Raw genomic sequence first — 57,443 nt, 5'->3', positions numbered from 1 at the left:
TACGACGCCCACCTGCGTGTGCACTTCCTGAAAAAACTGCGCGACGAAACGAAGTTCGCTTCGCTCGACGCCCTCAAGGCCCAGATCGCCAAGGACGCGGCCGACGCCCGCGCCTGGTTTGCCGAAAATCCCGTCTGCCCCACCAATTGCCCCTGATTGCCTTCGAGGCCCGAACCCACCATGGCTGACTACCGCAAGACGCTCAACCTGCCCGACACCCCCTTCCCGATGCGCGGCGACCTCGCCAAGCGGGAGCCGGGCTGGATCGCCGCCTGGCAACAGAAGAAGCTCTACCAGAAGATCCGCAAGGCCTCGGCCGGCCGGCCGAAGTTCATCCTCCACGACGGCCCCCCCTACGCGAACGGCGACATCCACATCGGCCACGCGGTGAACAAGATCCTCAAGGACATCATCGTCCGCTCGAAGACCATGGCCGGCTTCGACGCTCCCTATGTGCCCGGCTGGGACTGTCACGGCCTGCCGATCGAGCACCAGATCGAGAAGCAGCACGGCAAGCACCTGCCCGCCGACCGCGCGCGCGAGCTGTGCCGCGACTACGCCGGCGAACAGATCGAGCGCCAGAAGAAGGACTTCATCCGTCTGGGCGTGCTCGGCGACTGGGACAATCCCTACCGCACGATGCAGTTCTCGAACGAAGCCGACGAGATCCGCGCGCTCGGCGAGATGTACCGCAAAGGCTTCCTGTTCAAGGGGCTGAAACCGGTGAACTGGTGCTTCGACTGCGGCTCGGCACTGGCCGAAGCCGAGGTCGAATACCAGGACAAGAAGTCGCCCGCGATCGATGTCGGCTTCCCGCTCACCGACGCGGACCGCCCCAAGCTCGCCCGCGCCTTCGGGCTCGACACCCTGCCCGAGCAGCCGGTATACATCGTGATCTGGACCACGACCCCGTGGACGATCCCGTCGAACCAGGCGCTCAACGTCCATCCCGAACTCATGTACGAGCTGATCGAGACGCCCAAGGGCCTCGTGATCCTCGCCGCCGAACTTCGTGCATCAGCCCTCGAGCGCTACCAGCTCGAAGGCCGCGTGCTGGCCGCCGCCCGCGGCGTCGCTCTCGACCGCATCCAGTTCCGCCACCCCTTCTACGACCGTGTGTCGCCCGTCTTCCTCGGTGACTATGTCGCGGCCGACGCCGGCACCGGCATCGTGCATAGCGCGCCCGCCTACGGCCTGGACGACTTCCAGTCGTGCATGCGCTACGGCATGCGCAACGACGACATCCTCAACCCGGTGCAGGGCGACGGCGTGTTCCACGAGAGCCTGCCCTTCTTCGGCGGTCTGTCGGTATGGGACGCCAACCCGAAAATCGTCGAGAAGCTCGCCGAGGTCGGCAGCCTGTTCGCCTCGGGCAATCTCACGCACAGCTACATGCATTGCTGGCGCCACAAGACGCCGGTCATCTATCGCGCTACCACTCAGTGGTTCGTCGGCATGGACCGCGTACCCGGCCGCGAGGCCATCGAGCCCGGCGCCCCGACGCTGCGCGAACTCGCGCTCAAGGCAATCGACGACACCCAGTTCTTCCCGTCCTGGGGCAAGGCCCGCCTGCACTCGATGATCGCCAACCGTCCCGACTGGTGCGTGTCGCGCCAGCGCAACTGGGGCGTGCCGATCCCGCTGTTCCTCGACAAGGAAACGGGCGAACCGCACCCGAAGAGCCTCGAACTGCTGGAGCAAGTCGCGAAGCGCGTCGAGAAGGAAGGCATCGACGCCTGGTTCAAGCTCGACGCCGCCGAACTCCTCGGCGCAGAGGCCGCGCAATACGACAAGATGCGCGACACCCTCGACGTGTGGTTCGACTCCGGCACCACCCACTGGACGGTACTGCGCGGCTCGCACGCCTCCGACAGCCGCTGGCCGGCCGACCTCTACCTAGAAGGCTCGGACCAGCACCGCGGCTGGTTCCATTCCTCACTGCTGACCGGTTGCGCCGTCGACGGTCGCGCCCCTTATGACGGCCTGCTGACCCACGGCTTCGTGGTCGACGGCCAGGGCAAGAAGATGTCGAAGTCGAAAGGCAACGTCGTCGCCCCGCAGGAAGTCTCCGACAAGCTCGGAGCCGAGATCCTGCGCCTGTGGGTCGCCGCCACGGACTACTCGGGCGAGCTGACGATCTCAAAGGAGATCCTCGACCGCGTCGTCGAGGTCTATCGCCGCCTGCGCAACACCCTGCGCTTCCTGCTCGCCAACACCGCCGACTTCGACATCGCCAAGGACGCCGTGCCGGTCGCCGAGTGGCTCGACATCGACCACTACGCGCTCGCGCTCACCGCACGCCTGCAGGAGCAGGTCACCGCCGACTACGCGCGCTACGAGTTCCACAAGATCGTCCAGGCGCTGCAGAACTTCGCTGCCGAAGACCTCGGCGCGTTCTACCTCGACATCCTCAAGGACCGCCTATACACCACCCAGGCGGACTCGCGCGCACGCCGCGCCGCGCAGACCGCCCTGTGGCACATCACTCAGGCCGTTACCCGCATGATGGCGCCCATCCTGTCCTTCACCGCCGAGGAGATCTGGTCGCTGATCGGCCAGGACAAGGACGACAGCGTGATGCTCCACACCTGGCACGAGCTGCCCGCGCTCGGCGACACCGAAGCGCTCGTCGCGCGCTGGACGCTGATCCGCGAGGAACGCGCCAAGGTACAGAAGGTCCTCGAGGGCCTGCGCACGGAAGGCCGGATCGGCGCTTCGCTGCAGGCCGAGGTCGTCGTACGCGCGAGCGGCGCGAAACACGATGCACTGGCAAGCCTGGATGACGATCTGCGCTTCGTGCTGATCACCTCGCGTGCCGAACTCGTGCGCGCCGCCGACGAGGCCGCCGAAGGTATCGACGCGAGCGCGTCCGAACACGCCAAGTGCGGCCGCTGCTGGCACTTCCGCGCCGACGTCGGCAGCCACGCCGAGCACCCCGAACTGTGCGGCCGTTGCCACGACAATCTTTTCGGCGCCGGGGAAACACGCGTCCATGCGTGATTCCGCCGCTGCCCCGCAAGCGGCCCGCAGCGCCCCCGCGCTGACGCGCCGCTTCTTCGGCTGGCTGGAACTCGTGGCGCTGGTGATCGTCCTCGACCAGGTGACGAAATGGCTGGTGCTGTCGCAGCTCGACTTCGGCGAAGCCATTCCGGTCACGGGCTTCTTCCAGCTCGTGTTGGTGTTCAACCCGGGCGCCGCGTTCAGCTTCCTGGCCGACCACTCCGGATGGCAGCGCTGGTTCTTCGTCATCCTCGCGCTCGGCGTCAGCGGCTGGCTCCTTGCGCTGCTGCGCCAGCATCACCGCGAGACCCTGCTGCCGCTGGCCTTCAGCCTGCTGATCGGCGGCGCACTGGGCAATGTCATCGACCGCCTGGTTCACGGCGCCGTCGTCGACTTCCTCTACTTCCACGTCGGTCGCTACGGCTGGCCGGCCTTCAACGTGGCTGACTCGGCGATCACCGTCGGGGTCGCCCTGATGCTGTGGGCGCAGTTCCGCGCCCCGCGCACCACCAGCAACACCAATCCGGAGAACCCCTCGTGACGCAGACCGTCCAACCGAACAGCCTCGTAACGCTGCACTACCGCATCGCCCTCGAAAACGGCCAGCCGCTCATCAGCACTTTCGAGGGCACGCCTGCGACCCTGCAGCTCGGCTGCGGCGACCTCCTCCCGAGTCTCGAGCGCGTGCTCGAAGGCCTCGAAGTCGGTACCCACCAACAGTTCACGCTGGCGCCGGAACAGGCCTTCGGCCCCTACAACCCGGAACTCGTCGAGCACGTGAAGCGCGAACACATGCCGGAAGAGGAAATCGAACCGATGACGATCATGGAATTCGGCGCACCCGATGGCACCCGCTACTCCGGCCTCGTGCGCGAGATCGACGCGGTCCGCGCGATCGTCGACTTCAACCACCCGCTCGCCGGCAAGACGATCCGCTTCGAGGTCGAAGTCATCGGCGTCCTCTGACGCCGCAGGCGGCCGGCCCCAACCCCAGACAGAGATCAAGATGAACGATTCCGAAATCCTGCTCGCCAATCCGCGTGGCTTCTGCGCCGGAGTGGAACGGGCGATCGAGATCGTCGAACGCGCACTGGCGCGCTTCGGCGCACCGATCTACGTGCGCCACGAGGTCGTGCACAACAAGTTCGTGGTGGATGACCTGCGCGCCAAGGGCGCAGTCTTCGTCGAGGAACTCGACGAAGTGCCTGCGGGCAGCACCGTCATCTTCAGCGCCCACGGGGTGCCCCAGGCGGTGCGCGCGGAAGCCGAGAAGCGCGGCCTGCGCGTGTTCGACGCCACCTGCCCGCTTGTCACCAAGGTGCATATCGAGGTCGCCCGCATGCGGGAACAGGGCCGCGAGCTCGTCATGATCGGGCACAAGGGCCACCCCGAGGTCGAAGGCACGATGGGACAGGTGAAGGACGGCATCCATCTCGTCGAAAAGGTCGAGGACGTCGCGACGCTGCAGGTCGCCGACCCCGAAAAGCTCGCCTATGTCACCCAGACCACCCTGTCGGTGGATGACGCGGCCACCCTCGTCGCGGCCCTGCGCGAACGCTTCCCGGCGATCGTCGGCCCGAAAAAGGACGACATCTGCTACGCGACGCAGAACCGGCAGGACGCGGTCAAGTTCATGGCCCCGCGCGTCGACATCGTCTTCGTCGTCGGCTCGCGCAACAGCTCCAATTCCAACCGCCTGCGCGAGGTCGCCGAGCTGCTCGGCGTGCCCGCCTATCTGATCGACAACGCGGAGGGCATCGACCCGGCCTGGATCGCGGGCAGGAAACGCATCGGCGTGACCGCCGGCGCCTCCGCCCCGGAAGTGCTCGTCGGCGCCGTCATCGAACGTCTCAAGCTCCTCGGCGGCGGCTCGGTGCGCACCCTCGAAGGCGTTCCCGAGCGCGTCACCTTCCCGCTACCGAAAGAGCTGCAGGCCGACGCCTGAGCACACACCCGCCGGGCTCCTCCGTAAAGGGGCCAGGGCGGGCCGGCGCCCCGTCACGCCTGCGCGCACGTGTTGCCAAGCCGCGAACAAGAGGGCTAAATATGCCGTTATCGCGCATCGTGCGGCAGCTGTTAAGGCGGCAATCAAATACCTCCGTTCGCCCCGAGCCTTTCGAAGGGCTCAGCCCGGACGGTATTCGGTCACCGGGTTAATAACCGCCCCCCGATCGCGCGTCCGGATACACCACGACCGGCGTGTCGCTCGAGCCGGGGTGACGACCAGCAGCCCCAGGGGAGCCCCTCCCGCGATGAAACGCAAACATTCCGAACGGCTGACGGTACTGTTGCCGGCCATGGCGCTCGCCATCCTCGGGGCGTGCAGCGCACCGAATGCCGATGTGCCGCAGAACGCCCCCAATGCGGCGACGTCCGCTGCCCGGCCGGCCCTCACGGTCGAGGTCACGAACCCGGAGCCCGTCGCATGGAGCCGATCGACTCCCGCAACCGGCAACGTCGCCGCATGGCAGGAGACGATCGTCGGCAGCGAGATCGGGGGGCTGCGCATCGCGCAGGTGCATGCGAACGTCGGCGATCACGTGACCAAGGGGCAGATACTCGTGACGCTCGACGACGCCGTCGTGCAGGCCGATCTCGCCCAGGCGCGCGCCCAACTTCAGGAGGCTCGCGCGATGCACGCCGAAGCACGCGCCAACGGCGATCGCGCGCGGCGTTTCCAGCCGACGGGCATGATGAGCGAGCAACAGGTCACGCAATACCTGACGGCCGAACAGACCGCAAAGTCGCGCATCGAGCTCGCCGCCGCACGCGTCCAGCTGGCCGAGTTGCGCGTCCGCCAGACCCGCATCCTGGCGCCCGACGATGCGCTCATCTCAGGTCGCGCAGCAACGGTGGGAACCGTCCCGCAGGCGGGACAGGAACTCTACCGTCTCATCCTTCAGGGGCGTCTGGAGTGGCGCGCAGAGGTCGCGGCCGAAGACATCGGCGAGATCCGTTCCGGCGACGCCGCCAAGCTGAAACTCGCCGGCGGGGAAACCGTGACCGGCCGTGTGCGCAGCATCGCCCCATCGATCGACCCGCAGACGCGCAACGGAATCGTTTACGTCGATCTCGACCAAAGCGGGGCCAAGGCGGGCATGTTTGCCACCGGCGAAATCACCCCCGTCGCCCAGGAACTCGCCCACGCGCTCAGCCTGCCGCAATCGGCCGTGTTACTGCGCGATGGCTTCTCCTACGTCCTCCGCATCGGCCCCGACAACAAGCTGGCACAGGTTCGCGTGACGCCCGGCAGGCGGCGGGGTGACAGCGTGGAGATCCTCGCCGGCGTTGCCGAAGGCGAGCGCTTCGTTCGCAGCGGCGTCGGTTTTCTCAACGACGGTGACCTGGTCGACATAGCGGCAGCCACACCGGCCGCCTCGCCGCAGCAGTGAGGCGCCCGCGATGAACGTCTCGGCGTGGTCGATCCGCAACCCGGTTCCCGGCGTGCTCCTGTTCATCCTGCTGAGCATGCTCGGCATGCTGTCTTTCGACCGGATGAAGGTGCAGAACTTCCCGGACATCGACCTGCCCATGGTCGTGCTCACTGCGAGCCTGCCCGGCGCGGCCCCTGCGCAACTCGAAACCGAGGTGGCACGCAAGATCGAGAACTCGATCGCAACGCTGCAGGACGTCAAGCACATCTACACGCGCGTCCAGGATGGGGTCGCGACGGTCACGACCGAGTTCCGGCTCGAGAAGCCTACCCAGGAAGCCGTCGATGACGTCCGCGATGCCTTCTCGCGCGTACGTTCCGATCTGCCCGGCGACCTGCGCGATCCGGTCATCCAGCGCTTCAACCTCTCCGGCCTGCCGATCGTCACCTACACCGTCGCCTCTGCAACCCTGGACGAGGAAGGGCTGTCGTGGTTCGTCGACAACACGGTTGCGAAGGCCTTGCTCTCCGTGCCGGGCGTCGGCCTCGTATCGCGCGTCGGTGGAGCCACGCGCGAGGTGCGCCTCGAACTCGACCCCGACCGGCTGCTCGCGCTCAACGTCACCGTGGCCGACATTTCCCGCCAGCTGCGGCGGATCCAGCTCGAATCGTCCGGGGGACGTGCCGATCTGGGCAGCGGCGAGCAGGCTGTCAGAACGCTGGCGACGGCGCTGAGTGCCGCGGAACTCGCGGACATGGAGATTGCGCTGAGCGACGGACGCAATGTGCGCCTCGGCAGCCTCGGCAGGATCGAGGACGCCGTGGCCGAACGGCGCTCGGCAGCGCTCCTGGACGGCAAGCCGGTCGTCGGTTTCGAGATCGTGCGCGCACGCGGCGCCGGCGAAATCGAGGTCGCCGAAGGTGTCGCCCGACGCATCCACGAACTTGCCGCGGCACATCCCGACATCACCTTCCGCGAGGCCTACAACTTCGTCGATCCGGTCCGCGAGGGCTACCACGGTTCCCTGTGGCTGCTCGCCGAAGGGGCGATCCTCGCCGTGATCGTCGTGTGGTTCTTCCTGCGCGACTGGCGCGCGACCTTCGTGGCGGCAACCGCATTGCCCCTGTCCGTGCTGCCCGCACTGATCGGCATGGAATACCTCGGCTTCACCATCAACGTCGTGACGCTGTTGTCGCTGTCGCTCGTGATCGGCATCCTCGTCGACGACGCGATCGTCGAGATCGAGAACATCGTGCGCCACCTGCGCATGGGCAAGACCCCGTATCAGGCGGCGATGGAAGCGGCCGACGAGATCGGGCTCGCCGTCATCGCCACGACCTTCACCCTCGTCGCCGTGTTTCTTCCGACGGCCTTCATGAGCGGCATCTCCGGCAAGTTCTTCAAGCAGTTCGGCTGGACCGCGTCGCTCGCGGTAATGGCTTCGCTGCTCGTCGCCCGCATGCTCACCCCCATGATGTCTGCCTACATGCTGCGCCCCGTCCCGCCCAGGGCGCACGAAGGGCGGCTCACGACGGCCTACCTCGGCTGGGTGCGTGCGTGCCTGAACCATCGCTGGGCCACGATGCTCGCGGCGACCGGCTTCTTCGTCGGCTCGCTCGCCCTCATTCCTCTCCTGCCCACGGCCTTCATGCCGCCCGACGACCTCGCGCAGACGCTCGTGTCGATCGAGTTGCCGCCGGGAAGCCGCTTCAACGAGACCTCCCGTGCGGCCGAACAGGCCCGCGCGATCATCACGCAGAACCCGCACGTCAAGCAGGTCTACACGGCGGTAGGAGGCGGCAGCGCGGGCGCGGACGCCTTCAACGTGGGTGGCGCACCCGAGGTGCGCAAGGCCTCCCTCACGATCAACCTGACCCCGCGCGGCGAACGCACCGTCACCAAGCAGCAGATCGAGGAGCAACTGCGTCAGGCCTTGCGCAGTCTACCCGGCGCGCGCGTGCGCGTCGGACTCGGCGCCGGCGGCGAGAAGTACGTTTTCACGCTGATCGGCGACGATCCGGCGGTGCTGTCTCGCGCGGCACGGGAAGTCGAACGCGACCTGCGGTCGATCCGTGGCATCGGCAACGTCACCTCCAGCGCGAGCCTCGTGCGTCCCGAGGTCGTCGTGCGCCCGGATTTTGCCCGTGCAGCCGACCTCGGCGTCACCGCCGCGGCGATCTCGGATTCGCTGCGCATCGCCACCGCCGGCGACTACGATTTCGGCCTCGCCAAGCTCAACCTCTCCGAACGCCAGATCCCCATCGTCGTTCGCCTGCCCGAAGCGGCGCGCGGCGATCTCGAACTTCTCGCGCGCCTGCCGGTTCCCGCACGCCAAGGGAACGTCATGCTCGGCAATGTCGCGGACATCAGCGTCGAAAGTGGCCCGTCCGAGATCGCCCGCTTCGACCGCCGCCGCAACATCAACTTCGACATCGAGCTCACGAGCCGGCCGATGGGCGAGGTCGAGGCCGAAGTCCAGGCGTTGCCCTCGCTGCGGTCGCTCCCCCAGGGCGTGATCTGGCTGCCCATCGGTGACGCCGACGAGATGCGCATCCTGTTCAAGAGCTTCGGCCTTGCGATGCTCACCGGCGTGCTCTGCATCTACCTCGTGCTCGTCCTGCTGTTCCGCGAATTCACCCAGCCCGTGACCATCCTCGCTGCGCTGCCGCTCGCGCTGGGCGGCGCCTTCGTCGCCCTGCTCGTCGCCGGCAGCAGCTTCTCGATGCCCTCGCTGATCGGCCTGATCATGCTGATGGGGGTCACCAGCAAGAACTCCATCCTGCTCGTCGAGTATGCGATCGTCGCGCGACGCGATCACGGCATGTCCCGCTTCGATGCAGTCATCGACGCCTGCCACAAGCGCGCCCGCCCGATCATCATGACGACGATCGCCATGGGCGCCGGCATGCTGCCGATCGCGCTAGGCTTGGGCGTTGATCCGTCCTTCCGCGCCCCCATGGCGATCGCGGTGATCGGCGGCTTGATCACCTCGACCTTCCTCAGCCTGCTGGTGATCCCGGTCGTCTACTCACTCGTCGACGACATGCTCGCGCGCTGGCGCAAGCGCCATGAGCGGCGCACCACCCCGCGCGACGGCAATGCGGTGGCAGACGCGCACGAACTGCGCTCCTGACCGCGCAGAATAGCGAACGGGCCGCCCGCGGGCGGCCCGTTCATTTGCGCATCCGGCACGGCGCGGCAAGGCGCCGTCCGCCGTCAGAAATGTTCGCCCATGATGCGGCGGTAGAACTCGTGGAAGTGTTGCATCCCGTCCTCGTACGGCGACTGGTAGGGCCCGACCTCGTTTCGCCCCTCCTGCAGCAGCGCCCAGCGGCCGCGGTCCATGCGCTCGCCGATCACGTCGTCCTCGATCGCCGTCTCCATGTAGGCCGCCTGCTCGGCCTCCACGAACTCGCGCTCGAACTCCACGATGTCTTCCGGATAGTAGAACTCGACGACGTTGGTCGTGCGGTTCACATCCTGCGGAATGAGCGTGCTGACCACCAGCACGTGCGGATACCACTCCACCATCACGTTCGGATAGTAAGTGAGCCAGATCGCCCCTTGCTGCGGGCGCTTGTCACCGTAGTAATCGAGCACCGCCTTGTGCCACTTCTGGTAGGTCGCCGACCCCGGCTTCGCGAGCGAGGTGATTCCCACGCGCTGCACCGAATACCAGTCGCCGAACTGCCAGGTCAGGTCGTCGCAGGTCACGAAGTTGCCCAACCCGGGATGGAAGGGCACGACGTGGTAGTCCTCCAGATAGACCTCGATGAAGGTCTTCCAGTTGTACTTGCACTCGTGGATCTCGACGCGATCGAGTTTGTAGCCGGAGAAATCGTACTGCTCGGCCACGCTCATGCCGGCGAGATCGGTTGCGGCCGAGCGCGGGCCGGCGAAGAGCAGGCCGTTCCAGTTTTCGAGCGCGTCGCGCTTGAGATTGAGGCAGGGGTTCTCGGCGAAATGCGGCGCGCCGAGCAGTTCGCCCCGCTGGTCGTAGGTCCAGCGGTGGATCGGGCAGACGATGCGGTCGGCCTTGCCCGAACCCTCGAGCATGATCGCCTGGCGATGGCGGCAGATGTTCGACAACCGATGAACGCCGTCACCGGTACGAAACAGAAGCTTGGAATGGTCGAGCCACTCCAGGGAACGATAGCTGCCGACCTCCGGCACCATCAGTTCATGACCGACATAGCCCGGCCCGGCCTGGAACAACAGACGTTTTTCGAGTTCGAAGATGCTTTCGTCGAAATACGCCGACACCGGCAACTGAGACACCGCCGGGGACAATTTGGCCTTGGAAGCAAGGTCGGACACCCCCGAACCTCCCATGAAAAGTCAAGAAATTCGGAAAAACCAGCAGAGCATTTTATGCGAGAAGTAATTTGACCGCCAGTAGCGCGATCGGTTACTTTTCTCCCTTTTACTGGCCCCGCTTCGAGTCATGGCAAAGACGGCAAACTCGCCGAAATCCTTCGAATCGGCCATCGCCGAACTCGAATCGATCGTGCAGGAAATGGAAACCGGCAACATCACGCTGGAACAGGCGCTGGAGCACTACCAGCGCGGCGCCGGCTTGCTGAAATACTGCCAGGCGACCCTGCAGGCAGCCGAGCAGCGCGTGCTCCAGCTCGAGAACGGCGCGCTCGCACCACTCGACAACCCCGAAGACAGGAGGAGTCCGGAGTGAGCGGGAATCATTTCGCCGCCTGGATGGAAGCCATCCAGCAACGCACCGAAATCGCCCTCGGCGCCATCCTCCCCGAAGCGTCCATCGCCCCGCAGCGCCTGCACGAGGCGATGCGTTACGCCGTACTGGGCGGCGGCAAGCGCGTGCGTCCGCTGCTCGTGCACGCGGCGGGCCAGCTGGCCGGCGCCGCCCCCGCACGCCTGGATCGCCTCGCCTGTGCCGTGGAACTCATCCACGCCTACTCCCTCGTCCATGACGACCTGCCGTGCATGGACGACGACGTCCTGCGCCGCGGCAAGCCGACCGTGCACGTCGAATACGACGAAGCCACCGCCCTGCTCGTGGGCGACGCCCTGCAGGCCCTCGCCTTCCAGGCCATCGCGGAAGACCGCGTGAGCGACAATGCCGCCGTGCAGCTCGAGATGGTCACCCTCCTCGCACGCGCCTCAGGCTCGCGCGGCATGGCCGGCGGCCAGGCCATCGACCTGGGCGCAGTGGGCAAGCAGCTCACGCGCGAAGAACTCGAATTCATGCACATCCACAAGACCGGCGCCCTGATCCGGGCCTCGGTGCTACTGGGCGCGCAGGCGGGCGCACCGCTCGCTCCCGAGGCACTCGCCCGCCTCGACCGCTACGGCAAGCTCGTCGGCCTGCTGTTCCAGGTCGTCGACGACATCCTCGACGCCCAGGCCGACACCGCCACCCTGGGCAAGACCGCCGGCAAGGACGCGGAACACAACAAGCCGACCTACGTCACGCTGCTCGGCCTGTCCGAAGCACGCACGCTGGCCGACGTCCTGCTCGCCGACGCCCGCGACGCCATCGCATCCTTCGGCCCCGCGGCCGCAAGGCTGGACGAACTGGCGAGTTTCATCGTCCACCGCCGATTCTGAATTGCGCCCTGCCGGACATCAAAATGCCTCAGTACCCCCTGCTGCACCGCATCGACTCACCGTCCGACCTGCGCCGCTTCGACCGGCGCGACCTGCACGCCCTCGCGACCGAGTTGCGCGCCTTCCTGATCGAATCGGTATCGAAGACCGGCGGGCATCTGTCCTCCAACCTCGGCACCGTCGAGCTCACGATCGCGCTGCACTACATCTTCAACACCCCGGACGACCGCATCGTGTGGGACGTCGGCCATCAGACGTACGGCCACAAGATCCTGACCGGGCGCCGCGAAGCGATGAGCGGGCTGCGCCGGTTCGGCGGCATCTCGGGCTTTCCGCGGCGCTGCGAAAGCGAGTACGACACCTTCGGGACGGCGCACTCCTCGACCTCGATCTCGGCCGCGCTTGGCATGGCGGTGGCCGCGCGCGACCGCGGCGACAGCGAACGCCGCTCGATCGCGGTCATCGGCGACGGCGCGATGTCGGCCGGCATGGCCTTCGAGGCGCTCAACAACGCCGGCGATACCAGCGACGTGAACCTGCTGGTGATCCTCAACGACAACGAGATGTCGATCTCGCCGCCGGTCGGCGCGCTGACCAAGATCCTCGCGCGCATGCTGTCGGGCAGCACCTACAACGCCGCGCGGCGCGCCGGTGAGAAAGTCCTGGGCGTTGCCCCGCCCATGCTCGACTTCGCGCGCAAGGTCGAGGAACACGTCAAGGGCCTGATCACCCCGGGCACCCTGTTCGAGGAATTCGGCTTCCACTACTACGGACCGATCGACGGCCACGACCTCGACGCGCTCATCCCCACGCTGCAGAACCTCAAGAAGCTCAATGGCCTGCAGTTCCTGCACGTGATCACGCGCAAGGGCCAGGGCTACAAGCTCGCCGAGGCCGACCCCATCCTCTACCACGGTGTATCGAGCTTCGACCACCGTGCAGGCATCCAGAGCGGCAAGGGCGGCGGCAAGCTCACCTATACCCAGATCTTCGGCGACTGGCTGTGCGACATCGCCGCGCGTGACGACAAGGTCGTCGGCATCACGCCGGCAATGCGCGAAGGCTCGGGGATGGTGCGCTTCGCGAAGGAATTCCCCGACCGCTACCACGACGTCGGGATTGCCGAGCAGCACGCGGTCACGTTCGCCGCCGGTCTCGCCTGCGAGGGCTTCAAGCCCGTCGTCGCAATCTACTCGACCTTCCTGCAACGCGCGTACGATCAGCTGATTCACGACGTCGCACTGCAGAACCTGCCCGTCGTGTTCGCGATCGACCGTGCAGGCATGGTCGGAGCCGACGGCGCCACGCACCATGGCGCCTTCGACCTGTCCTACCTCGCCTGCATCCCGAACATGGTCGTGATGACGCCGGCCGACGAGAACGAATGCCGGCAGATGCTCTATACCGCCTACCGGCACAGCGGCCCCACGGCCGTGCGCTATCCGCGCGGCAGCGGGATGAACGTGCGCCCCGAGACGACAATGACCGAACTGCCGCTGGGCAAGGGCGAAATCCGCCGCCGGGGCCGGAAGGTCGCCCTGCTCGCCTTCGGCAGCCTGCTGACCAACGCGCTCCTCGTCGGCGAGGAGCTCGATGCGACGGTCGCAAACATGCGCTTCGTGAAACCCATCGACACGGCGCTGATCGAAGAATTGGGCACGAGCCACGAACTGATCGTGACACTGGAGGAGAACGCGGTGATCGGCGGCGCGGGCTCCGAAGTGGCGCGCGTGCTCGAGAGCCTGCCCCACCGTCCCCGCCTGCTCAGGCTTGGCTTGCCGGACCATTTCGTCGATCATGGAGACCAAAGCCAGCTGTTCGAACAGGTCGGGTTGCACCCCGCGGGGATCCTGAGCGCCATTGAGCGCATCTATGTGCGCAATAGCTGAGCGAATTTGTCGGGAAATGGTAGCATTGCCCGGCTGAACCAAACAGAGAAAGCGACATGAAATCCCACGAGAGCCACGCCATCCCTGACGTCCAGAACGCCAACGACAGTCGTCAGCTGGCCATCAACAAGGTTGGCATCAAGTCGATTCGCCACCCCATTCGCGTCAGCGACAAGAGCGGCGGCGTGCAGCACACGATCGCGACCTTCAGCATGTATGTCGGGCTTCCCCACAACTTCAAGGGAACCCACATGTCGCGCTTCATCGAGATCCTCAACGGCAACGAACGCGAGATCTCGGTCGAATCCATCGAGCCGATGCTGCGCGAGATGGTCAAGCGCCTCGAGGCCGAAACCGGCCTCATCGAGATGAGCTTCCCGTACTTCATCAACAAGACGGCCCCGGTCTCCGGCGTCCAGAGCCTGATGGACTACGAAGTCACCTTCCTCGCGGAGATGCGCGAAGGCGGCGAGTACGTGTTCGAGATGAAGGTCGTCGTGCCGGTCACGAGCCTGTGCCCGTGCTCGAAGAAGATCTCCGAATACGGCGCCCACAACCAGCGCTCGCACGTCACTGTCACCGCACAGACCAACGACTTCCTGTGGATCGAGGAGCTGGTGCAGCTCGTCGAAAGCCAGGCCTCGTGCGAACTCTACGGCCTGCTCAAGCGCACCGACGAGAAGTTCGTGACCGAGCGTGCCTACGAGAACCCCAAGTTCGTCGAGGACATGGTGCGCGACGTCGCCGGCCTGCTCAACGCGGAAAAGCGCATCGACCGCTACGTCGTGGAATCGGAGAACTTCGAATCCATCCACAACCACTCGGCCTACGCGCTGATCGAACGCGACAAGCGCCGCGACGCCTGATCGGCGACAGCCGAATGCAAAACGGGAGGCCGCTCACCGCGGACCTCCCGTTTTGCTTTATTTCGCAGCGGCCCGCGAACGGGCACGGATGCGTCAGTCGCGTGCGGGCACCAGCATCTCCGCCTCGCCCTCCAGCACCACCTTGCCGCCCACCGAGCACACCGTGTCGAAGATCGCACGGCGCTTGGGCGTGTTCAGCTCCTTCAGCGTGACGCGCGCCACCACCGTATCGCCCGGCTTCACCGGCGCCTTGAACTTGAGCGTCTGCGACAGGTAGATGCAGCCCGGCCCGGGCAGCTTGTTCGCGAACAGTGCCGAGATGTAGCTGGCCGACAGCATCCCATGCGCAATGCGCCCACCGAACATCGAGGCCTTGGCGTACTCGTCATCGAGATGGGCCGGATTGCAGTCGCCGGATACTCCCGCGAACATCAGGATATCGGCATCCGTCACGGTGCGGCCGGTCGCCGCGCTCATGCCCACCTTCAGATCCTCGAAGCGGTATCCGAGAAACTCGGAAAAATCGCGCGTTTGTTCAGTCATCTCAGTCAGTTTCCCCTGATTCCCCATGCGGGGTACAACGATTGCGCCCGGTACGGGCTTTGTATTTATGGAAACAGCCGGCCCGACCGTCCGGGCTCGACCCCGACAGCATAACCCAGACGGCACGACACACATGTGACAGACGGCAAGCGCTTTACCCGCGCCGGGCAAAGCGGAAGCACGATGACTAGCCCCCGTGGTCCCGCTCGTACGTCGAAGGACTGACCCCCGCATGGGCGAGATATTCACGCAGCTGCTTGATGTCCTGCTTCGTGCAGGCGCTGCCGTGGTGCGGATAATGCAAAAATCCCTCGACCTTGTTGAGTACGATGCGGAAACGCGCGCCGTGCGCCGGCTCGATCGTCGCTCCGAGGTGATTGAGCAGCGATTCGATTTCGCGCCAATGGATGTTGGCGCTGATCGGATCCTGAAAGATCGCGCGCAACAGCGCGATATGCTTGTGGCTCATGATCGGACCTCCTTCGCTTGCGCCCGGTCCGCGTGATTTGCTGCCGGGCCCTGCCCTCAGTCGCCCCGCCGGTCATCGTCCCACAGATCGGGACGGTAAAGTGCGCGACGCTCGAGGCGCTGCTGGATGCGTTGCGCCGTCGACATTATCCCAATCGCGTGATGAGCGGCGAGCATTCGCGCACGCTCCGACAGTTGTCGGCGCCGCGGCGGAAAGTCGCGCCCCTTGCATGCGAACGCAATGCGGTTGCTGTCGTGCTCGGCGCCGATCGCGACGAAGCGATCCTCGAAGCTCTCGCGGATGCGCGACGCGTAGAGTCCGTAACGCCGATCTCCAGACCAGAGATTCACCGCCATGACCCCACCGGGGGCGAGCATCGAGTGACAGTCGTCGTAGAAGCCAGCCGTACACAGGCGTTCGGGCTGCCCACCACGGTCGAAGCCGTCGATAAGCAACACATCGGGAGCATGTTCACGCGCGCGGACGTAGTCGGCACCATCGGCACACACCACGCGGAAACGCTCGCCGTCTGGCGGAACGCCGAAGGCATCGCGCAGCGCAATCACGCGCGGATCGATCTCGACGGCGGTAAAACGAACATTCGGGAGGGTGCGCAGACAGTACTTCGCCAGCGACCCGCCCCCAAGGCCAATCATCACGACCTCGCGCGGCTGCGGATTGAAGAGCAGGAAGCCCATCATCACCCGCGTATAGTCGATCTCGAGCGCATCAGGAGCGTCAAGCCGCATCTGGCTCTGCACCGTTAGCGCCTCGAAATGCAGCGCGCGCATGCCATCCACCTGGACGACATACGGCCCCCCCTCGTCGCCCGACTCCGATGCGAGAGCGCCGTACCGCAGCAGGGAAAGCTGATCGAGCGTCATTTCCACACACCGACCATCGGATGACCGGCGTTTCCGAATGTGCGTCACCGTGTTGACGACGATGGTAACGCGCAACGAACCCGCCTGCATCTTCCGGGCCCGAAAACGACAAGACCGCCGAGCGGCGGTCTTGTCTGGAATTATTGGTCGGGGAAAGAGGATTCGAACCTCCGGCCCCTGCGTCCCGAACGCAGTGCTCTACCAGGCTGAGCTATTCCCCGACGCTTTGCGGTAGTCAGTGATCTCTACCAACTGCAAAGTCCGATAATTGTAGCAGCGCTTCTTTGAAAATGGAAGGGGGCAATACAGAAAGCGCATCGGTGGCCAGCTTTGCCTCGGCGCGCGCATAGCGACGCGTCTCCTCCAGCGCCCCGGATTCGTGGATCGCGACCAGGATGGCCTCGAAGTCGTCGCGCCCGCCGGTCTCGATCGCCTTGCGCACGAGCGCCGCCTGCTCAGGCGTGCCGTGCCGCATCGTGTGAATGAGCGGCAGTGTCGGCTTGCCTTCGGCCAGGTCGTCGCCGAGGTGCTTGCCGGTCGCAGCCTCGTCCGAGGAATAGTCGAGCACGTCGTCGATCAACTGGAAGGCCGTACCGAGGTGCATGCCGAAGGCCGCGATCGAGGCTTCCGTCTTTTCGTCCGCACCGCCCAGGATCGCCCCCAGGCGAGTCGCGGCCTCGAACAGCTTGGCGGTCTTGTAGCGGATCACGCGCAGGTAGTCGTCGATCTCGACGTCCGCGTTGTGGCAGTTGAGCAGTTGCAGCACTTCACCTTCGGCGATGATGTTGGTCGCATCGGCCAACACCTGCATCACGCGCATGTTGTCGACGCCGACCATCATCTGGAAGGCGCGCGTGTACAGGAAGTCGCCAACCAGCACTGAAGCGGCATTGCCGAACATTGCGTTGGCAGTCTTGTTGCCGCGCCGCAACTCCGACTCGTCCACGACGTCGTCGTGCAGCAGGGTCGCGGTATGGATGAACTCCACGACCGCTGCAAGCTGGTGGTGGTTCGTCCCCTGATATCCCATCGCGCCTGCGGCGAACAGTACCAGCGCGGGACGCATGCGCTTGCCGCCGCTGTGGATGATGTACTCCGCAACCTGGCGGATCAGGACGACGTCGGAATGGAGACGCTGGCGGATGACCGCATCGACCGCCTGCATGTCGGCGGCGATCGGCGCGTAGAGCTGCTTGGTTGACAAGATGAAGCGCCCGGCGGAACAAAAGGAAGATGGTAGGGGGGCGGGCGGCGTGCCGTCAAGAATCGCACGCGGAGCGCAGGTGGGCGCTCACCGGCCCGGCGGCCGGACGATATCTGGGCGGTCGCTGATCACGCAGTCCACACCCCAACCGAACAGGGTGTCGGCCCGCCCTGGATCGTTGACCGTGTAGGTCACGACCCATAGTCCGGCCTCGCGCGCGGCAGCGACGCAAGCTGCATCGAGGTGACGGTGGTCGGCATGCAGGGCGGCTGCGCGCAGCCGGCGGCAGCGTGCGAGCCAGTCGGACGGCACGGTCTCGACCAGCAGCCCGCGGCGCAGGCCGGGTGCGAGCTTCGCCGCGATTTCGAGCGCCGGTTCGGAAAACGAGGACAGCAGCACCATGTCGGGCGCGGCGGCCCACAGTGTGCGCGCACGACGCACGACCCGCTCCGCCGTTTCCGCGTCGGTTCCGTGCGACGGCTTGATCTCGAGGTTCACAGCCAGCCCCAGCGCCTGACAGCGGGCCGCAGCGAGGTCCAGACAGGGAACGGGCTCCCCCGCAAAGCGCGGGCCGAACCAGGAGCCGGCATCGAGGGCGAACAGGACGTCGTCGGTCGTATGCGCGACCGGTCCGTAGCCGTTGGTGGTGCGCTCGAGTGTTTCGTCGTGGATCAGGACGGGCGACGCGCTGCCATTGAGCATCACGTCGAATTCCACGCCGCGGCAGCCATTCGCGGCGGCGGCGGCAAGCCCGGCCAGCGTGTTCTCCGGCGCGAGCGTTCCGCCGCAACGGTGCGCCAGCACCGCGGGGAGTGGAAACTCCGGGCGGTGCATGGCTGGTTCAGCGCGGAACCGGGAACATCGCCTGGACGCGCGTTACCGCGTTGTCCAGCGCTTCCTTGGCCGGCTTGCGGTCGGCCCACACGGCGCTCAGCTCCTCGTCGAGGATGCCCAGCACGCGCGCGCGACCGATGAAGCCGGACGCGCTCGAGTCCGGTGTCGCCGGCTTGTTGCCGAGCTGCGCGACGGCGACCTTGACGTTCTCGAGGTCTGCGCCGAGAACGTCGCTCTGGGCGGCAAACAGGCCCGCGCGGTTGAGCGGCAGATAGCCGGATTCGCGCTGCCAGGCGATCTGGTTTTCCGGTTGCAGCCAGAAGGCGACAAAGCGGGCGACGCCCTTGTATTCGGCCGGCTTCTTGCCCGCCGCGACCCACATTGCGGCACCGTCGGCGAGGGTGTTCTGCGGGGCGCCCGGGAAATCCTCGTGATACGGCAACGGCGCGATGGCGATGTCGAATCCGGCCTTGCGGCGGAAATCGGTCCAGCTCGACGACGGTGCGGCAATGACTGCACACTCGCCCGACGCGAAGCGCTGCTCGGCCTCGGCCTGGGCGTCAAAGGTGTGGAGGTAGCGGGCGCGATGCCAACTCGCCATCATCGCGACGTGCTTGACCTGCAGCATGCCGTTAAAGGCGGGGCGCTCGACCTTTCCCTGGCGCGCCGCGACCGGCTCGTTGTGCCAGGCACTGGTATTGCCGATCATGACGCGTCCGGGCTGGGACACGGTGTAGGGGCATTTCGACCCCGCATCGAAGAGCTGGCCGAGGGCCTGCTGCAGGTCGAACCAGGTCTTGGGCGGCGTATCGGGATTGAGCCCCGCGCGCTGGAATTCCTTGCGGTTGATGTACATGACGGGCGTCGACAGCCCCACTGGCAGCGCAAGCAACTGGCCCTTTGCGTCCGTGAGGGTGCGATCCATCATTGCGGGCGGCTTGAGCGTCTGCAGCGGCACGCCGGCTTCGCGCATCACGCTGGAGAGAGCCTTGTAGCGGGGCTTGCCGTCGGCGAGGAACTGGTCTTCGGCGCTGCCCTCGAGGATCGCCATGTGCGGCGCGTCCGTGTCGCTCCAGCTCGCAGCCTTGACGACGAGACGATAATCCTTGCTTCCTTCGTTGAAGCGCGCTGCGATCTTCTGCAGCGCCTCTTCGCGCTCGGGGCTGAGCTGATGCACGAGCCGGATCTCGGTCGGCCCCGCCGGTTCTGCGGCCGCCTTGGCAGGCTTGGCCTTCGCAGCCTGCGCAGCGACCGGAAATCCGACACACACCACCGCGGCAATACCCGCCACGACACCATTGCGCAACATGCGAGCCAAAGGCTTCATCCCTGCTTCCTTAACGACCGTAGAATTCCAAAGAACACATTATAAAACCCTTCCACCCTGTCGGCCCGGGGCGGGACTCGAACATTGCGTCAAGATTTTTCCTCCACGGACGTTATAAGGGGAGAACCCCTTGACCGGTACAAGGTAAGCCCATGCTCGCGCAACGTGTAACCCCTCTTCTCCTGCTCCTGAGCCTCAGCGCCTGCGAGCAGCTGAGCAACGCGCTCGACCTGCCCGACCCGCAGAAGACGGCCGCCCTGGCGGAGGCCGAGGGGAAGGCGATCGGAGGCGCGTGCCGGCACGCCGGCCGCTCGCTGGAAGACTGCTATGCACTCAACGCCAAGGCGCAGAAGGCAGCCATCTTCGCAGGCTGGCGCGAGATGAACGACTACATGACGCAGAACAACCTGCCGACCGTCCCGTCGCAGGTCGCCCACCCCCAGGCGCCAACCCCCGCAGCAGCCATGCCGGCAGCCGTCGCTGCCAGCGCCACGGCCGATGCCGGCACAGCCGCAGCGCCGGCCGAAGACCGCACGGCGAAACGCCCGCGCGCGGTGCCGTGACCGCGTCGTGATGACTCCCTGCATGCCGCACGAGCGCCGGATGCATCCCGGCGCTTTGCGGCGCCCCCGCCGCGGCTTATCATCCGCAGCCATTCGATAACCGCACACAGCGCGGGCTTTCCCGCTGCGAGTCCCTCCCCATGTCCCTGTCCCCGTCGCCGCGATCCGGCTTTACCGCCAACGGCCTTCTTGCACTCTGTCGTTCCGGCTTCGAGAAGGAAACCGCGGCCGAACTCGATGAATTCGCCGCCGGACTCGGGCTGATGGGTTTCGTGCGTGCCCAGCCGGGCAAGGCCTTCGTCGTGTTCGAAACGCCCGAACCGGTGCCCTTCGCGGAACTGGCCGAACTCTGCGACTGGCGCAGCCTGATCTTCGCCCGCCAGCTCCTTCCCTGGTTCGCGCGCATCACCGACCTGCCCGAGCGCGACCGCGCGACGCCGATCGTCGCTGCGGCGCGTGCCAGCGGCCAGCGCTTCGCCGACCTGTTGCTGGAGACCCCCGACACCGACGAGGCGAAACAGCAGTCGGGCTTCTGCAAGCGCTTCACGGCCCCGCTGCAACGCGAGCTGGACAAGGCCAACACCTTCCGCGAACGCGCAAAGGGCCTTCCCGCGCTGCACGTGCTGTTCTCCGACGCCCACACGGCCTGGCTGTGCGCCGCCTTGCCCGGGCGCGCAGCGCTGTGGCCGATGGGTATCCCGCGCCTGCGCATGCTGCGCGAAGCGGCCAGCCGCTCGACCCTGAAGCTCGCCGAGGCCTTCTTCACGCTGCTCACCGAAGATGAACGCACTGCAAGCCTGCGTCCGGGTCTGCGCGCCGTGGACCTCGGCGCCGCACCTGGCGGGTGGACCTGGCAGCTGGCGCACCGGGGGCTGCGCGTCACCGCGATCGACAACGGCCCGATGGCACCGTCGGTGATGGCCACGGAACTGGTCGAGCACGTGCGCGCGGACGGTTTCACATGGCGCCCGCCACGCCCGGTGGAGTGGCTGGTGTGCGACATGGTCGAACAGCCGACGCGCGTCGCTGCGCTGATGGCCGACTGGATCGGCGCGGGCCGATGCCGCCGCGCGATGTTCAACCTGAAGCTGCCGATGAAGAAGCGCCTCGAGGCGGTCGAGCAGTGCCGCACGATCATCGCCAAGCGCCTCGGGCCGCACGGGCCATTCGAGCTTCGCATGAAGCACCTCTACCACGACCGCGAAGAGATCACCTGCTACCTGGCGCTGAAGAATCCGGGCGGTACTTGAGCGCCGCGTGCCGTCGGGGGCGGCCCACTCACTGCATCGCAACAAACGGGCGCGATCGTGCATGTATAATGCTCGTTTTAAAGCACCCGGCCTGCCGGTTGGCGCGAGCCCTTTCCGGAACCCCTGCGTTCCGGTCTCCGTTCCTCCAGTCGCCTCTTCTGGCGTCGCGCCCGACGCGACAGGCCCCCATGGAAGATAGGCGCCTATGAGCTTCGCCGACCTCGGGTTGAATCCCGAGTTGTTACGCGCTGTGGCCGACACCGGCTACACCACCCCTACCCCGATCCAGCAGCAGGCCATCCCTGTCGTGTTGTCCGGCCGCGACGTGATGGGCGGTGCGCAGACGGGTACCGGCAAGACCGCCGGCTTCACGCTGCCGCTGTTGCAGCGTCTTTCCCGCCACGCCAGCACTTCGACCAGCCCCGCGCGCCACCCGGTGCGTGCGCTGATCCTCGCGCCGACGCGCGAACTGGCGATGCAGGTGTTCGAGTCGGTGAAGACCTACAGCAAGTACGTCCCGCTGCGCAGCACCTGCATCTATGGCGGCGTCGACATGAAGCCGCAGATCCAGGAACTGCGCAACGGCGTCGAGATCGTCGTCGCCACGCCTGGACGCCTGCTCGACCACGTGCAGCAGAGGACGATCGTGCTGAACCAAGTCGAAATGCTGGTGCTCGATGAAGCGGACCGCATGCTGGACATGGGCTTCATCCCGGACATCCGCCGCATCCTCGACCTGCTGCCCGCCTCGCGCCAGAGCCTGCTGTTCTCGGCGACCTTCTCGGACGAGATCAAGAAACTCGCCGACCAGATGCTCAAGGAGCCGCAGCTGATCGAGGTCGCACGCCGCAACATGGTGTCGGAGACGATCACGCACCGCGTGCACCCCGTGTCGGCCGGCCTCAAGCGCAACCTGCTTGCGCACATCCTGCGCCACGAACCGGACACCCAGGCGCTGGTGTTCGTCGCAACGAAGATTGAATGCGGGCGGCTTGCGCACTTCCTCGAGCGCCACGACATCGCTGCCGACGCGATCCACGGCGACAAGGGCCAGGCACAGCGCACCGAGACACTGGAGGCGTTCAAGTCGGGCAAGCTGCGCGTGCTGGTGGCGACCGACGTTGCCGCGCGCGGACTGGATATCGACGACCTGCCTTCGGTGATCAACTTCGAACTGCCGCACACGGCGGAAGATTACGTGCACCGCATCGGCCGCACCGGTCGCGCCGGTCGCCAGGGGCGCGCAGTGTCCCTCGTGAGCGCCGAGGAGAAGCACCTTCTCGCCGAGATCGAGAAACTGATCAAGCTGCAGATTCCGCAGGAAGCGGTGCCGGGTTTCGATCCCGAGCCGGACTTCCACGACGCAGGGACGCGCGGCAGGGGCCGCCGCAGCCCGTCCGGGAAGACGTCAGATGCGCCACGCGAGCCGGCACCGAGCGTCCGCAGCACGCCCCCCTCCCGCAACGTCGACACGCGCCGCCGCGGCAAATCCATGATCGCTGCCGACGGTTTCGATTTCAGCAAGCCCTACGAACCGACCACGCCCGTCGCAGCGACCAGTGCAAGCCTGCAGTCGACGGAAACCGCGGCCGAGAAGCGCGGCGCACCGCCTCGCCGCCATGCGCGCCCGATCGCGGTCCTGCTGGGCGGCCTGGGGCGCAAGTAAGCCCTTGCGCGGGCGGCTGCCGCCCGGGGCCGCGCCGATGCGCATCGTACGGCAATCGGGCGGAATTGGGGGTTCCCTTGCCGCCTATTCGGGGCAATCGTTGCGATACGTTCGAGTATTCTGGGTCTACGCCGAAACGCCGCCCGAATACGTGGAATGACCGCCCCCATGAACGCTGCCCGTCGCCCGCAGGGTAACGAAAACCCCGAAGAAGAGCCCTTCATCCCGGACCTCTCCGAAGGCGCGGAGACGGGGCTCTACCTTGCCCTCTTCGAACTGATCGACGAGGGCCTGATCATCACGGGCGACGAGGTGGTACTGGAGGCCAACAGTGCCGCCTGCCGCCTGCTCGAACGCGACTATCGGCAACTTGCAGGGAAGCCTCTCGCCAACCTTTTCCCTTCCGAACGCGATTTCCTCGATGCACGCGCCCGCCTCTTCATCCAGGGCGAGATGCGCGGCAGCCTGCGCGTGTCCTTGCCGGGCGAGCGGCATCGCGACCTGCGCTTCGTCGCCGCGGCACGCATCCGGCCCGGCATCCACGCGTTGATCCTGAGCCCCGACGTCATCGCCGAGGCGTACGCAAGCACCACATTCGACGAGGCACCGGCAGTGGATGCGCTGTGGCCGCGCCTCGCGGCGGCACTGGAGCAGCCGGTTATCGTCATCGACGAGCGCGACCGCATCGCAGCTGCGAACGCGGCAGCCCTAGGCGCATTGGGACTCACCCGCGGAAACCTGATCGGGCAGGCCGTTGCGGACTGCCTCGGCATCGACTGGCCAGCCGCGGATGCGGCACAGATCGCACGCCTCAAAGTGCCGGGCCGCACAGGCGAGATCACCGCGCGCGTACTCGCCGGACCGAAACCGGACTGGCGTCTCCTGCTCCTGCCGCCCGCACGACACGGCGCGGCACCGGAAGATGCACCGGCCGCGCCAGGCGACAGCGTACTGGAACGCATGTTCGTCGATAGCCCCCTGCCGACCTTGCTCTGCGAGGGGCCGCAGCTGCGCATCCTCGCCGCCAACGCTGCGGCGGCCCGCGTATATGGCTACTCGCGCGAAACCCTATGCACGATGGAGATCGGCGCGCTGCGCACGACGCCGGGCGACGGCCGGCACGCCGGCGAACCGGGAATCTGGCAGCACCGGCGTTGCGACGGGACCACCTTCGATGTCGACATCGTCACGTATGCGCTCGACGCGGCCGCCCACCCGGGCCTCACGGTGGTGATGCACGACCTGCCCGAGGCGCCCCTCCTGGCGTTCGAGACGCGCTTGCGCCAAGCGGTCGACCTGAGGCAGTTGGACGTCCATTTCCAGCCGCTGGTCGATGTCCGCGACGGCACCGTACATGCCGGCGAAGCCTTGCTGCGTTGGCATCATCCGGAACTCGGGACGATTCCCTTCCAGCGCTTCGCCGGAGTCGCGCGCGATGCTGGACAGCTCGTGCGCATGGGCGACTGGGTGCTGCACGCAGCCTGCACGGCGGCGGCGGCATGGCCGCAGCATGAAGGCCGCGACGTGCGCGTCGTCGTGAACGTGGCGCTCGAGCAGCTGCTGCAAGGCAACCTTGGGGAACGCGTGCACCACGCGCTGAGCGCGTCTGGCCTGGATGCCGAGCGGTTGGAACTGGATCTCGACGAGCGTGTGCTCAATGACGAGCACACCCGCCTGATCGACATGCTGCAGTCCATCGCGGAAAGCGGGGTACGGCTGGCGATCGACGATTACGGCCGTGGCCTGTCGTCGATTCCCCGCCTCAAGCGCTACCCGTTGAACGCGCTGAAGCTCGACCACCTTCTGGTGCGCGAGGTGGGCATCCGCGAAGACAGCGAGGCCATCGTCGAGGCGATCGCCGGCATGGCCGGGATCCTCGGTCTGGAGGTGCTCGCGCGCGGCGTCGAGACCGAAGCACAGGAAGCATTCCTGTCTGCGCTCGGCTGCCGACTGCAGCAAGGACCGCTCTTCGGGCAGCCGATGACCACCGGCGCCTTCGGCGCTTTCCTCGCCTGAGGCGGGGCAGTCAGTAAGCGAGCAGCGTGCGGCAGGTTTCCGCGCGGCCAGTGATGCGGCTGAAGCTCTCGAGCTGCGCCTTCACGAAATCGTCCGGCACGCGCTCGTCGGCGCAATAGTCGCGCAGTTGCAGCGCGTAAGCGAGGTTCTGAAGGTCGCTCCGGGTGCGCGCCAGCGCGGGATAGCGGTAGCCGGTGGTGTCGCGGAAGGAGCGATCCGGTTTCGCTGTATCGGTTGCGGCAACAGGCGCTAGCGACACGTCCGCCTGGACGGTCGAGGTCTGCGCGGGCAGGACCGCGGAAAACAGCAGGGCAAAACTCGCAAGCAGGGCACGCCGCAGCATCGGCCAGTCCTCGCCAATCACCGGTTCCCGATATTACGGCACGCCACACCGGGAAATGAAGCGGCCTGCGCCCTTTCGGGAGCCGCAGGCCGCTTCCAGAGGATGCTCAGACCTCCAGCGCCTTCACATGGGTGATGACCTCGCCGATGATCTGCTGCGCACTGCCGTACAGCATGCGGCAGTTGTCCTTGTAGAACAGCGCGTTCTCGATGCCCGAGTAGCCCGCGCCCTGGCCTCGTTTGACGACGATGACGTTGTGCGCCATGTCGACGTTGAGGATGGGCATGCCGTAGATCGGGCTCGACTTGTCGGTGCGCGCGACCGGGTTCACGACGTCGTTCGCGCCGATCACCAGCGCCACGTCCGCCTGCGGGAAGTCGGCGTTGATCTCCTCCAGGTCGAAGATCTTGTCGTAGGGCACGCCGGCCTCGGCCAGCAGCACGTTCATGTGGCCGGGCATGCGACCCGCGACCGGATGGATCGCGAACGCGACGTCGACGCCGCCTTCCTCCAGCAACTGCGCCATCTCCCACACCTTGTGCTGCGCGCCGGCCACCGCCATGCCGTAACCGGGGACGATGATGACCTTGGACGCGTAGCGCATGACGGAGGCCGCATCGAGGGCGGACAGTTCTTTCATCGTGCCTTCGATCGCCTCGCCACCGCCTGCCGCTGCACCCGAGAGCGGCGTGAAGATGACGTTCCTGATCGGACGGTTCATCGCCTTGGCCATGAGCTGGGTGAGCAGCGTACCGGACGCGCCGACGACGATGCCCGCGACGATCAGCGCCGGGTTGCCGAGCACGTAGCCTTCGAAGCCGACCGCGAGGCCCGTGAAGGCGTTGAGCAGCGAGATCACGACCGGCATGTCGGCGCCGCCGATAGGCATCGTCAGGATCGCGCCGAGCACGAGCGCGACGACGAAGAACGCGATAACGATGACGGCGGGCGGAGTCTCGGTGACGATGATCGCCAGGCCGAGCACCACGGCGAGCCCCGCGAGCACGATGTTCACGAGGTTCTGCTGCGGCAGACGCCAGGTCTTGGTCATGATGCCCTGCAGCTTGGCGAAGGCGACGCACGAGCCCGAGAACGCGACCGAGCCGATCAGCGCCCCCAGGACCGCGAGCGTCGTCGCGGTGACGCCGTGCGTGCCGCCGCGGGCGAACTCGAGCGCCGCGATTGCCGCCGCCGCGCCGCCACCCATCCCGTTGTAGATCGCGACCATCTGCGGCATGTCGGTCATCTTGACGACCTTGCCGCTCCACCACGCGACCGCGCCGCCGGTGACGATGGCGGTGATCATCAGGCCGTAGTTCTGCATGCCCGGGGTGTAGAAGGTGACGAGGGTGGCCGCGATCATCGCGTAGCCGGCCCATACGATGCCCTTGCGCGCGGTGACGGGCGAGCTCATCGCCTTCAGGCCGAGGATGAACACCACGGCGACCGCGAAATAGGCCAGCTGGATCACGCCGCTCATTGCGCACCTCCAGTCTTGGACTTGAACATCGCGAGCATGCGCTCGGTGACGACGTAGCCGCCGGCAGCGTTGGCAGCGCCCAGGAACACCGCGACGAAGCCTATGACGAGCTGCGTCGGATCCTCCGGGTCGGCGTGGCCGAGCACGACCATCGCACCGACAAGCACGACACCATGCACGAAGTTGGAACCCGACATCAGCGGGGTATGCAGGATCACCGGCACGCGCGAGATCACTTCGTATCCCGTGAATGCGGCCAGCATGAAGATGTACAGCGCAGTAATACCTTCCACGTTTGCGTCCCCCTTACAGTCCCAGAACCTGCTTCACACCCGCGTGTCGCAGCTCGCCCGCGTGGGTGAGGCAGCAGCCGGCCACCACTTCGTCCTCCCAGTCGAGCACGAGCTCGCCGTCCTTGATGAAGGGGGAAATGAAGTTGTAGAGGTTCTTGGCGTACATCTCGGACGCATGCACGGGCATGCGGCTGGCGATGTTGGTGGGACCGATCACGAGCACGTCGCCCACCCAGGTCTTTTCGCCGGCGACGGTGCCTTCAACGTTGCCGCCGGAGTCGGCCGCCATGTCGACGACGACCGCGCCCGGCTTCATGCGCGCAACCATGTCTGCGCTGATGATCCTCGGCGCCTTCTTGCCGGGAATCGCCGCGGTGGTGATCAGCGCGTCGCATCCGGCCACCGCTTTCGCGAGGCGCTCGGCCTGCTTCGCCTTCTCCTCGTCGGTGAGCTCGCGCGCATAGCCGCCGGTGCCGGCCGCGGAGACGCCCGTGTCGACGAACTTCGCGCCCAGCGACTCGATCTGTTCGCGCGTCTCGGGACGCACGTCATAGGCCTCGACCATCGCGCCAATACGGCGCGCGGTGGCGATCGCCTGCAGGCCCGCAACACCTGCGCCGATCACCAGCACCTTGGCCGGACGAATGGTACCGGCCGCATAGGTGAGCATGGGGAAGAACTTGGGGCTGTGGTCGGCCGCGATCAGCGCGCACTCGTAGCCGGCGACTGCGCCCTGGCTGGAGAGCACGTCCATGCTCTGCGAGCGCGTGATGCGCGGCAGCAACTCCAGCGCGAAGCTGGTGATCTGCTTCTCCATCAGCTGTCGGGCGCGCTCCGCACTAGACCAAGGCTGCAGCATCCCCAGCAGCACCGCTCCCGGCTTCATCGCCGCGATGAGCTCCGCCGAGGGGGGCTGCACGCACAGCACGGTATCAGCTGCGGCGCACACCTCGACGCCGTTCGAGGCGAGCTGGACCTCTCCGAACATGTCGTCGCGCAGGTGCGCCGGCATGCCCGCGCCGGCCTGGATCACGACCTTGGCACCAAGGCCAAGGTATCTCTTCACTACATCGGGAACGACCGACAAACGTCGCTCGCCGGCAATCGCTTCCGCTGGCACTCCGATCAACAGAGCCATTGGCTGTCCTCCCAGACTGGGTTGGTAAATGTGTACGCTTGCGCGGGCCAACTCCGACGGCGGACATAGATACACTGCGGCCGACTGCTCCGCAGCGCAATTTCCGTTTTCGACTCTCCGATGATCCGCGACTGAATCTGCAGGTGCTGGCGCCATCACCTGTTCTGTTTTCTTGATGCAAACTGCAAATCCCTTGCAATTTGCAGGGGGCGCTTGACGGATAATACCGATTGCCATTTACAGCGCAACCTGTTCCTGCAAGAAAATTCCCGATGAAGACGTCACGCAACAGCACCCGCAGACGCAAAACGATGGCGATCACGACGGCGAAGGCGGGCCTTCCGCCGGGCTCGCTGGTCCACGTCGGCGCGGTGAAGACCGATCGCCCCGAGATCACGCTGATCGCTTACGACGAAAACGGAATCGAGGAGAAACGCTTCGCGAGCATCGTCGAATCGCGCGATTACAAGCCGGCGCACGGGCGCCTGTGGCTCAACGTGCACGGCCTGCAGGATGCCGAGATCCTCGGCGAGATTGGTCGGCGCTTCCACTTGCATCCGCTGGTGCTCGAAGACATCCTGAACACGCACCAGCGACCGAAGATCGAGGACTACGGCAACTACCTCTACTGCGTCCTGCGCGTGTTTGAGTACGACGCGGCGTCGCGCACGCTCGGTTCCGACCAGATCAGCGTGGTCCTGGGGGAAAACTTCGTCCTGACCTTCCAGGAACGACGCACGGGCATCTTCGAGCCGATCCGCGAGCGCCTGCGCGTCCCCCAGGCACCCGTGCTGAAACGTGGCACCGATTACCTCGCGTACACCCTGTTCGATGCGGTCATCGACCGGTATTTCATCGTCGTCGACCGGCTCGGCGACACCGCCGAACAGCTCGAGGACGATGCGCTGGCCAGTCCGACCCCGACACTGCTGCGCACGATCAATCTGGTGAAACACGATACCCAGCTGGTACGACGGGCGATCTGGCCGCTGCGCGAGGTCCTGAACGGTCTGCTGCGCGGAGAAAGCGCCTTCTTCCAGCCGGAAACCCGCCTCTACCTGCGCGATGTCTACGACCACACCATCCATGTGATCGAGACACTGGATGCCGTGCGCGAACTGCTCGGCGATCTGATGGATATCTACCTGTCAGCCGTCAGCAACCGCCTGAACGTCGAGGTCCGCATCCTCACGGTGTTGACGACACTCTTCCTGCCGGCGACGCTCATCAGCGGCATCTTCGGCATGAATTTCGAATGGATGCCCCTGATCGCCGACGCACGGGGCTTCTACATCGCACTGGCGATGATGGGCGGGGTCGCTACCGCGATGGCCGCAGCGTTCTGGCGGCGCAACTGGCTAAGACTGTGAAGCGGGCGCCTCGACGAGCTTGATCAGCGCGAGGGAGATGTTGTCGCCCGCGCCCGCCCCGCGCTTGCGCGCGCGTTCGACGAGCACCTCGGCGGCGTCGCGGGCGCGGCGCGAGCATACTTCGGCGGAAATCTCCGCATCCGATAGCAGGCCCCACAAGCCGTCCGAGCACAGCAGGAAACTGTCCCCGGCCTGCGGCTGCACCGCCTGACCCAGGCACACCTCGGGAGGCCTTTCGCTCCCCAGGCAGGACAACAGGACATTGCGCCGGGGGTGGATGCGGGCACCGGCGTCGTTCAGCTGTCCCTTGCGCTGCAGGTCGCCGACGACCGAATGGTCCTCGCTGCGAGCCACCACGCGATTATCGCGAAAGTGATACAGACGAGAATCCCCGCAATGCGCCCAGCGTATCTCGCCGGGCTGCAGCACCAACACGACCGCGGTGCTGTGCGGCTCCTTCTCACTCGTCAGCCGCGTGAGACGGATGATCAGGTGAGCGTCGTTGACGATGGTGTTCAGCAGGCTTCCTGCATCCTCCGAGCGCGGAGAATAGTCGTCGAAGTTTTGCCGCGCCTTGAGCAGCACCTGCTCCGCCGCCATCGCACCGCCGGTATGCCCGCCCATGCCATCGGCAAGCACCGCCATGAGCATCCCGCGCTCGCGCGGATGGGCAAACACGCCCACACGATCCTGCTGTTCGCGCCGATCTCCGATATGGCTCGCAACGCAGGTTTCCACTGTGATTGGCATGGGCGAATAGGCTCGTTCTTTTGCGCCGATATTACAGTGACTACCTACTTAGCGGTAGATCGCGGAGCACCACCTTGCATGCGCACGTGACGAGGTTCACACCCGAATCGGGACATCGCCCCCTCCGACGGTCTGTCACGTTCATTGCCGCTCGGCAAGGGCGGCGCGCCCCTGACGGAGCGCGCCGCAGACGCTTACAGCGGGAAGCCGTTGAGGCGGCTGTCGACCAGTTCGACCCAATGCCGCACCGGCGTCGTGGTACCCGCCTGGAGATGGGTCATGCAGCCAATATTGGCCGAAGCGATCATCGTCGCGCCGCCTTCACCCAGCGCCGCGAGCTTGTTCGCGCGCAGCTGTTTCGACAGTTCCGGCTGAAGCAGCGAGTAGGTGCCCGCCGAACCGCAGCACAGGTGGCCGTCGCGAACGGGCGTGAGCGTGAAGCCGGCGGTCGTCAGCAGGCTCTCGACGACACCGCGGATCTGTTGGCCGTGCTGCAACGTGCAGGGGGACTGGAAGGCCACCGCCACGGCCTCGCCACGCCGCGTCCTGAGCAACTCCTGCAGCTTTTCCCCCTCGGCCGCGACGATCTCGCTCACGTCGCGCGTCATCGCCGAGATCCTGGCAGCCTTCTCGGCATAGGCCGGATCCTGAGCGAGCAGGTGCCCGTAGTCCTTGACCTGCACGCCGCAGCCCGAGGCCGTCATCACGATCGCTTCGACCTCGCCACGCTCGACCGCCGGCCACCACGCGTCGATGTTGCGCCGCGCATCGTCGCGCCCGCCTTCCTGGTCGTTGAGATGGAAGCGCACGGCGCCGCAGCAGCCTGCCCCCGGCTGCTCGACAAGGGAGACGCCGACGGCGTCGAGCACGCGCGCGGTCGCGGCATTGATCGACGGCGCCATCGCGGGCTGCGCACAGCCGGCCAGCGCGATCATGCGCCGGGCGTGGCGCGGCTTCGGCCAGGGACCGCTGGGACGCGCATCCGGCACCTTCTCCTTCAGGGCTGCGGGCAGCAGTCCGCGCACCGCGCGGCCGGCCTTCATTGCGATGCCGAACACGTCGGCACGCGGCACGAACTCGCGCAGCGCCCAACGCTTGGCCGCCTCGGCACCGCTGCGCGGCACGCGCTGTTCCACGATGTGGCGGCCGATGTCGGCGAGCCGGCTGTAATGCACGCCCGACGGACAGGTCGACTCGCACGAGCGGCACGTCAGGCAGCGGTCCAGGTGCAGACGCGTCTTCTCGGTGACATCGTGGCCTTCGAGGAGCTGCTTGATCAGGTAGATGCGCCCGCGCGGCCCGTCGAGCTCGTCGCCGAGGAGCTGGTAGGTCGGACAGGTGGCGGTGCAGAAGCCGCAATGCACGCAGGCGCGCAGGATCGCTTCGGCCTCGCGCCCTTCGGGCGTGTCCTTGATGAAATCGGCAAGTTGGGTCTGCATGTTCAGATTCCGTCGTAGAGGCGGCCGGGATTGAGGATCCCCGCCGGATCGAAGGCCTGCTTGAGGCGACGATGGATCGCCATCACCGGCGCGGGAAGCGGCTGGAAGACGTCGCCTGCCCGGTCGAACCCGCGGAAGGCCGTCGCATGCCCACCCAGTGCTGCGACGCGATCGCGGATCGTCGCCGCGGGCGCATCCGAACGCAACCAGCGCAGCGCACCGCCCCACTCGATCAGCTGCCTGCCCGCCAGCTTCACCGGCGCGGCCGAACTCGGCAGCGACAGGCGCCACAGGACCTCGCCCGGCGCGACGTTCGCGAAGTACCCGTCCGTCTGCTCGCGAATGTCCTGCCACAGGTCGGCGGCGACATCGTCCGCCAGCACCTCGCCGCCGAGCTTGCGCTCGGCCGCCCGCACGGCAGCCTCAGCACCCGACAGGCGCAGATGCAGAGCACCATCGGCCCAGGACGACGCCGAAACGGGCAAGGGCTGCCCGCCCCAGTCGTTGAGGCGTTCGATCGCCTCCTTCTCGCCCAGCGCGAAGCGCAGCGTGGTCTCCGCAACCGGGCGCGGCAGCACCTTCAGCGACACGTCGAGGATCACGCCCAGCGTCCCGAGACTGCCGGCGATGGCACGCGACACATCGTAGCCGGCGACGTTCTTCATCACCTGGCCGCCGAAGGACAGCACCTCGCCGCGCCCGTCGACGATGCGCACGCCGAGGACGAAATCGCGCAAGGCCCCGGCCGTTGCGCGCCGCGGACCGGACAAGCCCGTCGCCACACAACCGCCCACCGTCGCCCCGGCGCCGAAATGCGGCGGCTCGAACGCGAGCATCTGGCCGCGCTCGGCGACCAGCGCCTCGAGTTCCGCGAGCGGCGTGCCCGCGCGCACCGTCACGACCAGCTCGGTCGGTTCGTAGCTGACCACGCCCGTATGGCCGCGGGTGTCGAACACCTCGCCGGCCGGGGTGCGCCCGTAGAAATCCTTCGTGCCGCCGCCACGCACCTGCTGCGGCGTTCCGGCTTCCGCGGCGGCGCGCACGCGCTCGCGCCACTGTTCAGTCAAATCGCTCATTCGCTCTCCGCCTTGTTCCCTGTCTTGTCCTTGGTGCCGCCCGCTGCCTGCTTCGGCCTCTTCGGCGCGCCCACCTTCCGGTCCTGCCGCTCGGCGATCGCCCGCAATGCGAGCCAGGAGCCGATCAGCGACATGACCGGCACCACCACCAGAAGAAACTGGATCCAGCCCCGATCCATCAGAAACGGGGGATGTCCGGATACGGGACATGCCCGTTGCTCACCCGCATACGCCCGTACTCGGCACAGCGGTTGAGCGTGGGGATCGCCTTGCCGGGATTGAGCAGCCCGCGCGCATCGAATGCGCCCTTCACGCGGAAGAACATCGTCAGCTCCGGACGCGTGAACTGGCTGCACATCTGGTTGATCTTCTCGATCCCGACCCCATGCTCGCCGGTGATCGTGCCGCCGAGCGCGACCGACAGCTCGAGGATGTCCGCGCCGAAGGCTTCCGCGCGCTCGAGTTCGCCTTCCTGGTTCGCATCGAACAGGATGAGCGGATGCAGGTTGCCGTCGCCAGCATGGAACACGTTGATGCAGCGCAGGCCGTGCTTGCCCTCCATCTCCTGGATCGCCTCGAGCATCTCGCCCAGGCGCTTGCGCGGGATGGTGCCGTCCATGCAGTAGTAGTCGGGCGAGATGCGTCCCGCGGCGGGGAAGGCGGCCTTGCGGCCGGCCCAGAACTTCATGCGCTCGGCCTCGTCGCGCGACACGCGGATCTCGGTCGCGCCACTCGCCTCAAGCACCGCACGCACGCGCTCGATCTCCTCAGCGACCTCCTCGGGCGTACCGTCGGACTCGCACAGCAGGATCGCCTTCGCGTCCAGCGGATAGCCCGCATGCACGAACTGCTCGACCGCCGCCGTCGCGGGCTGGTCCATCATCTCGAGGCCGGCGGGGATGATGCCGGCAGCGATGATCTCGGCGACCGCCTCACCCGCCTTGATGACGTCGTCAAAGGCCGCCAGCACGCACTGCGCGAGCTGCGGCTTGGGCGTGAGCCTGACGGTCACTTCGGTGACGACCGCGAGCATGCCCTCGGAACCGATCATGAGCGCCAGCAGATCGTAGCCCGGCGCATCCAGGCCATGGTTGCCGATCTCCACGACCTCGCCGTCGATGGTGACCCCGCGCACACGCAGCACGTTATGCACCGTCAGGCCGTACTTGAGGCAATGCACGCCACCCGAGTTTTCGGCGACGTTGCCGCCGATCGTGCACGCGATCTGCGACGACGGGTCGGGTGCGTAATACAGGCCGTGCGGCGAAGCTGCCTCCGAGATCGCAAGATTGCGCACTCCAGGCTGCACGACCGCCGTGCGCGCATGCGCATCCAGATGCAGGATGCGGTTGAAGCGCGCCAGCGACAGCACCACGCCGAACTTGTGCGGCAGCGCGCCCCCCGACAGACCAGTACCGGCACCACGCGCGACGACCGGCACCCCAATCTCGCTGCACACCTTGAGCACCGCGACGACCTGCTCCTCCGTCATCGGCAGCACCACCACCATCGGCATCTGGCGATACGCCGACAGGCCGTCGCATTCGTACGGACGCAAGTCCTCGGCGTCGTACATCAGCGCCCCCGCCGGCAGTACCCGCGCCAGCGCCTCCACCACCCGAGCCTTGTCGACGGACGAAAAATCCGCCTCCTGCTCGCCCAGAACCACCGGGTCCGCCGCAATGTTCATCGTCCCTTCTCCACTTCGTGCAACGCCTCGTTGCGCGCATCCGCCGCGCGCTTCCCCTTGATTGCCACCAGCTCGCCCCAACGCCGCGCGTCAAGCCCGAAACGCCGCACCGCGCCCGCCAGATGCTCCGTCGCAGCCGCACGTGCGGCGTTCGGATCGCCCGCCGCGATCGCCTCGAAAATTCTCACATGCTCGGCCTGCGAATCGCGCGCCCGCCCGGCGCGGTGACCGGCCTCGTTCCAGGTCGGCGCACGCGAATCGGAAAACTGCTGTCCCATGAATGCCTGGAAACGCTCAATCTGCGGATTGTGCGTCGCCGCCGCGATGGCGACGTGGAAGGCGTCGTCGTCGGTGTGGGCGTCCGCGCCGGTCTCCAGTGCGACCGCCATGCGTTCGAGCGCGTCGCGCATCCGGTCGAGTTCCTGTGGCGAGCAGCGCAGCGCCGCCAGCTCGGCCGCACCGGCCTCGACGAGGTAGCGCAGTTCGAAAATGTCAGATATCTCGCGATCGGACAGGCTGCTCTCCGTCACCGCATCGCCATTGACACCCCCGCGCAGCAGACGGAAACTGCCCTGCCCCGGCCGCGCCGCCACGTAGGCGCCCGAGCCCTGCCGAGTCATCACGCAGCCGTCTGCCTTCAGGCGCGAAATGGCCTCGCGGATCACCGCCCGGCTGACGCCGAAGCGCTCGCACAGGACCTTCTCGGTGGGCAACTGCGCGCCCGCCTTGAGGCCCTGCTCGCTGATCCAGGCTTCAAGCTGGCCCGCGACGACGACGCTCAGCCGCGGTCCGCGCCCTGATTTCTCGTTTGCCCCCATGTACCCGGCGCCTCAAAGTTGTCTGACAACATTCGAATCATAGTTCCACTTCGAGCGAATGTCAGTATTGGGGAATACCCGCACCCGGCGAGATGCCCCGGCAAGGTTCGCAAGTCGGCGCCTAAGCGCTGATTTTCTTGACGATTCTTCGACTGCTCGTGTAAAGTGCGCGATTCCTTTGCAAACCCATCAACTGGAGCAACACCATGTACGCGGTGATAAAAACCGGCGGCAAGCAGTATCGCGTCGCAGCCGGCGAAAAGATCAAGGTAGAACAGATACCGGCTGACGTGGGCTCCGAAATCACCATCGACCAGGTTCTCATGGTCGGCGAGGGCGAGTCGGTCAAGATCGGCACCCCGGTGGTTTCCGGCGCCGCAGTGAAGGCGACCGTGGTTTCCCACGGCCGTCACGAGAAAGTCAAGATTTTCAAGATGCGCCGCCGCAAGCACTACCAGAAGCACCAGGGCCATCGCCAGAACTACACCGAGCTTCGCATCGAAGCGATCTCGGCCTGATCAGAGCCAAGGAGGTAATTCGTCATGGCACACAAAAAAGCTGGCGGTAGTTCCCGTAACGGCCGCGACTCGGAATCGAAACGACTTGGCGTGAAGCGCTACGGCGGCCAATTCGTGCTCGCAGGCAACATCATCGTTCGCCAGCGCGGCACCGAATACCACCCGGGCGAGAACGTCGGCATCGGCAAGGACCATACCCTGTTCGCGCTGAAGGACGGCACCGTGCAGTTCACCGTGAAGGGCGCCTTGCGCCGCCGCACGGTCGTGATCGTGCCCGAAGCCGCCTGAGTTCCGGCGTCAAGGTTCGAAAAGCCCTATCCTTGCGGTAGGGCTTTTTTGTTTTTGCCATAAGCACAACTCGGCACTGCACAGCACATGAAGTTCATTGACGAAGCGCGCATCGAGGTCATGGCCGGCGACGGCGGTAACGGTTCAGCCTCCTTCCGCCGCGAAAAATTCATCCCGCGCGGCGGCCCCGACGGCGGCGATGGCGGCCGTGGCGGCAGCATCTTCGCTGTGGCCGACCGCAACCTCAACACGCTGGTCGATTACCGCTACACGCGCATGCACCGCGCGCAACGCGGCGAGAACGGCGGCAACAAGGACTGCTACGGCAAGAGCGGCGAGGACATCACGCTGCGCATGCCGGTCGGCACCGTCATTACCGACTTCGAGAGCGGCGAACTCATCGCCGACCTCAACGTCGATGGCAAGCGCGCACTGATCGCCCGCGGTGGCAAGGGCGGCCTCGGCAACCTGCACTTCAAGTCGAGCGTGAACCGCGCGCCACGCAAGCGCACCCTCGGCGAGGAAGGCGAACGCCGCATGCTGCGCCTGGAACTCAAGGTGCTGGCCGACGTCGGCCTGCTGGGCATGCCCAACGCCGGCAAGTCGACCTTCATCCGATCGGTCTCGGCCGCCAAGCCGAAGGTCGCCGACTACCCGTTCACGACGCTCGCGCCCAACCTGGGCGTCGTGCGCACCGACGAAAACCGCAGCTTCGTCATCGCCGACATCCCCGGCCTGATCGAGGGGGCGGCCGAAGGTGCCGGCCTCGGCCACCGGTTCCTGCGCCACCTGCAGCGTACCCGCGTGCTACTGCACCTCGTCGACCTCGCGCCCTTCGATCCGGACGCCAACCCCGTCCATGACGCCAAGGCGATCGTCGAGGAATTGCGCAAGTACGACGAGTCGCTGTACAACAAGCCGCGCTGGCTCGCGCTGAACAAGCTGGACCTGATCCCCGAAGAGGAGCGCGCCGAGCGTATCGCCGCGTTCCTCGAGGCCTACGGCCCGGTGGATCGCCACTTCGAGATCTCCGCCCTCACCGGCGACGGCGTCCGTCCGCTGGTCTTCGCGATCCAGGACTTCCTCGACGCCGACCGCGCCCAGGCCGAAGCCGAGCGCGCGGAACACGCCGCCGAGGAGGCGCGCCTCGCCGCCGAGGCGGAGGCCCGCGCCGAGGCCGCCTACCAGGCGAGGCTGCAGGCGATCCTCGCTGCGGAAGACGACGCGGACGAGGACGAAGACGACCTCGATGAAGCGGACCGCCCGGAGAAGTCCGGCAACTGACCCCGAGCCCGGCCTCGCGCCGGCTCCTCCCCGTTAGCCCACGCTTGCCGTCACAGATCATGCGAAACAAGATCCGCAACGCGCGCCGCCTGGTGGTCAAGGTCGGCAGCGCCCTCGTCACCAACAACGGCACCGGTCTCGACAAGGCCGCGATGGCGGACTGGGCGCGCCAGTTCGCCGCCCTGCGCGAATCCGGCAAGCAGGTCGTGCTGGTGTCCTCGGGCGCCATCGCCGCGGGCATGCAGCGTCTGGGCTGGACGAAGCGACCGCAGGAAATGCACAAGCTGCAGGCCGCCGCCGCGGTCGGGCAGATGGGCCTCGTCGAGGCCTACGAAGACGCATTCTCCGGCCACGGCATCCGCACCGCCCAGATCCTGCTCACGCATGACGATCTCGCGGACCGCAAGCGCTACCTGAACGCCCGTTCGACACTGACGACGCTGCTCGAACTCGGGGTCGTTCCGATCATCAACGAGAACGACACCATCGTCACCGACGAGATCAAGTTCGGCGACAACGACACGCTGGGTGCCTTGGTCGCGAACCTCATCGAAGCCGATGCACTGATCATCCTCACCGACCAGAAGGGCCTCTATACAGCCGACCCGCGCCAGGACCCGTCCGCGACGCTGGTTTCCGAGGGACGCGCCGAGGACCGCGCCTACGAGGCGATGGCCGGCGGCGCCGGCACCGGCATCAGCAAGGGCGGCATGATCACGAAGATCCGCGCCGCCCAGCGTGCCGCCCGCAGCGGCGCACATACCTGCATCGCCAGCGGCAACGAGCCCGACGCCCTGGTGCGCCTGGGCAAGGGCGAGGCGCTGGGAACCCTGCTCTACGCCACCAGCTCGCCGCTGCAGGCGCGCAAGCAGTGGCTCGCCGACCACCTGCAGCTCGCGGGCGATCTGGTCATCGACGACGGCGCGGCGGCAGCGCTCCGCAGCGGGCGCAGTCTGCTGTCGGTTGGCGTGGTGGAAGTGCGCGGCGACTTCGAACGCGGCTCGGCGGTCGCCTGCCGCACGCCGTCAGGCGAGGAAATCGGCCGCGGGCTGGTCAATTACAGCAGCACGGAATGCCGTCGCGTGGCGCGCAAACCCAGCAGCGAGTTCGAACAGCTGCTCGGCTACATCGACGAGCCGGAACTGATCCACCGCGACAACATGGTGCTGCGCTAATCGCCTAATCCCGGAACGGCTGCGCCGCCCCCGGCGCGAGCGGCGGCGGGGCCCGCGCCGGGAGCCGTTCCGACTGCAGTGCCGTCGTCCGCTTCGAGCGGCCTGAACACCCACTCGGCGTAGCTCCTGACTTCGCCCGTAAGCCCGCCGAGCTCCTTGGGCAGATCGTGCTGCCTGATCGGAACGCCCTGGGCGAGGCTATACACGCCCGCGATTCGTCCGCCGGCCTTCTCAAGGCCCCAGACGGGCTGCGCGGTAAAAGGGTCGCGATAGATCCGGCGCAGGTGTCTGACGAGAACCGGCCCGCGCCTATCCTCCACGAGTTGCTGCAGACTTTCGGGCAGGCTGTGATCCGCACCGGCCTTGACATAGCTGGACAGCGCACGCGAGAACTCCACGCCAATCACCAGCAGTTCCGCCTCGCGCTCGCGCTGCGCCGCCTGTCGCCACACCACCCCGGTCTGCGCCACCAGCAGGCCGAGCCCTGCGACGATGAACAGCACCAGCAGGTAGGTATAACCGCCCTGCCGCGTCCCGACTGCACGGGGACCAGCCCTCACGCCTTGCGCTCGCACACGACCGCGCACGATCTCACCACTCGGCAAAATGCGTACCGTCCTTGGCTGTGCCTTCGGCCCCGCTGTGGAGGTCCCACACCCCCGCCTCCTCCTCGCCCGGCGCCGCTACGAGCTGCCACGAATCGCTGCGCTCGGTGATCGGATCGACGGGAAGCTTGCGCAGATAACGCTTCGTCACGAGGGTGTCGAGATCGGGCGGCCACTTGCCGATGTCCGCGTGGTAGCGATCGATCGCATCGCGCACGACCGACAGCGTCTGGCGCAGGGAGGCCTCGCGGCTGCGGTCCAGGTGCTCGAAATAGCGCGGAGCGGCGATCGACATCAGTGTCGCGATGATGGCCAGCACCACCAGCAGCTCGATGAGGGTGAAGCCCGCAGCGATCCTCCGCTTCGTCATGGCACCCTTACCACTCACGATATGGCACGCCATTGAGTCCGCTGCGGGGCGACTTCGAATAGACGTCATACACGTCCTTCCCCTCGGCCGGCTCCTCCGGCGGGCTCGCATAGCTGCGTCTGCCCCAGGTCTGCTCCGCGGGCACGGAGGGGTCGGTGTGAAAGGGATCGCGCGGCAGGCGGCGCAGAAAGTAGATGCGCTTGCCCGCCGGATGGGTGATATCGGGTACGCCATTCACCAGCACCGCGAGGTCAGGCGGATAGCCGGACGCGTCGACGCGCTGCTCGATGCGCTGCTCGACGTAGGCCGCCTTGTACGCATCGAGTCCGGCGCGGATCTGGCGGAGGGCGATGCGCAACTCGGACTCACGCTCGCGCTGGGCGGCGAGTTCGGCAAGCGGCATTGCCCCGGCCGCGAGGATGCCGATGATGGCCACCGTCACGACGAGCTCGATGAGGGTGAATCCGCGCGTCACCTGGCCCCTCACTCGGCAATGCGCACCGTGCCCCCGGCCGACAGCGCCACGTCTTCGTCGCCCGTCTCGCGGCGCAGCTTCATGCCGGTTGCGACCATGGTCGCCACGCCCGAAGCATCGGCCTTGGGGCGAAGGCGCACGACCAGATCGGCCCGGCCATCCCTGAGGCTCACGGGCAGCTGAACCGTTCCCGGGGTCACCGCCCCGTCCGCTTCGAGGCGGTTGGCATCGTACGCGATCGTGACATCGGCGGCGGTTGCCCCGGCGGCTCCGCTTACGCGCACGATGGCGTTGAACGTGTCGCCGCGGCGAGCCGTTTCAGGCAGGATCAGCGCGACTTCGGGCGCCGCCTGCTCCTCCTTCGCCTCCACCGCTTCGGCCGGCTCCGCACGCTCCTCCGCCACCGCGCGTGGCGCCGCGACCGGCGTGGCAGGGCTCGGACGCCCCTCGCCCACCAGCCCCAGGCTGCGGGGCGCCGTCGCACCGATGCGCAGCGGCTCGGCACCGATGTTCGACTCCGTTCCCGCGGGCATTTCAGCCAGCAGCGAGACCGGTGGCAGCACGTTGCGCACGATGCGCGGCGTGATCAGCAGAGCAATCTCCGTCTTGTTGTTGCTGTCGCGCTGGGCCGAGAACAGCCTGCCGACCATTGGCAGGTTGCCCAGCCCGGGCAGGCGTTGGGCTGACGAGCGTTCCTCGTCGTTGATCAGGCCCGCGAGTACCTGAGTCTCGCCATTGCGCAGGCGCAACGAAGTGGATGCACTGCGCGAACCGACTTGGTAGGCGAGCGAACTGGAGGGGCCGGGCACCTCCTTGACGATGCTGCTGACCTCGAGGCTCAGCTTGATGCCGACCTCGTCATCGCGATAGACGGACGGCTCCACCTCCAGCTTCAGACCGACGTCGAGATAGGACACCGAGGCCGACACGCCGACGTTGGCCGTCGAGGTCGTCGTGAACACCGGCAGCTTGTCGCCGATATGCACCTTCGCCTTGTCGCGGTTGCGCACGCGGATGCGCGGGTTCGCGAGCATGCGCGAATCGCCGTCCTCGCTCTTCAGGCGCAGCACCGCCCCCGGGTTGGCGATGAAGGGTACGAGATCGTTGCGGTTGTGACGCAGGTCGATGTTGCCGTCAAGCAGCTTGCCACCGAGCTGCGTTGTGCCGGAGATCACTACGCCATTCACGATCTGGCTGGATGCGGGCAGCGTCGGCGTCAGCAGGCCGTAACCGACCTGGTCGGGAAAATCGATCCCCAAGTCCAGCAACTTGTTGCGGCTGACCTCCAGCACCTCCAGTTCCAGCATCACCTCCGGCTCGGGCACATCCAGCGTCGCGACCAGGCGCTCGGCCATGCGCACCGCTTCGGGCGTGTCCTTCATCACGAGCAGGTTGAGCTTCTCGTCGATGAACACGTCCCGGCTCTTCACCAACTGCTTGATCAGCGTCTGTGCGGCCTTCGCCTCGGCATTCGCGAGGTAGAAGCTACGCGTCACCAGCTCGACGTGCTCGCGCTGCTTGGCGGTGGTCACCGGGTAGATGAGGACGGTATTCGCGTTCAACAACTTGCGCTCGATGCCCTGCGTCGCGGAGAGCAGGCGTAGCACCTCGTCGACGGAGTTCTCGCGCACGAACAGCGTCACGCGGCTGTCCGCGCGCACGTCCTTGTCGAACACGAAATTCAGTCCGCTCGCGCGCGACAGCGCCTCGAACACGACGCGCAATGGCGAATCGCGGAACTCCAGCGTCACCGGCCGGGCCATCGCCCCTTGCAGGGATTCTGCCCGCGGCTTGCTCGCACGCTCGGCGCGTTCGTCCAGCTCCAGCACCAGCTCGCGCGCGGCCCTGTCGCCGGGCGCCTCGGCATACACCCCGCGTGCGATGCGGCCGGCGGTCGCTGCATCCCCGGCAGCGAGGGCTGCTCTGGCCTGCCCCAGTCGCTCCGCACGGCGACGCGCCCGCTCGAGGTCCTCAAGGCCGAGCCGGGCCCGTGCGTTCTCCGGGTCGAGCTTCTGCACATCGCGATACAGCAGCGCCGCCTCGTCCAGCTTCCGCGCCCCGTGCGCTTTCTCGGCCACACCCAGCTTCTCCGTCACGACCTGATCGCGCTGGCGCACGTAATAGCTGCGCAATTCGAGGTTCTCCGGATCCTTCTTCACGGCCTGTTCCAGCCGCAGCAACGCCTCCACGCGATCGCCGGCGGCAAAGTCGCGTCGACTCTGTTCGAGCGCAGGGTTGCCGGCACACGCGGCTAGAAGAAGGGCGGAAAAAGTCGGCAGGAGGACGTTCCGCAGCGCGCGCGCGAGCGGGGATTCGTTCCACGCCGAAGATCTGCGGCGCGACGAAGCGCTCGCGGGCATCGAACGAAGGACTTGGCAATCCCCGCATCGCGATAAGGTCGAAGTCTTCGTTTTCATGGATTCTGGCGATTGAGAGTCTGAATTTTCTTGAGCGGCAGATAAGTGAATTCGACCGCGGACGGGGTGATGCGCTCGACACGGTAACGGCCCGCGATTTCCTCGCCCTGGCGCGCCACGCGGACCTGCGCCCCCTCGAGCAGGAACACCGCCTTGCCCTGTGCGTCGTCGATCGCGCCGACATAGCGGAACGGCAAAGGGGGCGCCTGCGGCTCCACGGGCCGCGCTGACGCGGTCGGCGGTGGAGGCGGGGCGAAGCTGACGATACGCGCCAGAGGATCATCCAGCTCGGGCCACGTTGCCCGCACGACATCGAGTCGGGCGAGACTCCCCGCCGTCGATGCCGGCGCATCGCCCGACTTTCCCTGCCCCGACGCAAGCCTGGACCGCGGTGCGCGCTCGACGGGCTGAACCACATCCACGCCCGACTCTTCATTGACAGCCCACCAGCTCGCTGCCAGCGTCGCCAGCAGCGCAACTGCCAGGAGCACGTGGCGCATCCTCATGAGCGCCCCCGCAGATAGAGTTGCAGGCGGATATCCGCCTCGACCGCCTCGGCATCGCTCTTGTCGCGCTTGAAACTCACCGATTCCAGCGCGATTTCGGGCATTTCCCGCAGCAGTGCGCCAAGCCAGACATAGAGCGCCGCCGCGTCGGCCTCAACGGGTATCGTGAGACTGACGAGCGTCAGCGGCGTGCCGGCCACCACCGAGCTGCCGTAGTCGGTGCGGCGGACGCTGATGCCGTGTGCGGCACCGTGCTCGTTCAGGCGGCGCAGGCTCTCCGGCAGCGCGGCGGCCGGCGGGAATCGTTCGAAAAAGGCCACGACGCGTGCGCGATCGTCGCTCCCCGGGGCCGGGGCACTTGCGTTGCGCTCTGTACGGTTCTGCTCTTCGGCAAGCGCCGCGGCGCGACGATCGATGTCGGTACTGGCAACGTACCCCCCCAGCGCGGCAGCCACCAGCAGCAACACCCCAAACACACCGGGAACACCGGCATTCATCACGAGCCGTCCGATGTACTCCCTGGCGAGACGGGCTGACGCCCCGCTGCGGCGCGCCCCACCCACATCCGGCGCGGCGGTCGCGGCAACCTCGCCGCCGCCCGACGCGGGCGCAACCATCGCCACGAGGCACGGACACCAGTACTGCATCAAGACACCAGCGCCGAGCATCACGGACGTCCGCTCCATTTTGCATTCACGGTGAATCGCACCGCGTCCCCACTATCGACCTGCACCCACTCGTAATTCGCCAACTGGGCGTCCCGTATCCCCTGCACGGCACCGAGCCGGGCGACGAACTCGAACATTTCCGCAAGCGAGCGGGCCTGTCCGGCGACCGCGAGCCTGCCCCGCGCCTGATCCGCCTGCAGGCTCAGCCACGTAACCCCCTCGCCCTGCGCGCCTGCCATGCCGCCGAGCATCCCGCCCCAATCAGCATTCAGCCGCTCGGCGACGCCAAGCACGGCCTTCGCCTCCTCGGCGCTCACGGGGTTCCCCTCGACCGCCGCAACGGGCTGTGCGCGCCGCGCCTCTTCGCGCGCACTCAGCGCGGCCGCCGTGCGCGCATCGATGTCGGCACTGGCACGCCGGTAGTCAATGATCTGGAGCGCACAGGCGAGCACCCCCGCCGCGAGCATCCCCCAACCCGCAACGCTCACCCGCCGGCCCGTTCGCAGAAAATCGAGATCCACCGCCAACGGAACCTGTCTCATCCTTCCCACCCTTCGGCGTGCAGCGCAAGCTTGCGCCATCCGGCCGGAACCCGCGGTCCCTCGCCGATGCAATACAGAACTCCGGCCTCACCCGGAAGGCCTGAGCGCAGAGCCTGGGACTCCAGGTACAGGCCCAGCGACATATCCCCGGCCGGGCCGAGCGGTTGGCTGCTCAAGGACTGCCACTGCGCATCGCGCCAGAACCCCAGCGTGACCCGCCCTTCACGCTGCACCGCCAACGCGCCGAACGGACTTTCCAGTTCGGGGCGCACCCGGTTATAGGCGGCAAGGAACTCGCCCGTGACGCTGCCGAAACGCAACCGGTGCTCCCTGCCCCAAGCGGACACTGCCTCGATGTGTGCGGCAGGCACGGCACATGCGACGACGGGAAAATCGGTTGCGCCACGCTCCACGACGATGCGCCATTCGGGCGCACCGATTCCATGCACCTCCCTGAACCGCAGGGCCAGAAACGCTTCGCGCTCGGCCGCGCCACGCAGGCCGGGCGGCCACCGGACGATCAGATAGCGCACCACGGCATCGGCGAACAGTACATCCCAGCGCGAACCGCGCATCACCCCGCCGTCCGGCTCCGCTGCCAGCGCCGCCAGGGCGGCATCGGGAGCCCACTCGTAGGCCCGCCGTCTTTGTGTCGAACCATGGCCGACGCGGATCGCGTCCTGCTCGATCAGCAGGCGGCGGGCTTCAGCCGAGAAGCGTGACACGATTCACCTCCTGCAGCGTGGTTTCCCCGGCCGCGGCCACCGCCAGCGCCGCGTCGCGCAGGCCGCGGAATCCGCCGCGTCGCGCCGCTTCCTTCACAGTCCGGATCGGCGCACGGGCGACGATCAGCTCGCGGATCTCGTCGTCGAGCAGCAGCACTTCAGCCACCGCGCGCCGGCCGCGATAACCCGTCCCGCGGCACTGGCCGCAGCCATGGCCTGCGCGGAAGCGGAAGGCGCTCGCATCGCCGATGCGCGAACGTGCGATCAGTTGCGCGTCGGGCGGCACGTCCTCCGTGCAGTGCGGACAATTGATGCGCAGCAAGCGCTGGGCGACGATGCCATTGAGCGCGGCGACAAGGTTGAACGGATCGATCCCCATGTGCATGAAGCGCCCCATCACGTCGAAGACGTTGTTCGCGTGCACCGTGGTGAATACGAGGTGGCCGGTCAATGCCGCCTGCACTGCGATTTCCGCCGTTTCTCCATCGCGGATCTCGCCGACCATGATCTTGTCCGGGTCGTGGCGCAGGATTGACCTCAAACCACGCGCGAAAGTCAGCCCCTTCTTCTCATTCACCGGGATCTGCAGCACGCCGTTGAGCTGGTACTCGACCGGATCCTCGATGGTGACGATCTTGTCGAGTCCCTGGTTAGTCTCGGCAAGCGTCGCGTAGAGCGTTGTCGTCTTGCCCGAACCGGTCGGCCCGGTGACCAGCAGCATGCCGTAGGGCTCGCTCGCGAGATGGCGCAGTGCTCCCCGCACATCATCGTCAAATCCAAGCGTCTCGAGCGTCAGCCCGCTCATCTCGCGGCTGAGGTGCTCCTTGTCGAGGATACGCAGCACCGCATCCTCGCCGTGGATGCTGGGCATGATCGATACGCGGAAGTCGATCTCGCGCCCGCCCGAGCGGACCTTGAAGCGCCCATCCTGGGGCACCCGGCGCTCGGCGATGTCGAGTTCCGCCATCACCTTGATGCGGGAAATGACCTGCTCGGCGAGCTCGTTGCCCTGCGCGCTGCCGACGCGCACCAGCACCCCGTCGAGGCGGTACTTGATGACCAGGCCTCCGGGGATCGACTCGAGGTGGATGTCGCTCGCGAGCTGCTTCAAGCCATCATAAAGGGTCGAATTGACCAGCTTGACGACGGGACTCACGTCCGCGCTGATGCGCTTGAGCGACAGATCCTCGACGCCGTCGCCCTTTCCGCCCTCCTCGTGAGATGCGATCAGTCCGGCCGCCCGTCGCACCTCATCCTCATGACGTGCGAGGCAAGCCGCGAGATCGTCGTGATCCGCCAACACGAGCTCGTACGGCTCGTGCAGGCGCGCACCCAATCCATCCAGCAGGTCGGCATCGAAGGGGTCGGCGATCGCGACGACCAGGCCACCGTCCTCACCACGTAGCGCCACGCACTCCCGGCTCAACGCCATCTCGAACGGAATCGCACCGAAGTCCGGCTCCAGCGCCATCAGACGCCCGTGCCCTATTGACGTGAGCCCGATCGCAGACGCCAGACGTTCCACACGCAGCGCCGGACTCGGCTCGAGCTTCGCGAGCCCGTCAATGATGCGCTCGCCGGCCTCCAACGCCGCCGCGAGTTCCGCCGCAGTAAAGGGAGCGGGAGCGAGCTCCGCAGTCAGCGATTCGCTCATCGAATGCTCTCTGCAAGCATGAAGATAGGTATGTACATGAGCACCACGATCAGGCCGATCGCACAACCGATCAGCAACATCAACAATGGGCCGAACAGACGCGTGAACCACTCTACCTGCCTCGCGGTATCCTCTTCGTGAAATTCCGCCGCGCGCGTCAGCATTTCGCCCAGACTCCCCGCACGTTCGCCGACCTCCAGCATGCGCAGCGCAACAGGGGTCGTCAGGCCGCGCGCCGCCAGCATCTCCGAGAAACTGCGCCCCTCGCGGATTGCGGCAATCGCGGCAGCCAGGTTCGCCCGCAATGGCGGCGAAAGCAGCCCCGACACCATCCCCAGCGCCGTCACGACCGGAATGCCTCCCGAAAGCAGCATTCCCACCGTCCGATAGAAACGTGCGAGCTGAAACACCCGCAGGCGCTCCCCGACGAACGGCATGCGCCACATGTAGCGCCCCACGGTCGCCCACAGGGCAGGGCTACGCACCACGACGGCCCCTGCCCCCACCAATGCCAGCACGATCACCCCGAGCAAGATGGAGTGCCCCTCTACGAACTGCCCCCACTCGAGCAGCAGGCGCGACATCCACGGCAGGTTGGTGCCGACATTCTGATAGATATGCGAGAAACGTGGCACCACGTATCCGAGCAGGAACAGCACCACCAGACCGCCCACGCCGACGAGCAGCAAGGGGTAGATCGCTGCGCTGATCAGCTTGTCACGCAGGCGCTCACCGTCCTCCAGATACGCGATGAAGCGCACAATGGCCCTCTCCAGGTCGCTGGTACGCTCCGCGGCACGAATCAGCGCGACATACAGGGGGGGAAAGGCCTGCGGCGCCGACTCCAGCGCGCTCGAAAGGCTGCGGCCCTCGCGCAACGCTTCGCGCAGCCCCTGCATCACCGACCGGATCGCCGGCCAGCGCTCCTTCTCCGCCAGCGCAGAGATTGCCTCGGCCAACGGAATACCCGCCCGCAGCAGGGCCAACAGCTGCTGGTTGAACAGCAGCAACGGAAAACGGCTGCGGCCCCGGCCACGCTCCAGCGCCTTGAGCGAAAGTATGGACAAGCCGCGCGCCTCGGCCAGCGCACGTACATCCGCCTCGCACCCCGCCTCGAGTTCGGTTTCGACGACGGACACGTTCGCCCCGAGAGCCCTGACACGATAACGCATGGATCACCAGTGAATCGTTAGCTGTATGCCCAGCATCCTCACGACGCCTGAACTCCCCCTGCGGGGAGCGCGCGCTCCCACCGAACCTATCCCGGTCGCATGGGTAGTCTCCACGCTGCGACCTGCGCCAACATTAGCATAGAAAGCATCATGAAATTCCTACATACTGGGACAGTTCGTGGCAGCGCTCCGCATTGCATTCCGAAAGGGCTGCAGGCGTTACCGAAAGTCCGGATGAGGTCCCATGAAAAGACCAACGCCATCACCTAACGCCCCCACTCGATTGCCGCGAACGGCCGACTTCGCGCGTCGCTCGGGAGCCAGGGCCAATGGTCGCGCTGGATTCGTCGCGTCTGCCCTCATCATGTTCTGCAGCGCCGGATCGTGCTGGGCGGACCGTCTCTACGGCTATGCCGACGACCGCGGAGTGTTTAACTTCAGCGACGCGCCCAGCCACCCCCGCCACCGCCTGATCCTGGAAATACTTTCACCACGCCCGGCGACTGGAAGCACCGCAGCGCGAGCGGATGGAAACAGTCGCCGCCGCAGCCCCGGACAGCTATCGCCCCTGATACGCGACGCTGCGAAGCAAAACCGCATCGATCCGGCACTGGTGGAAGCCGTCGCCTTCGTCGAGAGCCGCTTCGACGAACAGGCTCGTTCACCAAAGGGCGCACTAGGCCTGATGCAGTTGATGCCAGCAACAGCCACGCGTTTCGGCGTCAGCAATCCGCTCGACGCGCGTCAGAACTTGGCGGGCGGCGCCCGCTACTTGCGCGAACTGATCGACCGGTTCGGCTCGTTACCACTCGCGCTAGCGGCCTACAATGCAGGCGAAAGGACGGTAGAGCGCCACGGCAACATCATTCCTCGATATGCAGAAACGCAGCGCTACGTGCCGACAGTGCTCAAGCATTATGAAGAACTTCTCAACAATGACGACAGCCGCACCCCTCCCGCACAACAGGCACAGCCACCCAGACGACACGAATAGCAGTGCGCGAAGCTATAAACGGACGGGCCACCGCAAAGTTCGATGCGAAAAACGAGGCCATTGTGCTAGTGTGAATTGATGAGCAGATGACCACCTTCGACACTCGCGGATGCGGGTCAATGGGAGATATTTGCAATGCGCGTGCTTATCACTGGCGGAGCAGGATTCATCGGATCTCACACCGCAGATGCCCTGCTAGCGGCAGGGCATCAAGTTCGAATACTTGACATCCTAGATCCACAAATACACGGACCCGCAGGCGCATTTCCGGAGTACTTGGATCCCCGCGTCGAGGCGATTCGGGGCGACGTGCGCAGCCTCGAGAATGTAAGCTGTGCGCTGGGTGGTATCGATGCCGTATACCATTTGGCTGCTCTCACCGGCGTTGGGCAGAGCATGTATGACATGCACAACTACACCGACACCAATACTACGGGCACGGCGACGCTACTCGAAGCCATTCTCAAGAGCGATGCATCCCTAAAGCGCATAGTGCTCGCATCGTCCAGGGCAGTTTATGGCGAGGGAACTCATTTCTGCACGGACCATGGAAAGCAGTTTCCCGCCCCCCGCCGAAGGGAAGACATGGAGCGCGGTATCTATGCGGTCTTGTGCCCCGAATGTCATCGCCCATTGACGTCGGAGCCAACCGCCGAGGACAGACCCCTCAACCCGATCTCGATGTACGCGTGGACCAAGAAACATCAGGAGGATCTTGCCACGTACGCCGCGCGCACATTCGGACTTCCCGTAACCATACTTCGGTATTTCAATGTTTTCGGCTCACGGCAGTCACTACGAAACCCTTACACGGGCGTTGTCTCGATCTTCTACAGTCGACTACTCAGTGAAAAGCCCATTTCACTGTACGAGAGGGGGACCCCAGAGCGCGATTTCGTCCACATTTCCGATGTAGTCGCCGCCAATTTGTTGGCACTCGAAGCGAACTGCACCCCAGGAACCTGCATCAATGTAGGAACCGGCCGGAGCGACAGAATCGGGGATGTCGCAAGCGCCCTAGCTCACTCCCTCCGAAAGGCCCCCGTTTTTGAAGACCGAGGCGAGTTTCGCGTGGGTGACATCCACGCCTGCGTAGCCGACTTGGGCCGCGCTCATACGATGCTCGGATACGAACCGCGTGTCGGTCTGATTGAGGGCATGCAGGAATTCGTCGCTTGGGCGCAGCGTCATGACGCCGTAGATATGTACCAGAAGACGGTGGATGAACTGACCCGATACGGTCTCTTCGGCCAAGCCACCAAACAATCCTGATGAAAAATCTCGCGCGACGCCGCGCTCTGTTTTTCGCTGAAGCCGTGTCACTGGCGCACGTCACCCGACCTCTTACGCTCGCCTCTTGCCTCCCGCGAGACGAATGGGACGTCCACTTTGCCAGTTCCAACGCATATTCGTTCTGCCTAGACGCCGCGACGTTTCAGCGCCATCGCATCGAAAGCATTACGCCCGAAACCTTCTTGCAAAGACTTTCAGCTGGTGCGCCCCTATACGCCGCAACCGAGTTGCGCTCTTATGTCGAGAACGATCTCGAATTGCTTGATCAACTCAACCCCGACATCGTAATCGGCGACTTTCGTTTATCGCTTGCCGTCAGCGCGCGTCTGCGAAAAACTCGTTACCTTGTGCTTACTAACGCACACTGGAGTCCTTATTCCGCAAGACGCGCTTTCCCCCTCCCTGAGCACCGCAGCGCACACATTTTGGGCGTCCCATTAGCCAGTTTGATGTTCCGCCTATTGCAGCCGATTATCTTCAAACTGCACGCCAAACCAATGAACCAAGTGCGCGCTCATTATGGGCTGGAGCCGATCCACGATCTACGTAACCTCTACACTGAAGGCGATTGGACTCTATACGCCGACACCCCGCGACTTGTTCCAACACAAGACCTTCCGACCTATCACCGCTATATTGGCCCGCTGATATGGTCACCCGCCATCGCAAAGCCAACTTGGTGGAATGACGTTAACGCGTCGAAACCCACAATTTACGTCACGCTTGGGTCCACGGGACTCGTCTCACTCCTACCAGAGGTGCTTGCAGCAATGTCAGATGTAGAAGCCAATCTTCTCGTCGCAACCGCGGGACGACTCAGCTTGGATCGCTTTCCCGGCAATGCACGGGTAGCTGACTACCTTCCCGGCCTCGATGCAGCCGCGCGCGCCAACCTGGTCATCTGCAACGGTGGCAGCGCCAGCGTATATCAAGCGCTTTCCGTCGGGAAACCCGTACTCGGCATCTGCTCCAACATGGATCAATTTCTCACCATGTCCTACGTGGAGGCCGCGGGCGCCGGACGTATGCTGCGAGCTGGCCAAGCGAACGGAAGAACATTGCGCAATGCAGCGCTGACGCTACTGCACACTCAAGCATACACATCGGCAGCCAAGGCCATTGCGGAAGACTTCAAGACCTTCGACGCTTCAATAGAATTTCAGAGCGTCATCAATGACGCACTGGAAGCTCCACAGACTGTTCACGTCTAATCGCTACCCCAGCAGCCCGCGGATATTTAACATCCAAGATTTCCGTCGCAATGCGCAGAATTACGTCCGGCCAGATTGCCACCTTTCTCGCTCTATTACTCATCTCAGTAGCGCTTGCGTCATTTTGCGTATGGCTCGTCTTCCCGATGATCAAATGGGCACAAGAATTCAGGTCGATACTGGTATCGACATTGTTCCTCTGCTTGCTGTACGCCTTTTCGATTGCCACGTATCGACTATTCTTACGTCTGCGCCCGCTACCGCAGGGCGAGATTGCTCTCCATTCGCCTGACGAAGCCATCTACCACGTTCATCTGTTGTTCTTTCTGATCCTGTTCTATCCGATCATGAAGAGCAACCTCGTTCCCGTTCCCCTGATGCGGACGATCTACATCGCACTCGGAGCGCGCCTCGGAGCTAACACTTACAGCGGTGGAATATTATTTGACCCCGTCATGATCGACATCGGATCGAACACTATCGTCGGACAGGGAGCGCTGCTTATTCCTCACGTGATTGAAGGGGAGCATCTGGCCCACTACCCCATTACCATTGGCAATAACGTGACAATTGGCGCGAATGCTGTGATCCTTGCAGACGTCACAATTGCCGATGGAGCCACCGTTGCGATCGGTTCGGTCGTCACAAAAGGCACGGTTATTCCTGCCGGAGAAGTCTGGGGAGGAACACCTGCGCGACCACTGCGGACCTCATTCGGTTCGCTCGTGGCTTGATCGTAATTGCGCCCCCGTACAGCCTACGTGACGCGAACGACCGTCGACTAAGTTCTGCGTATAGGGAAGTCAGATGCCAAACACCCCCGACTACCTCAAAGCCCCGAGCGGTAAGTTTTCCGATGCGAACGTCGCGATCGTCGAGTACGAGGCAAAACGCATCGTCGGCGTTAATTTCTTTGCCGAGATTGATCTAACAGAGATCGAATCAATTCGCACTCGAACCCGCGCAATACCGGGACGGCGCGCAACGCCATACACAGCCTTCGTAGTCAAGGCCACGGCCATGGCGCTTGCCGACTTTCCCTATGCCAATGCGCGCCTCTTCCCGCGATTTCCCCAATTACTGTTGGGAACATCGACCGTACGCTTTTCCCGTTGCGACATGGCGGTTGCCGTCGAACGAAGCGAACCGGGCATGGAAGGAACTGCATTTTGCGACATCCTTCGCTCGGCAAACGAACAATCGCTCGATGAAATCTCCGATTGGCTTCAGATTCTCTCGACTGCAACACCGGAAAACAACAAGCAATGGAACGAATTCAGCAATGCAATCCGGAGACTGCCCCGCTGGCTTTCGGCTCTCGCGATCCGTCTACCTTGCTTCTTCCCGTCATTGTGGGTTAAGTACCGCGGAGGCGCTGCTGTAGTCAGCTCCCCCGCAAAATATGGTGTCGACGCGATCGGCGCAACCTGGGTATGGCCTGTTGGCGTCTCATTCGGCTTGGTAAAGCAACGTGCAGTGGTACGTGACAGCCAAATCGTAGCCTGCCCCACTTTCATATTAACCCTTAGCTTTGACCGCCGCATGATTGCCGGCGCCCAAGCGGCACGATTCTTCCGGCGCATCGTCGACATTCTCGAGGGCGCGGAAGATATGCTATTACCTTGATGCATCACCACGATCACCGCTCGCACATTTCGACAGATACGCCGACTAATTGACCTCTGCCAACCTACCCCGTCAACCTTAAGCTCCCCATATCGCACCAACAACCAAAAAAAAGGTTCATCGCGCCTTTCCGGGGAAGGCGGCCTTGATCTTCAGGAAGAAATAGGCCGAGTCGCGGAAGCCGTAGGCCATACGTTTGATGACCTTGATGCGGTTATTGACGCCTTCCAGGACGCTGGTGTTAAGCGGGAAGATGGCTGACGCGAGGCTCTCACGCAGATACTTGCGCAGTCGTTTGGCAAAGGCGATCACGCTGTCGATGGCTAGGCGGTACCAGTTTTTCCATCTTCGCGCCCCTTCTTCTCGCACGGTGGGCGCGAACCAGACTTCTTTGAATGCCGTCTTCAGAAGATAGACGATGGCCAGAGGTAAGTTTGCCGCCAGCAACTCGTCAAGCTTGACCGCCTGCTCGTAGCTGAGGTTGTCGCGGTTGCGCAGCAACAACCAGCGAGAGCGCTTTATGACCTGTCGCTGTGCAGGGACGCTGCGCAAGGCGTTGGCCTGATCGACCCGCACCCGGTCGACGACCTCCCGACCGAAGCGGGCGACGACGTGAAACAGGTCGTAGACCACTTCGGCGTTCGGGCAATGCACGCGAACCTCCAGATCGAAGGCGGTATTCATATCCATCGCGACCGCTTCGATGTGATGGCAGCTGCCTTCGCCAAGCACTAGCAGGCTGTTGATTTAGTAAGACTTTAGCAACGGCAAGGGTTTTACGGACGTTACAATACGATCTGCATTATCACGGCAATTCTTCCGATGTGCGGCACCGACGATAAACAGAGCCCCCTGTTCAGCTATGTCAATCTCGAGGATCGAATTCCCCGAGACCATCCGCTGCGCCGCGTGAAGTTGCTCGCCGATCTGGTTTTGCGCTCGATGTCGGCGCACTTTGATGCGCTTTACGCCGGAGGCGGACGCCCCTCGATTGCGCCGGAACGATTGCTGCGGGCCTCGCTGCTGCAATGCCTGTTTTCTATCCGCTCGGAACGCGCGCTGGTCGAGCATATCGATTTCAACATGATGTACCGCTGGTTCGTCGGGCTGACGCTGGACGAGGCGATCTGGGATCACTCGACGTTCTCGGCCAACCGCGAGCGCCTGCTCAAGGAGAGCGTGATGCGCGAGTTCTTCGGCGGCGTGGTGGCGATCGCCGAATGGGCCGATCTGGTGTCGGATGAGTACTTCAGCGTCGATGGCTCGCTGCTGCGGGCGTGGGCGTCGCACAAGAGCATGGCCGCGCGCGACGGCTCGGATGAACCGCCCGGACCGGATCAGGGGCGCGACCCGGAGGTCGATTTTCGGGGCAAGAAACGCTCGAACGCAACGCACGTTTCGCGCACGGACCCCGAGTCCCGCCCTGCTGGCGAGCAAGGGCGGCGGCATGGCGTTTCTGAGCTACACCACGCACGCACTGGCCGAGAACCGGCACGGGCTGATCGTCGATGTGCACACGACCCCATCCACCGGGACGGCCGAACGTGAGGCCGCGCTGGTGATGGCCAAACGCAGCATCAAACCGGCGAGCGGGAGCTGCAAGCCGACCGTGGCTGCGGATCGGGGCTACGACACCGCAGAATTCGTGGGCGCCCTGACGGCACTGGGCATCGCCCCGCATGTTGCCGCCAAGACGCAAGGCAGCGCAGTACCGCAGTGCGTCAAGACCGCCGAAGGCTACGCGGCCAGTTTGCGTCGGCGAAAGATGATCGAGGAAGCCTTCGGCTGGGTGAAGGATATCGGCACGCTGCGCCGTTTGATGGCGCGCGGCCTGGACAAGATTCGCGCGCATGCCCTGCTCAATTTCGCCGCGTACAACCTGACGCGATTGGGCAATTTGTTGGCGCCGTAATTCGTTGGCGCTCGCGCGCCATTCCGATTGCAGCATTGGATGGGAAACGATGTCTTTGCAGCGACGGGAGCGCTGCTCAATTGCGGTAGCAGAATCGGCTTGAAAGGCGATTGGAAACCTCTTCATGGCGAACCACGTCGGATCCTTTCAGAGTCGATTTTCGCCAGCCAAGCTGGAAATCGAAGGTGAAGAGCTAATTTTCAACACCCTGCTAGGGGCTGTTCACATTTGCTGATTTGTGTTTACATCCTGATCTTTGGGCGTAGATCAGGATGCTTCGGATGGTACTGACGGATGAACAGCGGCAGACAATCGAAGGGCTTTTACCCGGCAAGCCAGGCGATAGAGGGCGTTCAGCCAAAGACAACCGGCTTTTCGTCGAGGCGGTCCTTTGGTTGGCACGCACTGGCAGTCCGTGGCGGGACCTTCCTCCGGAGTTCGGCAACTGGCACTCGACGTATGTGCGCTTTGCGCGCTGGCGCGATGCAGGCGTCTGGGACCGGATCGCCCTTGCACTGGCCGGTGAGCGCGATCTGGCGCGGGTATTCATCGATTCGACTATCGTTCGTGCCCACCAGCACGCCTCAGGCGCCCAAAAAAAGTAGGACCGCAGGCGCTGGGGCGCTCGCGTGGAGGTCTGACGACCAAGCTGCACTTTGCCGTCGACGCCTTGGGCAAACCGCTGCGCATGATTCTGAGCGCGGGACAGGTCGCCGACATCGATTGTGCGCACGATTTGATCACCGATATGCCGTGCGCCGCCCTAGTTGCCGACAAAGGATACGACGCCAACGCTTTGGTCATGAGTATCGAAGCATCCGGTGCGCAAGCGGTCATCCCGCCTCGCTCCAACCGTATCGCGCCCAGGCAGTACGACCGCTGTACATACCAGGCGCGAAACCGGATCGAGCGCTTCTTCAACCGCATCAAGCATTACCGTCGGATCGCCACACGCTACGACAAGCTCGCATGCAGCTACATGGCATTCGTTCGAATCGTTTGCGCGGTAATTTTATATCGCTATATGTAAACAGAACCTAGGAAAAACGGCCGGATGGCCTCGCGGCTGTTGCCTTCTCCAACCCACAGTACCTGCATCCGTTCGGCATGCATGACCACCGTCGCATAGCGGTGCCCCTTGTGTAGCGCGAATTCGTCCATCACCAACCGACGCACCCCACGTGCATCGAAGTGCCCGTATTGGGCCTGCAGACGTCGACGGTCGATGCGCTTGATGGCGTGCCAGTGCAAGCCTGTCAGTTCGGCGACATGGGCAATCGGCAGGATCTGTACGAAGGCATCGACCCAAGCGCGCAGCCTGTGCGTGATGCGTTCGCCCGCGTCGAGCCAGTTCAGGCGCTCGGCCGCGCGTGCGCCGCAGTGGTAGCAGTCGAGCCGGCGAATAGGCACGTCCAGCCAGATCCGTCGATCGAACCAGTCCCGATCACGCACCTGTCGGCGTCGCCTCTCATGAACCAATACGCAGTCACTGCCGCATCGCCCGCATCGAGGGCTGTACGAAGGATCTTCTGAGAGGGATAGAAGCAGCGAGCCGTCGGCGCGCTCCTCGGATGAATCAACGACATGGCCTTCCCAGAAGACCAAGTCCAACATAGCATCTCGCATGACGGGGAAGAGGAAGGGGATCGGTTTGTTTGGCGACTGCCAATCTACCAACCTCCGACCCGTCAACCACTACTTCCCCCGGATTACGTGAAGAACCAAAAAAAGGGAGGCTCCCCTCCCTTTTCTTCATCCATCATACGCGGCGATATCGACGCCCTACTCCGCCCATCAACCCGGCCACTCCTAATGCACATCCGAGCAGTGCTAGAGTATTGGGCTCTGGTACCGCAGCAACGGAGAAGGATTGGTTGGCATCAGCCTGGAACTGGAAATCACAAAGATCGCAGGTCCCGCCCCCCAAACCATTAACGCTGGTGAAACTGAAACCAGGAACCGCACCACCGTACTGCGGCGTAAATCCAGCAACCAAAGCTGCCGGGTCAGCCTGCAGGAATGGAGTGATGATCGAGGTATTGAAGAACAGATCAATGACTAATTGCGAAAAATCAGACTTAAAGAAGTTCGTATCTGCTGTAACTACGCTCCCCTCCAATTTCCCCCCCCCCGAACCGTCCAC

Annotated in this window: 55 protein-coding genes, 1 tRNA gene and 2 pseudogenes (1 of these 58 running past the window's edge); 27 read left to right on the top strand and 31 right to left on the bottom strand. The window is 65.2% G+C overall.

What is annotated here, in order from left to right; translation table 11 throughout:
• The 7 genes from GO615_RS15725 to GO615_RS15695 all read left to right on the top strand — a co-directional run.
• Positions 1-156, top strand: the end of a protein-coding gene (locus GO615_RS15725; RefSeq protein WP_169129712.1) for a bifunctional riboflavin kinase/FAD synthetase. The gene continues 795 nt to the left of window position 1, outside the view; 156 of the gene's 951 nt are visible here — the last part of the coding sequence; its start codon lies off the left edge, out of view; the stop codon is at positions 154-156.
• A 24-nt stretch (positions 157-180) separates the two neighbouring features.
• Positions 181-3,000 carry an isoleucine--tRNA ligase gene (ileS, locus tag GO615_RS15720; protein WP_169129710.1) on the top strand — a complete coding sequence of 940 codons (2,820 nt, stop codon included), beginning with the start codon at positions 181-183 and terminating at the stop codon, positions 2,998-3,000.
• Positions 2,993-3,541, top strand: a complete 549-nt coding sequence (gene lspA, locus GO615_RS15715; RefSeq protein ID WP_246262315.1) for a signal peptidase II — start codon at positions 2,993-2,995, stop codon at positions 3,539-3,541. The genes ileS and lspA overlap by 8 nt, the downstream gene beginning before the upstream one ends.
• Positions 3,538-3,966, top strand: coding sequence for an FKBP-type peptidyl-prolyl cis-trans isomerase (locus GO615_RS15710; RefSeq protein ID WP_169129708.1), 429 nt, complete (start codon positions 3,538-3,540; stop codon positions 3,964-3,966). Before lspA ends, GO615_RS15710 begins: the two co-directional genes overlap by 4 nt.
• Positions 3,967-4,006: 40 nt before the next feature.
• Positions 4,007-4,945: a 4-hydroxy-3-methylbut-2-enyl diphosphate reductase gene (gene ispH, locus GO615_RS15705; protein ID WP_169129706.1), complete on the top strand. Its 939-nt coding sequence runs from the start codon at positions 4,007-4,009 to the stop codon at positions 4,943-4,945.
• A 307-nt stretch (positions 4,946-5,252) separates the two neighbouring features.
• Entirely contained in the window at positions 5,253-6,392 is a 1,140-nt protein-coding gene (locus GO615_RS15700; RefSeq protein WP_169129704.1) for an efflux RND transporter periplasmic adaptor subunit, read from the top strand.
• Between the two features lie 10 nt (positions 6,393-6,402).
• Positions 6,403-9,507 carry an efflux RND transporter permease subunit gene (locus GO615_RS15695; protein ID WP_169129702.1) on the top strand — a complete coding sequence of 1,035 codons (3,105 nt, stop codon included), beginning with the start codon at positions 6,403-6,405 and terminating at the stop codon, positions 9,505-9,507.
• 83 nt (positions 9,508-9,590) lie between these two features.
• On the opposite strand, the gene GO615_RS15690 is transcribed toward GO615_RS15695, so the two are convergent.
• Complete coding sequence (locus GO615_RS15690; RefSeq protein WP_169129700.1) at positions 9,591-10,691, bottom strand: SRPBCC family protein; 1,101 nt, start codon at positions 10,689-10,691, stop codon at positions 9,591-9,593.
• Positions 10,692-10,818: 127 nt separating this feature from the next.
• Between GO615_RS15690 and xseB the strand changes: the two genes are divergently transcribed.
• Genes xseB through folE2 form a run of 4 tightly spaced genes read left to right on the top strand, consistent with a single transcriptional unit; the run spans position 10,819 to position 14,712 of the window.
• Positions 10,819-11,064 carry an exodeoxyribonuclease VII small subunit gene (xseB, locus tag GO615_RS15685; protein ID WP_169129698.1) on the top strand — a complete coding sequence of 82 codons (246 nt, stop codon included), beginning with the start codon at positions 10,819-10,821 and terminating at the stop codon, positions 11,062-11,064.
• Positions 11,065-11,087: 23 nt separating this feature from the next.
• On the top strand, positions 11,088-11,957 hold the full coding sequence (locus GO615_RS15680; RefSeq protein ID WP_169129748.1) for a polyprenyl synthetase family protein: 870 nt from the start codon (positions 11,088-11,090) through the stop codon (positions 11,955-11,957).
• A 23-nt stretch (positions 11,958-11,980) separates the two neighbouring features.
• On the top strand, positions 11,981-13,846 hold the full coding sequence (dxs, locus tag GO615_RS15675) for a 1-deoxy-D-xylulose-5-phosphate synthase (protein WP_169129696.1): 1,866 nt from the start codon (positions 11,981-11,983) through the stop codon (positions 13,844-13,846).
• Positions 13,847-13,902: 56 nt separating this feature from the next.
• On the top strand, positions 13,903-14,712 hold the full coding sequence (gene folE2, locus GO615_RS15670) for a GTP cyclohydrolase FolE2 (protein ID WP_169129694.1): 810 nt from the start codon (positions 13,903-13,905) through the stop codon (positions 14,710-14,712).
• 93 nt (positions 14,713-14,805) lie between these two features.
• Here the strand turns inward: folE2 and GO615_RS15665 are convergent, their stop codons facing one another.
• From GO615_RS15665 to GO615_RS15635, 7 genes are all read right to left on the bottom strand, one after another.
• Positions 14,806-15,255, bottom strand: coding sequence for a MaoC family dehydratase (locus GO615_RS15665; RefSeq protein ID WP_169129692.1), 450 nt, complete (start codon positions 15,253-15,255; stop codon positions 14,806-14,808).
• Positions 15,256-15,442: 187 nt separating this feature from the next.
• Positions 15,443-15,724 carry a type II toxin-antitoxin system HicA family toxin gene (locus GO615_RS15660; RefSeq protein ID WP_169129690.1) on the bottom strand — a complete coding sequence of 94 codons (282 nt, stop codon included), beginning with the start codon at positions 15,722-15,724 and terminating at the stop codon, positions 15,443-15,445.
• A 56-nt stretch (positions 15,725-15,780) separates the two neighbouring features.
• Entirely contained in the window at positions 15,781-16,608 is an 828-nt protein-coding gene (locus tag GO615_RS15655) for a spermine/spermidine synthase domain-containing protein (protein WP_169129688.1), read from the bottom strand.
• 144 nt (positions 16,609-16,752) lie between these two features.
• Positions 16,753-16,829: transfer RNA gene (locus GO615_RS15650), tRNA-Pro, on the bottom strand.
• Positions 16,830-16,843: 14 nt separating this feature from the next.
• Positions 16,844-17,812, bottom strand: a complete 969-nt coding sequence (gene ispB, locus GO615_RS15645; RefSeq protein ID WP_169129686.1) for an octaprenyl diphosphate synthase — start codon at positions 17,810-17,812, stop codon at positions 16,844-16,846.
• Positions 17,813-17,899: 87 nt separating this feature from the next.
• Complete coding sequence (ugpQ, locus tag GO615_RS15640; RefSeq protein WP_169129684.1) at positions 17,900-18,646, bottom strand: glycerophosphodiester phosphodiesterase; 747 nt, start codon at positions 18,644-18,646, stop codon at positions 17,900-17,902.
• Positions 18,647-18,653: 7 nt separating this feature from the next.
• Entirely contained in the window at positions 18,654-19,973 is a 1,320-nt protein-coding gene (locus GO615_RS15635) for an extracellular solute-binding protein (RefSeq protein ID WP_211167154.1), read from the bottom strand.
• Positions 19,974-20,125: 152 nt separating this feature from the next.
• Between GO615_RS15635 and GO615_RS15630 the strand changes: the two genes are divergently transcribed.
• From GO615_RS15630 to GO615_RS15615, 4 genes are all read left to right on the top strand, one after another.
• The gene (locus GO615_RS15630; protein WP_169129682.1) at positions 20,126-20,536 is read left to right on the top strand and encodes a hypothetical protein; all 411 of its coding nucleotides are present in this window, start codon (positions 20,126-20,128) and stop codon (positions 20,534-20,536) included.
• 140 nt (positions 20,537-20,676) lie between these two features.
• Positions 20,677-21,786: a 23S rRNA (cytidine(2498)-2'-O)-methyltransferase RlmM gene (gene rlmM, locus GO615_RS15625; protein WP_169129680.1), complete on the top strand. Its 1,110-nt coding sequence runs from the start codon at positions 20,677-20,679 to the stop codon at positions 21,784-21,786.
• A gap of 205 nt (positions 21,787-21,991) precedes the next feature.
• A complete protein-coding gene (locus tag GO615_RS15620; protein WP_169129678.1) occupies positions 21,992-23,452 on the top strand; it encodes a DEAD/DEAH box helicase in 1,461 nt (486 codons plus the stop codon).
• Between the two features lie 168 nt (positions 23,453-23,620).
• Positions 23,621-25,468 carry a sensor domain-containing phosphodiesterase gene (locus tag GO615_RS15615; protein ID WP_246262314.1) on the top strand — a complete coding sequence of 616 codons (1,848 nt, stop codon included), beginning with the start codon at positions 23,621-23,623 and terminating at the stop codon, positions 25,466-25,468.
• Between the two features lie 10 nt (positions 25,469-25,478).
• Here GO615_RS15615 and GO615_RS15610 read toward each other — a convergent pair whose 3' ends face one another.
• From GO615_RS15610 to GO615_RS15595, 4 genes are all read right to left on the bottom strand, one after another.
• Positions 25,479-25,811: a hypothetical protein gene (locus tag GO615_RS15610; RefSeq protein WP_169129674.1), complete on the bottom strand. Its 333-nt coding sequence runs from the start codon at positions 25,809-25,811 to the stop codon at positions 25,479-25,481.
• Between the two features lie 106 nt (positions 25,812-25,917).
• Complete coding sequence (locus tag GO615_RS15605; RefSeq protein WP_169129672.1) at positions 25,918-27,291, bottom strand: NAD(P)(+) transhydrogenase (Re/Si-specific) subunit beta; 1,374 nt, start codon at positions 27,289-27,291, stop codon at positions 25,918-25,920.
• Positions 27,288-27,584, bottom strand: coding sequence for a proton-translocating transhydrogenase family protein (locus GO615_RS15600; protein WP_169129670.1), 297 nt, complete (start codon positions 27,582-27,584; stop codon positions 27,288-27,290). Before GO615_RS15600 ends, GO615_RS15605 begins: the two co-directional genes overlap by 4 nt.
• Positions 27,585-27,597: 13 nt before the next feature.
• The gene (locus tag GO615_RS15595) at positions 27,598-28,722 is read right to left on the bottom strand and encodes an NAD(P) transhydrogenase subunit alpha (RefSeq protein WP_169129668.1); all 1,125 of its coding nucleotides are present in this window, start codon (positions 28,720-28,722) and stop codon (positions 27,598-27,600) included.
• A gap of 311 nt (positions 28,723-29,033) precedes the next feature.
• On the opposite strand from GO615_RS15595, the gene corA reads away from it, so the two are divergent.
• Complete coding sequence (gene corA / locus GO615_RS15590; RefSeq protein WP_169129666.1) at positions 29,034-30,092, top strand: magnesium/cobalt transporter CorA; 1,059 nt, start codon at positions 29,034-29,036, stop codon at positions 30,090-30,092.
• Here corA and GO615_RS15585 read toward each other — a convergent pair.
• From GO615_RS15585 to GO615_RS15560, 6 genes are all read right to left on the bottom strand, one after another.
• Positions 30,081-30,842, bottom strand: a complete 762-nt coding sequence (locus GO615_RS15585; protein WP_169129664.1) for a PP2C family protein-serine/threonine phosphatase — start codon at positions 30,840-30,842, stop codon at positions 30,081-30,083. The genes corA and GO615_RS15585 overlap by 12 nt on opposite strands.
• Positions 30,843-31,036: 194 nt before the next feature.
• A complete protein-coding gene (glcF, locus tag GO615_RS15580; protein ID WP_169129662.1) occupies positions 31,037-32,281 on the bottom strand; it encodes a glycolate oxidase subunit GlcF in 1,245 nt (414 codons plus the stop codon).
• A 2-nt stretch (positions 32,282-32,283) separates the two neighbouring features.
• Positions 32,284-33,357 carry a glycolate oxidase subunit GlcE gene (glcE, locus tag GO615_RS15575; protein WP_169129660.1) on the bottom strand — a complete coding sequence of 358 codons (1,074 nt, stop codon included), beginning with the start codon at positions 33,355-33,357 and terminating at the stop codon, positions 32,284-32,286.
• Positions 33,354-33,536 carry a hypothetical protein gene (locus tag GO615_RS15570; protein WP_169129658.1) on the bottom strand — a complete coding sequence of 61 codons (183 nt, stop codon included), beginning with the start codon at positions 33,534-33,536 and terminating at the stop codon, positions 33,354-33,356. Before GO615_RS15570 ends, glcE begins: the two co-directional genes overlap by 4 nt.
• Positions 33,536-35,047, bottom strand: a complete 1,512-nt coding sequence (locus tag GO615_RS15565; RefSeq protein ID WP_169129656.1) for an FAD-linked oxidase C-terminal domain-containing protein — start codon at positions 35,045-35,047, stop codon at positions 33,536-33,538. Before GO615_RS15565 ends, GO615_RS15570 begins: the two co-directional genes overlap by 1 nt.
• Positions 35,044-35,865, bottom strand: coding sequence for a FadR/GntR family transcriptional regulator (locus GO615_RS15560; RefSeq protein ID WP_169129654.1), 822 nt, complete (start codon positions 35,863-35,865; stop codon positions 35,044-35,046). The genes GO615_RS15565 and GO615_RS15560 overlap by 4 nt, the downstream gene beginning before the upstream one ends.
• 206 nt (positions 35,866-36,071) lie before the next feature.
• On the opposite strand from GO615_RS15560, the gene rplU reads away from it, so the two are divergent.
• From rplU to proB, 4 genes are all read left to right on the top strand, one after another.
• Entirely contained in the window at positions 36,072-36,383 is a 312-nt protein-coding gene (rplU, locus tag GO615_RS15555; RefSeq protein WP_121427262.1) for a 50S ribosomal protein L21, read from the top strand.
• Between the two features lie 24 nt (positions 36,384-36,407).
• Positions 36,408-36,671 (top strand): 50S ribosomal protein L27, encoded by a 264-nt coding sequence (rpmA, locus tag GO615_RS15550; RefSeq protein ID WP_121427261.1) that lies wholly within the window; start codon positions 36,408-36,410, stop codon positions 36,669-36,671.
• A gap of 87 nt (positions 36,672-36,758) precedes the next feature.
• Complete coding sequence (gene cgtA, locus GO615_RS15545; protein WP_169129652.1) at positions 36,759-37,955, top strand: Obg family GTPase CgtA; 1,197 nt, start codon at positions 36,759-36,761, stop codon at positions 37,953-37,955.
• 59 nt (positions 37,956-38,014) lie between these two features.
• Positions 38,015-39,130 carry a glutamate 5-kinase gene (gene proB, locus GO615_RS15540; protein ID WP_169129650.1) on the top strand — a complete coding sequence of 372 codons (1,116 nt, stop codon included), beginning with the start codon at positions 38,015-38,017 and terminating at the stop codon, positions 39,128-39,130.
• Here the strand turns inward: proB and GO615_RS15535 are convergent.
• The 10 genes from GO615_RS15535 to GO615_RS15490 all read right to left on the bottom strand — a co-directional run bounded on the left by GO615_RS15535 (position 39,127) and on the right by GO615_RS15490 (position 48,231).
• Positions 39,127-39,690, bottom strand: a complete 564-nt coding sequence (locus GO615_RS15535; protein ID WP_169129648.1) for a type II secretion system protein — start codon at positions 39,688-39,690, stop codon at positions 39,127-39,129. The two genes, proB and GO615_RS15535, sit on opposite strands and share 4 nt — an antisense overlap.
• A 31-nt stretch (positions 39,691-39,721) precedes the next feature.
• Positions 39,722-40,105, bottom strand: coding sequence for a type II secretion system protein (locus tag GO615_RS15530; protein WP_169129646.1), 384 nt, complete (start codon positions 40,103-40,105; stop codon positions 39,722-39,724).
• Positions 40,106-40,112: 7 nt separating this feature from the next.
• Positions 40,113-40,580 carry a prepilin-type N-terminal cleavage/methylation domain-containing protein gene (locus GO615_RS15525; protein ID WP_169129644.1) on the bottom strand — a complete coding sequence of 156 codons (468 nt, stop codon included), beginning with the start codon at positions 40,578-40,580 and terminating at the stop codon, positions 40,113-40,115.
• Between the two features lie 8 nt (positions 40,581-40,588).
• Positions 40,589-42,769 (bottom strand): secretin GspD/PilQ domain-containing protein, encoded by a 2,181-nt coding sequence (locus GO615_RS15520; protein WP_339380045.1) that lies wholly within the window; start codon positions 42,767-42,769, stop codon positions 40,589-40,591.
• A 224-nt stretch (positions 42,770-42,993) separates the two neighbouring features.
• On the bottom strand, positions 42,994-43,488 hold the full coding sequence (locus GO615_RS15515; RefSeq protein ID WP_169129640.1) for a hypothetical protein: 495 nt from the start codon (positions 43,486-43,488) through the stop codon (positions 42,994-42,996).
• Between the two features lie 11 nt (positions 43,489-43,499).
• Positions 43,500-44,174, bottom strand: a complete 675-nt coding sequence (locus GO615_RS15510; protein ID WP_169129638.1) for a hypothetical protein — start codon at positions 44,172-44,174, stop codon at positions 43,500-43,502.
• Positions 44,171-44,713: a hypothetical protein gene (locus tag GO615_RS15505; protein WP_169129636.1), complete on the bottom strand. Its 543-nt coding sequence runs from the start codon at positions 44,711-44,713 to the stop codon at positions 44,171-44,173. Before GO615_RS15505 ends, GO615_RS15510 begins: the two co-directional genes overlap by 4 nt.
• Complete coding sequence (locus GO615_RS15500) at positions 44,710-45,438, bottom strand: hypothetical protein (protein WP_169129634.1); 729 nt, start codon at positions 45,436-45,438, stop codon at positions 44,710-44,712. Before GO615_RS15500 ends, GO615_RS15505 begins: the two co-directional genes overlap by 4 nt.
• Positions 45,419-47,092 (bottom strand): GspE/PulE family protein, encoded by a 1,674-nt coding sequence (locus GO615_RS15495; RefSeq protein WP_169129632.1) that lies wholly within the window; start codon positions 47,090-47,092, stop codon positions 45,419-45,421. Before GO615_RS15495 ends, GO615_RS15500 begins: the two co-directional genes overlap by 20 nt.
• Entirely contained in the window at positions 47,089-48,231 is a 1,143-nt protein-coding gene (locus tag GO615_RS15490; RefSeq protein WP_339380044.1) for a type II secretion system F family protein, read from the bottom strand. The genes GO615_RS15495 and GO615_RS15490 overlap by 4 nt, the downstream gene beginning before the upstream one ends.
• A gap of 277 nt (positions 48,232-48,508) precedes the next feature.
• Between GO615_RS15490 and GO615_RS15485 the strand changes: the two genes are divergently transcribed.
• The 5 genes from GO615_RS15485 (at position 48,509) to GO615_RS15465 (ending at position 53,388) form a co-directional block, all read left to right on the top strand.
• Complete coding sequence (locus GO615_RS15485) at positions 48,509-49,258, top strand: lytic transglycosylase domain-containing protein (protein WP_169129628.1); 750 nt, start codon at positions 48,509-48,511, stop codon at positions 49,256-49,258.
• Between the two features lie 135 nt (positions 49,259-49,393).
• Positions 49,394-50,530 carry an NAD-dependent epimerase/dehydratase family protein gene (locus tag GO615_RS15480; protein WP_169129626.1) on the top strand — a complete coding sequence of 379 codons (1,137 nt, stop codon included), beginning with the start codon at positions 49,394-49,396 and terminating at the stop codon, positions 50,528-50,530.
• Positions 50,530-51,762, top strand: a complete 1,233-nt coding sequence (locus GO615_RS15475) for a glycosyltransferase (RefSeq protein ID WP_169129624.1) — start codon at positions 50,530-50,532, stop codon at positions 51,760-51,762. The genes GO615_RS15480 and GO615_RS15475 overlap by 1 nt, the downstream gene beginning before the upstream one ends.
• Positions 51,763-51,812: 50 nt before the next feature.
• The gene (locus GO615_RS15470; protein ID WP_169129622.1) at positions 51,813-52,496 is read left to right on the top strand and encodes an acyltransferase; all 684 of its coding nucleotides are present in this window, start codon (positions 51,813-51,815) and stop codon (positions 52,494-52,496) included.
• A 73-nt stretch (positions 52,497-52,569) separates the two neighbouring features.
• Positions 52,570-53,388, top strand: a complete 819-nt coding sequence (locus tag GO615_RS15465; protein ID WP_169129620.1) for a 2-oxo acid dehydrogenase subunit E2 — start codon at positions 52,570-52,572, stop codon at positions 53,386-53,388.
• Between the two features lie 117 nt (positions 53,389-53,505).
• On the opposite strand, the pseudogene GO615_RS15460 reads toward GO615_RS15465, so the two are convergent.
• Positions 53,506-54,117, bottom strand: a pseudogene (locus GO615_RS15460) (ISL3 family transposase); the annotation flags it as partial.
• A 93-nt stretch (positions 54,118-54,210) separates the two neighbouring features.
• Here GO615_RS15460 and GO615_RS15455 point away from each other — a divergent pair.
• Both GO615_RS15455 and GO615_RS15450 read left to right on the top strand, forming a co-directional pair.
• A pseudogene (locus GO615_RS15455) lies at positions 54,211-55,300 on the top strand (IS5 family transposase).
• 272 nt (positions 55,301-55,572) lie between these two features.
• Positions 55,573-56,330, top strand: a protein-coding gene (locus GO615_RS15450; RefSeq protein ID WP_422614274.1) for an IS5 family transposase whose coding sequence is annotated in 2 segments (ribosomal slippage) — positions 55,573-55,897 and positions 55,897-56,330 — 759 coding nt in all. Because the reading frame shifts where the segments join, the coding sequence is not laid out codon by codon here.
• Here the strand turns inward: GO615_RS15450 and GO615_RS15445 are convergent.
• Both GO615_RS15445 and GO615_RS15440 read right to left on the bottom strand, forming a co-directional pair.
• The gene (locus GO615_RS15445) at positions 56,321-56,914 is read right to left on the bottom strand and encodes a helix-turn-helix domain-containing protein (RefSeq protein WP_169129618.1); all 594 of its coding nucleotides are present in this window, start codon (positions 56,912-56,914) and stop codon (positions 56,321-56,323) included. The two genes, GO615_RS15450 and GO615_RS15445, sit on opposite strands and share 10 nt — an antisense overlap.
• Positions 56,915-57,059: 145 nt before the next feature.
• The coding region (locus tag GO615_RS15440; protein ID WP_169129616.1) for a PEP-CTERM sorting domain-containing protein at positions 57,060-57,443 on the bottom strand (384 nt) is incomplete at its 5' end.

The organism is Aromatoleum evansii (genome assembly GCF_012910805.1).
GTDB lineage: Bacteria > Pseudomonadota > Gammaproteobacteria > Burkholderiales > Rhodocyclaceae > Aromatoleum > Aromatoleum evansii.
The sequence above is the reverse complement of the archived record's forward strand: the minus strand, read 5'-3'. Positions and strand labels throughout refer to the sequence as shown.

Coding starts and splice junctions, on each gene's coding strand:
- ileS (WP_169129710.1), top strand. CDS start 181: ATGGCTGACTACCGCAAGACGCTCAACCTGCCCGACACCCCCTTCCCG.
- lspA (WP_246262315.1), top strand. CDS start 2,993: ATGCGTGATTCCGCCGCTGCCCCGCAAGCGGCCCGCAGCGCCCCCGCG.
- ispH (WP_169129706.1), top strand. CDS start 4,007: ATGAACGATTCCGAAATCCTGCTCGCCAATCCGCGTGGCTTCTGCGCC.
- GO615_RS15700 (WP_169129704.1), top strand. CDS start 5,253: ATGAAACGCAAACATTCCGAACGGCTGACGGTACTGTTGCCGGCCATG.
- GO615_RS15695 (WP_169129702.1), top strand. CDS start 6,403: ATGAACGTCTCGGCGTGGTCGATCCGCAACCCGGTTCCCGGCGTGCTC.
- xseB (WP_169129698.1), top strand. CDS start 10,819: ATGGCAAAGACGGCAAACTCGCCGAAATCCTTCGAATCGGCCATCGCC.
- GO615_RS15680 (WP_169129748.1), top strand. CDS start 11,088: ATGGAAGCCATCCAGCAACGCACCGAAATCGCCCTCGGCGCCATCCTC.
- dxs (WP_169129696.1), top strand. CDS start 11,981: ATGCCTCAGTACCCCCTGCTGCACCGCATCGACTCACCGTCCGACCTG.
- folE2 (WP_169129694.1), top strand. CDS start 13,903: ATGAAATCCCACGAGAGCCACGCCATCCCTGACGTCCAGAACGCCAAC.
- GO615_RS15665 (WP_169129692.1), bottom strand. CDS start 15,255: ATGACTGAACAAACGCGCGATTTTTCCGAGTTTCTCGGATACCGCTTC.
- GO615_RS15660 (WP_169129690.1), bottom strand. CDS start 15,724: ATGAGCCACAAGCATATCGCGCTGTTGCGCGCGATCTTTCAGGATCCG.
- GO615_RS15655 (WP_169129688.1), bottom strand. CDS start 16,608: ATGACGCTCGATCAGCTTTCCCTGCTGCGGTACGGCGCTCTCGCATCG.
- ugpQ (WP_169129684.1), bottom strand. CDS start 18,646: ATGCACCGCCCGGAGTTTCCACTCCCCGCGGTGCTGGCGCACCGTTGC.
- GO615_RS15635 (WP_211167154.1), bottom strand. CDS start 19,973: ATGAAGCCTTTGGCTCGCATGTTGCGCAATGGTGTCGTGGCGGGTATT.
- GO615_RS15630 (WP_169129682.1), top strand. CDS start 20,126: ATGCTCGCGCAACGTGTAACCCCTCTTCTCCTGCTCCTGAGCCTCAGC.
- rlmM (WP_169129680.1), top strand. CDS start 20,677: ATGTCCCTGTCCCCGTCGCCGCGATCCGGCTTTACCGCCAACGGCCTT.
- GO615_RS15620 (WP_169129678.1), top strand. CDS start 21,992: ATGAGCTTCGCCGACCTCGGGTTGAATCCCGAGTTGTTACGCGCTGTG.
- GO615_RS15615 (WP_246262314.1), top strand. CDS start 23,621: ATGAACGCTGCCCGTCGCCCGCAGGGTAACGAAAACCCCGAAGAAGAG.
- GO615_RS15610 (WP_169129674.1), bottom strand. CDS start 25,811: ATGCTGCGGCGTGCCCTGCTTGCGAGTTTTGCCCTGCTGTTTTCCGCG.
- GO615_RS15605 (WP_169129672.1), bottom strand. CDS start 27,291: ATGAGCGGCGTGATCCAGCTGGCCTATTTCGCGGTCGCCGTGGTGTTC.
- GO615_RS15595 (WP_169129668.1), bottom strand. CDS start 28,722: ATGGCTCTGTTGATCGGAGTGCCAGCGGAAGCGATTGCCGGCGAGCGA.
- corA (WP_169129666.1), top strand. CDS start 29,034: ATGGCGATCACGACGGCGAAGGCGGGCCTTCCGCCGGGCTCGCTGGTC.
- GO615_RS15585 (WP_169129664.1), bottom strand. CDS start 30,842: ATGCCAATCACAGTGGAAACCTGCGTTGCGAGCCATATCGGAGATCGG.
- glcF (WP_169129662.1), bottom strand. CDS start 32,281: ATGCAGACCCAACTTGCCGATTTCATCAAGGACACGCCCGAAGGGCGC.
- glcE (WP_169129660.1), bottom strand. CDS start 33,357: ATGAGCGATTTGACTGAACAGTGGCGCGAGCGCGTGCGCGCCGCCGCG.
- GO615_RS15570 (WP_169129658.1), bottom strand. CDS start 33,536: ATGGATCGGGGCTGGATCCAGTTTCTTCTGGTGGTGGTGCCGGTCATG.
- GO615_RS15565 (WP_169129656.1), bottom strand. CDS start 35,047: ATGAACATTGCGGCGGACCCGGTGGTTCTGGGCGAGCAGGAGGCGGAT.
- GO615_RS15560 (WP_169129654.1), bottom strand. CDS start 35,865: ATGGGGGCAAACGAGAAATCAGGGCGCGGACCGCGGCTGAGCGTCGTC.
- rplU (WP_121427262.1), top strand. CDS start 36,072: ATGTACGCGGTGATAAAAACCGGCGGCAAGCAGTATCGCGTCGCAGCC.
- rpmA (WP_121427261.1), top strand. CDS start 36,408: ATGGCACACAAAAAAGCTGGCGGTAGTTCCCGTAACGGCCGCGACTCG.
- cgtA (WP_169129652.1), top strand. CDS start 36,759: ATGAAGTTCATTGACGAAGCGCGCATCGAGGTCATGGCCGGCGACGGC.
- proB (WP_169129650.1), top strand. CDS start 38,015: ATGCGAAACAAGATCCGCAACGCGCGCCGCCTGGTGGTCAAGGTCGGC.
- GO615_RS15530 (WP_169129646.1), bottom strand. CDS start 40,105: ATGACGAAGCGGAGGATCGCTGCGGGCTTCACCCTCATCGAGCTGCTG.
- GO615_RS15505 (WP_169129636.1), bottom strand. CDS start 44,713: ATGAGACAGGTTCCGTTGGCGGTGGATCTCGATTTTCTGCGAACGGGC.
- GO615_RS15495 (WP_169129632.1), bottom strand. CDS start 47,092: ATGAGCGAATCGCTGACTGCGGAGCTCGCTCCCGCTCCCTTTACTGCG.
- GO615_RS15485 (WP_169129628.1), top strand. CDS start 48,509: ATGAAAAGACCAACGCCATCACCTAACGCCCCCACTCGATTGCCGCGA.
- GO615_RS15480 (WP_169129626.1), top strand. CDS start 49,394: ATGCGCGTGCTTATCACTGGCGGAGCAGGATTCATCGGATCTCACACC.
- GO615_RS15475 (WP_169129624.1), top strand. CDS start 50,530: ATGAAAAATCTCGCGCGACGCCGCGCTCTGTTTTTCGCTGAAGCCGTG.
- GO615_RS15470 (WP_169129622.1), top strand. CDS start 51,813: ATGCGCAGAATTACGTCCGGCCAGATTGCCACCTTTCTCGCTCTATTA.
- GO615_RS15465 (WP_169129620.1), top strand. CDS start 52,570: ATGCCAAACACCCCCGACTACCTCAAAGCCCCGAGCGGTAAGTTTTCC.
- GO615_RS15445 (WP_169129618.1), bottom strand. CDS start 56,914: ATGTTGGACTTGGTCTTCTGGGAAGGCCATGTCGTTGATTCATCCGAG.